Below are 55046 nucleotides of genomic sequence, written 5' to 3'. Positions count from 1 at the left end.
TGCTCGAACCGCTCCTCGAAGACGCCTCCATCTCCGAGATCATGGTCAACGGCCCCGACCAGATCTTCGTCGAGCGGTCCGGCCGCGTCGAGCAGCTCCCCCTCCGCTTCGCCTCGCACGAGCAGCTCATGCAGACCATCGAGCGCATCGTCTCGACCGTCAACCGCCGCGTCGACGAGGCCAATCCCATGGTCGACGCGCGCCTGCCGAGCGGCGAGCGTGTCAACGTCATCATCCCGCCGCTCTCCCTGACCGGCGCCACCCTCACCATCCGCCGCTTCCCGCGCGCCTTCACCCTGCACGAGATGATCGCCCTCGGCTCCCTCGACGAGCAGATGCTCATGCTGCTGTCCGGGCTGGTCCAGGCGAAGATGAACGTGATCGTCTCCGGCGCCACCGGCACCGGCAAGACCACCCTCCTCAACGCCCTCTCCGGCCTGATCCCGGAGGGCGAGCGCATCATCACCATCGAGGACTCCGCGGAGCTCCAGCTCCAGCAGGCCCACGTCATCCGCCTGGAATCCCGGCCGGCGAACGTAGAGGGCAAGGGCCAGATCACCATCCGCGACCTCGTCCGCAACTCCCTGCGCATGCGCCCCGACCGCATCATCGTCGGCGAGGTCCGCGGCGGCGAGACCCTCGACATGCTCCAGGCCATGTCCACCGGCCACGACGGCTCGCTGGCCACCGTCCACGCCAACAGCTCCTCCGACGCCCTGACGCGCCTGCAGACCCTGGCCTCCATGTCGGAGGTCGAGATCCCCTTCGAAGCCCTCCAGGACCAGATCAACAGCGCCGTCAACGTCATCGTCCAGCTGACGCGCTTCGGCGACGGCTCGCGCCGCATCACGGAGATCTCCCTCCTCGAATCACACGGCCGCGAACCCTTCCGGATCACCACCGTCTGCCGGTTCGCGGCCCAGCCCATGGGGCCGGACGGCCGCGTCCACGGCTACTTCGCGTACTACCCGCTGCCCCGCCGCATCGCCGAACGCCTCTACATGAACAACCAGCCCATCCCGCAGGCCTTCGGCGTCGCGCTACCGGACGACCCCCTCACCACCCCGCACATCACACGGACCGCCCTGTGAACCCACTGATCCTGCTCACCCTCGGCATCACCCTGCTGGCCTGCGTACTCGCGGTCGTCGGCCTCCAGACGTACGCGGCCGGCCGCGCCCAGCACGCCGCCCTCGTCGAACGCCTCTCGGCGAGCGGACTGCCCGAACCGCTCGGCCGGGTGCGCCGCTTCCGGAAGATCGACCGCCGGCTGCGGAAGACGAAGCTCGGCCGGCGCATCGAGCAGAAGCTGGCGACCACCGGCCTGGACCTCACGCCCGGCGAGTTCTTCGTCTACATGCTCGCCTCCATCGCGGGCGTCTGGCTCGTCGCCGCGTCCCTCCTGGCGCCGTTCTTCGGACCGGTCGCCGGCCTCATCGGCGTCTGGGCGGCGAACGCCTTCCTGAACTGGCAGCGGGCACGGCGTACGGAGCGCTTCATCAACCAGCTCCCCGACCTGGCCCGCATCCTCGCCAACGCCACCCAGGCCGGACTGGCCCTGCGTACCGCCATCGGCATCGCGGCGGAGGAACTGGAAGCGCCGGCCGGCGAGGAACTCGCCCGGGTCGCCGACCGCCTCGCCGTGGGCCACTCCATCGAGGAGTCCCTCGGGGAGCTCACCGAACGCCTTCCGTCGCGCGAGCTCGTCGTCCTCGTCTCCACCCTCGTGCTGTCCGCCCGGGCCGGCGGCGCGATCGTGGACAGCCTGCGCAATCTGACGGTGACGCTGGAGCAGCGCAAGGAGACCCGTCGCGAGATCCGCACCCAGCTGTCCCAGGTCACGGTGACGGCCTACCTGGTCCCGGCCATCGGGCTCGGCTCGCTGCTGCTCGTCGACATGATGATGCCGGGCGCGCTGGACCGGATGACGGGCGCGTTCCTCGGGCAGACGGCCGTCCTCGTCGCCCTCGGCCTCTTCGCGCTGGGTTTCATCCTCATCCGCCGCCTGTCGAAGATCGACGTGTGAGGGGGGTGGACGGGACGATGACCGCACTCCTCCTCGCCCTCGCCGTGGGCCTCTCGGTGTTCGGCGCCTTCCACGGCGTCCGCCTCTACCGGGCGGACGTGAAGCTCCCCACCGACCTCGCCCTGGCCCTGGAGGTCGGAGCGACCCGTACGACAGCGGTCGGATCGCTGGTCGACCGCATCGGCATCCGCTGGGCGCCGCTGGTCCTGCGCGCCATGGGCGCGACCCGGGTGGCCCGCAAGCGCCGGCAGATCGACATGGCGGGCAACCCGGCCGGCCTGACGATCGACCGGTACGCGGCCCGGCGCGCGGTGTACGGGGTCCTCGGCGCCGCGGGCGCCTTCTCCATGCTGGTCAACGGCCAGCTGGTCGCGGCCCTGCTGATGGTGGCCTTCGGCCTGTTCTGGATCGAGGTCGGCCTGTGGTCGGCCATCCGGGTCCGCCGCGACCACATCGAGCGGACACTGCCGGACTTCCTGGACGTCCTCGCCGTGGTGGTGAGCGCGGGGCTGGGCTTCCGGCAGGCGCTGGACCGGGTCGCCGGCAAGTACGAGGGGCCGTGGGCGGACGAGATCCGCATCACGCTCCAGCAGATGGACATGGGCGTCGGCCGCCGCCAGGCCTTCGACGAACTGCGGCGGCGCAACGACAGCGAGCAGGTCGCGCAGTTCGTGACGGCCCTCCAGCAGGGCGAGGAACTGGGCTCCCCGATCGTCGACACGCTGATCGCGATCGCCGAGGACATGCGCCGTACGGACGCCCAGAACGCCCGCCGACGGGCGGCCCGGGCCGTCCCGAAGGCCACCTTCGCCGTGACGATGTTCATGCTGCCGGGCACGCTCATCCTCCTCGTGTGCGGCTTCGTCTACGGCGCTGACGTCGACTTCGGTGCGCTGTTCGGGGGTGGCTGAACCATGGCGCGGCTGAGCGTGCTCATCGCCGACGGGAACCCGGTCATCAGGGCGGGCCTCGCGGCCATCCTGGGCGCCGCCGGGGACGTCGACGTGACCGCCCAGGCCGGGGACGGCCGCGAGGCCCTGAGCCTGACCCGCCGACATGCTCCGGACGTGGTCCTGCTGGACGTCCGTATGCCGGGGGTGGACGGGATCTCGGCGCTGCCGCACCTGGTGCAGCTGGCGCCCGTACTGATGCTGACGTACAGCAGGGAAGCCGACATCGTCCGCGAGGCCCTGCTGCTGGGCGCCGGCGGCTACCTCGTACACGGGGAGTTCACGGCAGACGACCTGATCAGGGCCGTCCACGACGCACCCCTGGGCCGCCCCCACTTCACCCCGACGGCGTCGAGCGCCCTGCTGGCGGAACTCAGGGCCTCTTCGCATCCGCAACGCGATGTGGCACAGTCGTCCGAGCGGATGCACAACTCTGTTGTCTTCGGGCTCAGTTCCCGGGAGGTGGAGATCATGGATCTGATCGCGTCCGGGATGAGCAACCAGCAGATCGCCGCCGCCTGCTTCATCAGCGAGAAGACGGTCAAGAACCACATCAACCGCATCTTCGCGAAGCTCCGGAGCGCGACGCGCAGCGAGGCGATAGCCCGCTGGCTGGGAACCGCCCGTCCAGGAGTGACCGGTCATGGGTAGACAGAGTGCGCAGTGGGTCCGTAATTGGGCCCCGGGACCCTTGGTTACGGCTGGTAACTCGCCGTACCGTCCGCAGATCGACACCGGTACCGGCCCGGGAGGGAACCCCCATGTCACAGAACACGCTGCTGAAGGCCGCCGTGGAGGCGCGGATCAGGGTGAACGGATGGGCGGACACGGCCGCGACAAGGCTTCGCAGGCGCCACGCCCAACTGGACCGCGGCCAGACGGCCTTCGAGTACCTCGGCATCATCCTGGTCGTGATCGTGATCGTCGGAGCGATCGTCGGCTCGGGCGTCGGTTCGGAGATCACCAAGCGGATCAAGCAGGCGGTGACGGACATCAAAGCCGGCTAATGGATCCCCGAGGCAGGCACGGGCGTGACCGGGGGCAGGCATTTCCGATTTATGTGGTGGTGATCGCGGGTCTGGTCTTCGCCGCGCTCGCGTTCTTCGCGGTGGGGCAGGCTTCGGTAAGGCGCAGTGATGCCCAAGGGGCCGCGGATGCGGCCGCTTTGGCGGCCGGGCGTGAGGCCCGGGACGCAGTCCTCCTCGGCCTCGACCTCCCGTCGATGGAGGCCGATGTCTGGAAGAAGATTGTCGACGGCAAGTTCTTCGAGGTCGGCGAGGCGTGTGCAGCAGCCGAGGCCTTCGCGGCGAAGAATGATGCGAAGGCCACATGTACGGCCGCCCTCCCGCGGTTCACCGTCACGGTGGAGACCAATGAACCCGTTGGGGATTCGGTGGTTCCCGGCACCGGCGACATGTTAGCGACAGCGAAGGCCACCGCGCTGATCGAGCCGAGGTGTCACCTGGGTACCGTCACCACTCCGATCCCCACCCCCACCCCGACTCCAACTCCGGCCGCGACGACAGGTAATGGGACGCCTGCCTCACTGCCGGACACGCCGACGGTGACCTTCACCTGCGGTGGGGAGACCGTCAAGCTCGACCCGCTGAAGCCGGGTTCGCTCAAGGTATTGACTAGAAGGCTGTTCAGCGTGCGACTCGTCGGCTGACAGGGATCGAGAGACAAGGAAGCGTTCACAGATGAGCATTCGGCGCATGGTGAGGGTCCGTGGGGGGATGGCCGTTGCGGTTGCGACGGTCATGGTCGTCACGTTGGCCGGGTGCGGTGGTGACGGCGACGGCAAGTCGGCTGAGCCGCGGAAGTCCGCGTCGGCTCAGCCCCAGGGCGCGCCATCTCAGAAGGCGGGACCGAGTACGAGTCAGAGTTCGGAGCCGACCGAAGTCATCGCCATGCTGAACGGACAGGCCGGCATGGCGTTGGAAATCAACTCGGTACGGCGGGACCCGGGTGGCTTCCTCACCGTCTCCGGGCAGCTCAAGAACACGGGCAGCCAGTCGTATAAGGACACCGTCGCCTGGCGTGGCATCGAACTCAAGGGGACCGGAGAGTCGGTCGCCGGTGCAACGCTGGTCGACAAGGCGGGAAAGAAGCGCTATTACGTGCTTCGGGACACGGAGTCCAGGTGCCTGTGCACGACGGGCGTCAGCAGCGTCGACCCCGGTCAGGTGATCCCGTTCTTCGCGCAGTTCCCTGCCCCGCCGACCTCGACCACAGAGGTGGAGTTCAGCCTGCCCACCTTTGCCACGGCCACCGTCAAAATCTCGGGGTGACCCCATGACAACACGCCATCGTGCAGCAGCCGCCACCGCAGTCTCCGCACTTGTCGTAGCCGGAGGGCACTTCATCGGGGCCACCGCCGCCCATGCCGATGACGTGAAGCCGTCCGTACCCCCCGGCACGGAGCCTTCGGCCTCCGCGCCCGTGGCGATCGACTCCAATGCCCCGGGGCTGAAGATCCCCCAGGGCGGAACCCTCGCACCGGTGAAGGTGCTGGACATCGCCGAGGTCGTCGAAGACCTCGGCGGGGAGCAGCGGCGGCAGGAGACGAACGAGACCGTCATGATGGCGCTGCAGTCCGAGGTGCTGTTCCCCGAGGACAGCGCCGTGTTCAACGCGCAGGCAGCCGCCCGGATCCAGGCCATCGGGAACGAGATCAACCAGTCCAAGGCGACCCGCATCCGGGTCTTCGGTTTCACCGACGACCAGGGCAGCTACGAGCACGGCAAGGAGCTGTCCAAGCAGCGGGCCGACGCCGTGCACAACGAGCTGGCCAAGACCGTGACGAACCCGAGCGTCGTGTTCGATGTACGCGGCTACAGCGAGGACTACCCGATCGCCGACAACAGCACCGAGGAGGGTCGCAAGAAGAACCGCCGCGTCGAGATCACCTTCCCGCGGGGCGCGAGTTAGTCGAGCAGGTGGTCGGCCCGACCCGCCTTGATGTCCCGGATCAGGGCCTGGAGGGCCGCTCTGCTGTCGGTCAGCGGCCGGTCCTCCTGGCCGGCTACCGCTATGTAGCTGTTGCCGTCCCCGTCCACCCCTACCCGATAACAGGCGTTTCCCTCTCCGCAGTACGGTGCTTCCCACTGGATGTCAGGCATGGCGGCCCCTCTCACAGTTCCTTGCTGATGTCTCGGATGAGATCACGCGAAGCTTCGGGGCTGAGCGTGTGATCGGCCATCCAGGCCAGATGGCTTCGATACTTGGCCAGTTGCTCCGCACCGTGCAGGAACTCCGGGCCGTGGGCCGAGTCGAGTTGCGCAGTGTCGAGCTGCGGGACCGATTCCTCGGCGTAGAACAGAGGGTGCCCCGCTCCCGGGAAGGCTCCTTGAGCGATGGGGATGACCCTGATGGTGATGTGCTCCGCCGTGCTTCGCTCGCAGATCCGATCGAGCTGCCGCTTCGACACCTGTGGGCCGCCGAACTGCATACGCAGTGCCGCCTCGTGCACATAACCGGTGTATCGAACCGGATCTCGACGGTCAAGGACGACCTGTCGCTCTTGGCGGTGGGCCACGCGCAGCTCCACGTCCAAGCGGGAGAGCTGCGGCAGCACCGCGTTGAAGACGGCCCTGGAGTATTCCTCGGTCTGGAGCAGTCCGGGTACGTGAACGGCTTGCACCGTGTGCATCCGCGTGGCGTGCCACTCCAGCTCTGCGATGTCCAGGAAGCCCGGTGCGAGCCGCTCGCGGTACTGATCCCACCACCCTCGCCGGCGACGCTGGGCCATGCCGAGCAGCGCGTCGATGTAAGGCTCGTCGGTACAGCCGTAGTGGGCGACCAGGGTGCGCAACCGCTCGGCGCTCAAGGTCCGGGCGCCCGCCTCAATGCTGGGGATCTTTCCTCGGTCCATACCGACGAGTGAGGCCGCGAGTTCGGCGGACACGCCCGCGTTCAAGCGCATCCGGCGTAGCTCTGCTCCCAGTCGGGCTCGGCGATATGACGGCAGCGTCCTCGGTGGCATGTGGGAAGTCTGCACTCCGGCCCGCATGCGGTCCATTTCAGGAGCAGGCCTCATGAACTTTGTGGTGCAGACACCATTTTGATGCCCTACTGTGGGTGACGCACCGCTTACGTAAGGCGAGTTGAAGTGCATCGCCCGGCCTGCCCGGGGGACGAGCCACACCCGCCGCCCATGCCGCCTGTGAACGGTCCTCGTGAGCCCCTGTGCGCGTCGAGCTTCCGAAGCCAAACCGTCTTTGCCCATCGACGACTTGGGAGCCGAAGTTGCTCACCCCGTACCCCCACTCGTATGCCGCCGCCGCATCCGCCTGCCCGGTCGCCCCGGACCCCGGGACCGTCGGTCAGGCAGCCCTCACGGAGGGGCTGTCGTGCAGCATGACCCTGCCCGCCTCGCCCCGCTCGGCCGGGATCGCCCGTCAGGCCGTACGGGCAGCCCTGCATGCCTACGCCCTCGACCCCCTCGAACCGACAGCCGTACAGGCCGCCTCGGAACTCCTCGGTTCAGCCTGGCGGATGGACCCGTACGGGGAGCTGTACCTGTCCGTCCGCTACCGCGACGACGAGCTGCGCGTCATCGTCTACGACGCGCACCCCACCCACACCCACCCCCGGCTTGCCGCGCTCTGTGAGGCCCGCCGCCGCTCCACCCTCCGGGTGTTCTCGGCACTGGTGCGCGACCACGGCGGAGACTGGGGCCTCGGGCCGTCCCGGGAGCCCGGCGGTGGTACCCGCACCTGGGCGACGCTGCCCAACCGGCCGCCGAACGGGTGAGGGTTTGAGGGCCGGGCAGCGGTTCGACCCACTGGCGGGCGATGTCGCCCCCGGGCGGCGGTCTCCTCCCAACCTTTGTCCGCGCGGTTTGTGCCACTGCCCGGGTGGTCAGCGCGGTCGCCGGAGCGGCCGTGGCCACGGCCCTTCGGGGCCCAGCCGGTTTCATCGCGGCGTTGCCCTTCGACGTGGCCATCAAGGCCCTGCCGGGGCGGCGGAAGGGCACCGCTCACGCGCCGAGCGTGTCCCGCACCGGCCGGGCGCCGGTGCGGGACACGTACGCACCCGCTCTGCGCACCGCCCGGGCCGGGCGTGGGTCAGCCAATCGGCCGAGGTCGAGGCGGCGAGCGCGCCCCGGTCCCCTCCACGCCGGTCCCGGGTGCGCACCCGGTGGGAGGGCTCAGCCGAACTGCCCCGGCTGGTAGTCGCCGGCCGGCTGCTGGATGATCACGTTCATCCGGTTGTAGGCGTTGATCAGGGCGATGAGGGACACCAGCGCGGCCAGCTGGTCCTCGTCGTAGTGCTTCGCGGCGTCCGCCCACGCCGCGTCCGTGACCCCGCCGGCCGCGTCGGCGATGCGCGTGCCCTGCTCGGTCAGCTCCAGGGCCGCCCGCTCGGCGTCGGTGAACACCTTCGCCTCGCGCCAGGCCGCCACCAGGTGGAGGCGCTGCGCCGTCTCCCCGGCGTGCGCGGCGTCCTTGGTGTGCATGTCGGTGCAGAAACCGCAGCCGTTGATCTGGCTGGCCCGGATCTTCACCAGCTCCTGGGTGGCCGCAGGAAGGGTCGAGTCCGAGACGGCCTTGCCCGCCGAGTTGAGGTACCTCGCGAACGTGGTGGCGACGGAGTTGCCGAAGAGGTTGAGTCGGGCGTCCATGGTGGTTCTCCTTGCCGTGTCGACGGTTACACAGCTCTGACGGATCGCACCGGACGGATGTGACATCCCACCGAGGCGCCGAGCAGTGACCTGCGTCACTTCGATCACTTCGGCAGGAGGAGTTCCGCCATCTCGCGCGCCCGGCGGGCCGGTTCCGGGCCGGGGCTCAAGGCGGCCACCGTCGTCGCGCCCTCGACCAGGATCAGCAGCTGGTCGGCGAGAGCGGGCGGGGCCTCGGCTGGCGCCAGTTCGGCCAGGAGGGCGTGGAGTTCGGCCTTGTGGACGCGCACGACCTCCGGCGCGGCCGCGCCCAGCTCCCCGTACGCGTTGAGGAACGCGCAGCCCCGGAAGTCCGGCTCCGAGAACCATCGCGCCAGCCAGTCGAAGACGGCCAGGACCGGCGGCTGCGCGGACGCCGCCACCGACTCGCGCAGGCTCGTCGTCCAACGCCGGTCGCGACGTTCGAGGTAGGCAGCGACCAGGGATTCCTTGGCCGGGTAGAGCCGGTACAGGCGCTTGAGGGGCACTCCGGACGCGGTGCGGATACGGTCCATGCCCACCGCCTGGATGCCGTGGCGGTAGAACAGCTCCTCCGCCGCGTCCAGTAGCCGGGTGCGTGCCTCTTCGTCGTCCATGAGGGCAGGGTAACCCGATGTCGCTTGCGGCGAGAACGATCGTTCTCTTAGGGTGGGCCGGGTCGGGAGAACGCTCGTTCTCCATCCTTCCCGAAAAGGATGTGCCATGACCACCCGTCCGCCCCTCCCGCCCTTCACCGACGAAACCGCCCGTGCCAAGGTCCAGGCCGCCGAGGACGCCTGGAACAGCCGTGACCCCGAACGCGTCGCCCTCGCCTACACCGAGGACTCCGTCTGGCGGAACCGCGACCGCTTCCTGACCGGCCGCGACGAGATCCGCGCGTTTCTCGCCGACAAGTGGGAGCGCGAACTCGACTACCGCCTGCGCAAGGAGCTGTGGGCCCACACCGGCAACCGCATCTCCGTCCGCTTCGAGTACGAGTGGCACGACGCCTCCGGCCAGTGGTGGCGCAGCCACGGCAACGAGCAGTGGGAGTTCGACGACGACGGCCTGATGCGCCGCCGCGAGGCCAGCATCAACGACATTCCGATCACCGCCGAGGACCGCCGTATCCCCTGAACACACCTCTGGGTACGGGCACTCAGGCGCGAGCCCGGGTCTGAGTACGCCCGCGCCTGGCGGACGCCGCGACCAGCCGGTACGGCGAGCCCGCCCAATGTCCGGACGAGGGCCTCGTGAACTTGTGTTCGCCGCCGGGCCTGCTGTTGCGTAGGGCGAGGAAGCGGCGCCGGGGAGGCGCCCCCGACCCTGGAGCACGCCCCGGTCGCGGCTCATGCCCAGGACACAGCACTGAGGAACCCGATGAAGCCGCCGCGCACCGTAGCCGCGCTATTCCTCCTGGCAGCCCTCGTCGCGGGCTGCAGCCCGGGCGCCGACGACGCATCGGCCAAGACGGGTATGAGCATGCACATGCAGGAGGGCGCCGAGCGGGCCGACGCCATCCTCCAGGAGACGCTGGCGGCGGTCCGACCCGAGTTGAAGTGGAACCACGGTCCCGGTGGTAGCGCCGGCTGTACGAAGGGAATGGCGGGCGCGGCTACCGGCACGGGCGCCTCGAACCGGCTCATCGCCATCTTGACCGTCGTTTCCGAGGAGCGCCGCGGCGCCCTGCTGGGGCTGATCGAGAGGGCGTGGAAGGACCGCGGCTACAAGATCACCAATGTGAACAAGAGCCCGAAGTTCCCTGCCATCTTCGCAAGAACCCCGGACGGCTACAGCCTCTCGGTCGAGGTGGGCGGCGAAGGGCAGTTCTTCCTGGAGGCCGCCACCCCCTGCCTGAACGATGCCGACGTCATGAGGCCCTTCACCAAGCCGAACACCTCGCAGCGCAGGGGGCCGTTCCCCCAGCGCCCCGACGAGCAGGACGAGTTCTGGTCCGCCACAACGCCCGTCCAGCAGTGAACCGCGTCTGACAGGATGATCAAGGCTTCGCGGGGAGGCCTGCATGGCAACGGGTAAAGGGGACCGGATATGGCACGGGTTCAGGTGAACGGTGTCGAGCTCTTCTACGAGATCGCGGGTGACGGCGAACCGCTCGTGCTCGTCCACGGTTCCTGGACCGACCACCACAGCTGGGACGCCGTCCTGCCGCACCTCACCCGCGCCCACCGCGTGCTCGTCTACGACCGCCGAGGCCACAGCCGGAGCGAACGCCCGCCGGGCCAGGGCACCCGGACCCAGGACGAGGACGACCTGGCCGCGCTCATCGAGATGCTCGGCGCCCCCGTCCACGTGGCCGCGAGCTCCTTCGGCGGCTCGGTCGCGCTCGGCCTCGCCGCCCGCCGTCCCGAACTGCTGCGCAGCCTCGCCGTCCACGAGCCGCCCCTGACCGCCGTCGTGGCCGGTGATCCCGAACTCGACCGGCTGATGCGGGAGGCGCAGGCCCCGATCGACGCCGTCATGGCGGACGTGCGCGCGGGCGACCCCGAGGCCGGTGCGCGCCGGTTCGTCGAGGAGGTCGTGTTCGGGCCGGGCGCGTGGGACGGGATGCCGGACGCGGCCCGCCGGACGTTCGTCACCAACGCCCCCACCGCCGCCGACGAGCAGGGGGACCCGGACTGGGACACCGTCGACCTCGCTCGGCTGGCCGGATACACGGGCCCGGTGATGCTGAGCAAGGGCACCGACAGCCCGCCGTGGTTCGGCGCGATCGTCGACCGGCTCGCGCACGTGCTGCCCGGCGCGCAGGCGCGGACCCTGCACGGCGAGGGCCACGTCCCCCACCTCACCGCCCCCCAGCGCTACGCCGACAACCTCCTTGCCTTCATCGCCTCCACCGGCTCCGCCACGCGCCCCTGATCGTCCGGCGGCGGTCGGCCGGAGGTGTGGTCGCGGAGTTCTCGTGTGCGATGACGTACCGGTCGTTCGGAGTGTGGCACGCTCCCGCACGCAGGTGCGGGCTTGTGGCAGGGGAGGCGCCTGGCGGGTCGTCATGGGTGCGCCATAACTGCTTCGTTGCTGGTTGCAGGTGCGATGTATGTTGATGGGACTGGTCATACTTGTGATCGGTTGATCGTCTTTGAGGGCGCGGGGGAGTGTGGGATGAAGTTCGACATGGGGACGCAGGTTCTGACGAACCTGATGTCGGGGTCGCGTAACTCGAATACCGACCTGGGGTCGCTGATCAAGCAGCTGGTCGCCGCGGCGCAGCCGCTGGAGGGCAAGTTCCAGGGGCAGGGCAAGGTGGCGTTCGACTCGTTCAAGCTGCGTGCGGACGGTATCGCGAAGGAGCTGAATGCCTCGCTGGCGGCGATCCTGGGCGGCCAGTCGGGCATGGAGCAGGCGTTCGGGTCGGGTGACCAGGAGCAGGGCGAGAACGCGCGGCAGACGCAGGGTTCGGCGAACTTCGACGCGGCCCGCTTCCGCGGCCGCTGAGCCGACGGGGTTCCGGGCCTTTCTTCTTATTCTCAACGGGGAGTGTGGTTGTCATGGGTACGGGTGGGACGGACCGTCGTGCGTACGACGTGGGTGCCTCGACGGAGGTGCAGGGCGGTATCAAGGCGGTGATCGGGCAGCTGGAGCAGGTGATCGCCGCGCGTGAGGCGCAGGTGGCGGCGGCGATGTCGGACTTCGCGGCGGACGGTGTGGCGGACGACTACCACGCCAAGGAGCTGCGGTGGAAGAACGCCTCGCAGGAGGTCAAGAACATCATCCAGCTGCTGAACACGACGCTGGAGAAGAACGACGCGACGGCGCGCCAGACGCTGCAGCGTGCGAAGGCCGCGGTCGACAACATCGGCTGAGCAGGATCGTTTCGGCAGGTCAGCAGGTCAGCAGGTCAGTGGGGCAGCGGTAGTAGGGAAGTCGGGTTCACGGGGGTGGGTTGTCGATGACGTCGTGGGACATCAAGCCGCAGGGTGTGCAGGGCCAGTTGAAGACCGTCGGCGGGAACGCCGGCGAGCTGGAGAAGGCTCTGAACGCGCTGCTTACGGCCATGTCGGAGGCGGCGCAGGCGGCGGGGACGGCTGTTCCGGGTTCGCAGTCGGGGATGACTGCGCAGGGTCCGCTGGCTCCGGGTGCGGGGCCGGCTCCGGGTTCGGCTTTTGTGGCGCCGCAGAAGGCGCTGGGTCCGGTCGCGGCCGCCCTCGGCGAGTACCTGACGGCCCGCAAGCCGGAGTTCAAGTCGATGGCGGAGCGGATCGAGGCGTGCATCCTCGGCGCGGTCGCGGCGACGAACGAGTACCTCGAAGGTGACCTGGACCAGGCCAAGGCCGCCCAGGACGCGGCCAGGTCCGTCAACCTCGACATCCTGCGTGAGAAGACCGGGGGCAAGAAGTGAGCGGGAACGCACCGGTCGATCCGGCCGAGGTGCCGGTCTTCACGGGCCATCTGCCGACGCTGGACGAGAAGGTCAAGCTGATCTCGTCCGGCGGGGCCACGGTCTCGACGAAGGCCTCGGACGTCCACACGAGCTTCGGCGGCCTGCAGGCCTTCTACCAGGCGCCGGAGGCCGACCAGCTCTTCGCGACGACGAAACCCGTCTCGGACCTCGGCCTGAAGCTCAGCTCCGACATGTGCACCATCGTCGGCGCGCTGGGCACGTACTCCCGCGACGCCGCACCCGTCATCAAGAAGCTGGAGAAGCTGAAGGCGGAGGCGGAGGCGTTCCGTACGAAGGTCGCCGACGACGAGAAGTGGCGTGAAGACGGCAGCCTGATCGACGAGAACCTCGATCGCCGCAACGAGATCGCCGAGGTGTGGGAGGAGTTCCACGAGGTGGAGCGGGCCGCCCACGCGAAGATCGTCGCACTGGTCGGCGGCAAGCCCCTGCGCGTGAACGACGGCTCCAACGCCCCGGACATGTACGGCTACGACGCCGAGGCGATGAAGCAGGCCAAGTCCCTGCCGTGGGGTGACGCGGTGGAGGAGTCCATTCCCGGATGGCAGGTGTGGGAGCACGTCTGGGAGTACGGCAAGGGCTTCTTCGTGGACGGGGTGTGGGGGACCCTCAAGGGCCTGGGCGGTCTGGTCGGACTGCAGGGCTGGGACACCTTCAAGCAGTCGTGGGCCGGCCTGGCGAAACTCGGGACCGGCCTGTCGATCGCCATGATCCCCGGTGTGGGTGCGCTGTACATGGCGGTCCCGGACGACAAGCTTCCCGCCTACCTGCGTGAGTCGCGCACCGCGATGAAGGAGACGGGCAAGGCGTTGCTCGCGTGGGACCAGTGGGGTTCCAACCCCGGCCGTGCGGCCGGCGCGGTCACCTTCAACGTGATCACCACGGTCTGCACGGGTGGTGCGGGTGGCGCGGTCTCGGGCGCGGGCAAGGCGGGCGCCGTGGCGAAGGCGCTGTCTGTGGCGGGCAAGGCCGGCCGGATCGTCGACCCGATGACGTACGTCTTCAAGGGCGCGGGCGCGGGCATCTCGAAGATCGGCGACGTGATGGCCGGCCTGCGCGGCATGGGCAAGTTCGAGGCCCCGAGCATCAACCTGGACGGCGCGGTCGCCCTCCCCGACGGCGCCGTGATGCTGCCCGACGGCGCGATCCACCTCCCCACGGGCACGGCCGTCCCGGACGGCGCGACCAAGCTCCCCGACGGCAACATCAAACTTCCCGAGGGCACGACGACCTTCCCTCCGGGCACGGTCAAACTCCCCGTCGACGGCGCGCCGCAGTTCATGGACCCCAAGGGCAACATCTACGAGGCGGACGGCTCGCTCTTCCAGTCCGCCGAGAGCGCCCCGAAGGGCCGGCCGGGCGCGGGCGCGGACGTGCCGCGCACCGACGCACCCAAGGTCGACTCCCCCGCCACGGTCAAGGTCCCCGAGCGCGAACTGGCCGGCGTCGGCGCCCGCGGCGGCGACGACGCCATCCGCCTCGGCTCCGACATCTCCGACCCGGTCCACGCGATCGACAACGGCCCGCGCGGCGTCGACACCACCCCCGTCCGGATCCCGGAACACGAACTGGCCGGCGTCGGCGGCCGCGGCGGCGACCACACCCCAGGCGGCCACGCCCCGGACAACATGCCGCGGGGCGACCTCAACAACCCCGGCGGCACCCGCCCCGACTCCCCGTCCCCGACGGCCGGCACCCACCCGGACACCCCGGGCTCCGGCGCCACCCACCCGGACGGCCCGGGCGGCACAGCCGGCCACGACAACGGCCCCGGCGGCACGGTGAGCCCCCACCCGGAGACCCCGGGCACGGGCGGCGTGGACGACGGAGTCCACACGGCTGACGACTCCGGGCAGGCCACCGAACAGGCGACCAAGCCGGCGGATTCGCCGGAGGCAGGTTCCGGGGGCGACGGAGCGAAGGCGGACGCAGAGAATCCGTATGCAGGGCAAGAGCCCGACTACTCCAGGCCCGCCCTGCTGCCTGCCGACGGTCCGCTCACTCTGCGGGACGTCCGCAACACGCGTGACCATGAGCTTCGGTGGCAGCGAGGGGAGGAGTTCCACCGGCAGATGTGGGGTGGTGGCCCCGAGCGACCGTATCCGGTAGCCATGAACGCCGATCCTCGGTATCCCGTAACGACCCCGGGCGGACGCAAGGTGGATGTGCCCGTGGACCTGCCCGACGGTCGTGTGATCGCGGTCGAGGTCAAGACGTACGGTCCTTACCGCACCATCACGATGAAGGACGGAAGCACTCGTTCGATCGTGAACGAGGTCCCGCTGAAGCCTGCAATCAAGGAACAGATCAACAAGGACATCGCTCTGCGGCGACTGAATCCCGGATATGATCCACGGTGGTCGTTCACACATGCAGGGCCGTCCGCTGAACTCCGCAAGTACCTCACGGACGCGAAGATAATTATTCTTGAGTACGGCCCTCACCCCAAGCGGGACCAGTGGGATCCGCCGACGAGGCGGAAGAAGTAGATTCAGTGCGTGTCGATCGAAAGGTTCTTTGGTATGCCTGACAGGACGCCGGGCGAGGTCGACGCGGATCTCGTCGAGTGGGGGCGTGGGGCGCATCTGAACGCCATCAATCTCGGATCCATGCTGGGCGTCGCGCCGGACCAGTACACGGAGGACCCCTTGGTCCTGATGCCGGGTCTGCAGAGCTATGCGGATCGCCTCCCGCTCGGTGAGTTCGAGCAGTCGGACTGGATCACGCTCCACACGGATCTGACGTCATACCTGGGCGACTTGTTGGTACTCCGTCATGGCGCTGCCTGGACGAAGGTCGCCGACCAGAGTTCGCCGGCCGGGTATCGGTTCTTCGTAGAAGCCAAGGGGCTGGACGGCACGGTTCGCAAGGTCGAGCCCTTCGACGTGGTGATGGAGGAATTCGAGAATCTCCCCATCGAAATCGGGCGGATGATCGCAAATGCGGAATTCGTTCTGGGCGTCGTACCGCCCGTCAAGGACTGACCCTGCTACTGCGGGGTCGACTTCGGGGCGAGTGGCAACCGAATGAGCGTCCCCGATCTATTGATCAGCATCTCAGGGACATCTTCCTCGTAGAAACGGATCTGGCCGATGGGACCCTCGGTGTCGGAGTGCCAGGCGAGACGTTCCACCAGTGAATCAAAGTCCGGCATGCCCTCGGCATGGATCTCGTACCGTACCGTCAGCGCCCACCCATTGGCGGTCCGGGCGAGCTCCGCCATCCGGACACCGCCGATGCGGACTGCCGGGCCGCGTGATGCGAGCAGGGGGTACACGTCGAGTTCCTCGTCCTCCGCTCGCCTCTCTTCACCGAGGTGCCAGCGCAGATCGGCGAGGACGGCAGGCGGCACGGAGTCGCGGAGGTTCAGCGCCAGGTCCACGGCGTACAGGTCACTCATGTCCGTAGCTTAGAGCTCGTAACAGGATCTTGTTGAAGTCCTCTGGTTAGCCGTGACCGGTGTGACGATTCGGCCGTTCGTGATGGCGTGAGCACTCGGCCTTGGATCGTGGACGATGACCTGTGGGCACTGATCGAGCCCCTGCTGCGGCCCTGGCCGACGAGGTCACCAGGGCCACGGCCGGTGGCGGATCGCTTGTGTCTGCAGGGCATCCTGTATGTCCTGCACAACGACATCGCCTGGCAACTCCTGCCGCCTGAGCTGGGCTTCGGCTCGGGGCAGACCTGTTGGCGGCGCCTTGAGCGGTGGCAGCAGGCCGGGGTCTTCGACCAGCTTCACCGGATCCTGCTCGCCGAGCTGAACGCGGTCGGCCGGCTCGACTGGTCCAGGGCCTGCGTGGACGGCTCCCACATCCGGGCGAAAAAGGGGGAGCCGATACCGGTCCGTCGCCGGTCGACCGGCGGAAGACGGGCAGCAAACACCACCTGATCTGCGACGGACGCGGCACTCCGCTCAAAGTGGTCACGACCGCGGCCAACGTCAACGACGTCACCCAGACGCTCGCTCTGGTCGACGGCATCCCACCCGATGCCGGGCGTCCCGGCCGGCCCCGTCGACGTCCCGAAGCCCTGCTCGGAGACAAGGGCTACGACTCCAACCCCAACCGCGAGGAACTGCGCAAACGCCGGATCCTGCCCGTCATCTCCCGCAAAGGAGCCCCGAACATCAAGGGCATGGGCAAGCTCCGCTACGTCGTCGAGCAGACCTTCGCCCTGCTCCACCAGTTCAAACGACTCGCCGTCCGCTGGGAACGCCGCACCGAAATCCACGATGCCTTCGTCTCCCTTGCCTGCAGCCTCATCTGCTGGCGACGCCTCAACAAACCCTACGCATGATCGTGTTACAAGCTCATAGAGGCACCTTTTGCGGCCCGGATGCTGACCGAGTCAATGGCGCATCGGGACCAGTGCAGCTCACCTCGGCTACCGAGCTCGTCCAGGATGACGCGATGGAGCCGGGCCCAGACCCGGTCCCGGCTCCACTGGGCAAAGCGCCGGTAGACCGTGGGCCAGGCTGGCCCGAACACCGGCGGCAACTGCCGCCAGGTGCAACCCGATGTGGCCACGAAGATGATCGCAGCGAGCGTCTCGCGGTCACCCGCCCGCCGCCGGCCCCCGCCCTGTGGACGCTTCACGTCTATCGGCGGCACCACCCGCCGGAACAACACCCACAACTCGTCCGGCACAAGCCGCGCAACAACCAGATCCGTCATGCACGGTTCAACGAAGGAGCACGCCATTTAGATGAACCGCGTACCCACTGCGGTCGACGTGGCCAGCGGCCAGTCACCTCCCGCCCACGGCTTGCCGGATTGCGATATCAAGCGCAGGCTGAGAAGAGGTAGTCGGCGAGCTGGCACCAAGCTGCGACTTTGGAAAACGCAAGTTATTCACGCCCTTCATGCTGCGCATGAGGACGGGTCACGCGCATCGCAATGTGCAACAGCGATTCGGCGAGAAGAGAATCTTCATGCCCCGCATAGTAATCGATACCCGCGCCCTCACCTACACTGAGTTCATCCTTCTTGAGGCTGCAGGTGAAGGTTGGGTTGACGGAGCGGCTCCAGCAGCTCTCGACATAAACCCGGGGTCGTATACCTTCTTTCAAGCCGACGGAACACCCGGCTCGTTCATATTTCAGGTGACCGAACAAGGTACTATCGACTATCCCTCAATTTACGACAACATCTTGAATGGGCGCGGAACCGCAAGGCTTGCGGTGAGCGGGCACGAAGTCGAAATTGACGGCACTTCCTTGTCGCACGATATCCTGCCTTTCATCAAGGGGGCCACAAACCTGTCACGACACAGCGCGCACAAACTGCACCTCGCGCCTGCGGATGGTTATACATTTCAGCCGGCATCCGGCGTACTAGCCGACTTTCGATTTAAGCTAACTCTGGACGGCGAGCTCAATATCGACCCCCGCTACGGCGGCTTCTCGAGCATCAAGGGACGAACGCTCATCATCTCCGGGTACGAAATAGTAATCGATATACGAAAACTTTCGCACGGGTTGCGACCTTTGGACATGCTTGGCGAGCCGGACGCGCTAGCGTCTGGCCGCGCAACACCTTTCACCTATATTCCAGCACAGGGTTATAATTTTCAACCCGGATCCGGGGTAGTGGCAGATTTTAAATTCACCCTGGATGCAGGCGGCGAGCTCAGCATCGAACCTCGCTACGGCGGGTTCTCGAGTATCAACGGGCGAACACTCACCATCTCCGGGTACGCTGTCACGCTCGATACCGGAGGAATGGCAGCCACACTGCCGCTCTTGGACTACACAGAGTCAGTGATACCGCAGGAAATTGCAGGTGTTCTCATACCTGCCACCTACTACATTTATGGCGAAAATGAAGCCGCACCACTCCTGCTCAAGCTGGACACTTACGGCCACGTAGACTTGGAGAACGCTCCTGAAGGCGCAACTGTCGCGACGGGCACTCGCATGTGCGGAGTCCCGGACCGTGTGGCTTCTGATCTTCAGATACGGATTTACGGCCCCCCCGGAGGGCGCTGGAGGCGTACTGACCTTACCTTCTCGATCGATGCGAACAAAGTACAAGGTGTTGAGCCAGTTGAGGCTGTGCGCATTATAAGTGGCGCCTTCAGTCAATGGCAGGAGGCCGGGGCGCCCTGGCTTAAACTCACGCCTACCTCAATCGGCAGTAACAGTGACATTACAGTCAGATTTGCGGGAAAAGATGCAGATCCAAACCTCGCGACAGCGCTCGGGACAGCGCGCTATCCCGAGCAGGGGATCATACTGTTCAATATGGGTAAAATCTGGAATGCTGAGCTGCTGCAAAAACTAGCCCTTCATGAAATTGGTCATTCTCTAGGACTCGCTCACGACAGCAGGCCGCGGACGATCATGTTCGCGACAATAGACGAGTACGAGACGCCGGCAGAAATTGACCAGTCATCCAGGCAAGGGCTTCATCACCTTTACAGGTGGAAGCAGCAAACACCGCTCACCGATCGAGGCACAAGTGATCGACCGATTCTAGCTGTCGCCGGCCATACTGGATTAACAGGTTCAACCTATGCGCTCCATATGATATGGAAGGGGCCTCCAGGGAATGATCGCTTCTACGAGTCCACACTTACGGGTGGCACCTGGAGTCCGGAAAGGAAGATTGACGGACCAGTTGCATCAACACACAGTCCGGCGCTGACGGAATTTACCCTAAGTGACGGATTGTCGACAAGGTTGTTGATGGCCTGGAAGAGCGATGAAGATAGAAAAATCTACTATGCACAGCAAACGGGAAACGGGTGGGGTACGCCGCGGTTGATTTCAGGAATTGGCTCAACCGACAGACCTGCGCTGGCCACGTACGCTGGCGATATATACATGGCTTGGAAAGGCGTGGAGGGGGACTCGCAAATTTGGTGGACGCGTGCGGCGGTGGGCCCTTCAATTCGACTGGGGGAAACCCAGCAACAATCCGTACGCGGAGTCGAGACTTCTACCGGACCCACATTGGTTCCTGCCATGGGTCGTCTCTATATGTTCTGGAAAGGGCCCGGGGACAAGACTCAAATCTATTATTCTTTCATCAGTAGGCTGACTGACATCTGGAGCCCACAAGAAGTCGTTAAGTTTCATGAAACTGAGGTACCGGGTAGTGTTTGGCGTGAGGCTGGCACTAGCGGGACTCCTGCCGCAACAGCGGTTGGTGCACCGCTGCAACGCATTGGTGACCCGCCGCAACGCATCCTGTTGGCCTGGAAGGGGGTGGAAGAAGAGACTGGTATATGGGTCAGCGTGTTCGATGGTGAAAGGTTTGCCGGGCAGATTCGGGTTGACGGAGGGACCTCCACAGGCATTGCAGTCCGCGAGTTCAATGGAACGGTATTTATGGCCTGGAGAGGCGCTGGCGGCAACAACAACATATTCTGGGCCACCCTCGGAGGTCCAGATCTAGCCCCTGGTTGAGGCCAGGCGGTTGGCGGCACGCCAAAGCGTGTGTGTTGATACGGACCTTGACCAATCAAATCAATTGGTCGGGTGCCGTATCAGCACCATCAGATGTGCGGTGCCGCTCGACAGTCACTGGGGTTGTCTCGGGCGTCGCCACACAGCGGAACCCTGTGTCGTCGTCATGCATGTTCTCGTTGGCATCGTTCGGAATGGCAGGCGCTCCCCGGAACAGAGGGCTTGTAAAGGCACTGCCCCGGAGTTCGTAGCGACCGGGGGAATTCGCCGTCGCGGGCCACTCCCATACGTTGCCTACCATGTCGTAGACGCCGTAAGGCGAGACGCCACTGAGAATGAAGTCGTGCGCTGCATACCGGTCTCCCTGACGTGCACTTGGCAGCAGTCTTCTGATCCCCCCACGGGAAAATGCTCCCGGAGGTACCGCGCGCCGCCTTTTCCCACTGTTCGGCCGTCCGCAATGACTTCCCCGCCCACGTCGCATACGCGTGCGCGTCGCGCCAATTCACCGAAGCGCCAAGATCGGATGGTCTTGGTGTGCCGCCTCGGCCCGGGCGCGGGTGCTGCGCTGATGGCGATGGTGGAAGCAGCCCACGGTGATGGTGAGCAAGCGAACGGTGCCGCGTGGCTTCTGAAGCCTCGCGCTTTCACGGAGTGGGTTGTCCAGCAAGTGATCAGGACAGCAGAAAGTGCCCCTGCCCAGCGAGAACGAGGATTGTCTAGGCCCTTGCTCCCGCCCCTGTCGGAGGCGCTTTCCAGGTGAAGAAGCGTATCGGGTCGTACCCGCGTGTCCGCGCATGCTGAAGGCCAAGGATGGCGGGTCTAAGTACGCCGGGGCTACGAATTCTTCAAGATCTGAAAAGGAGACAGAGCCCGTGATCGTGCCGCCCCAGGAGCATCCGAAGGACGAGATGGCGGAGGTGGTTCCCGTCATGGAGGGGTCGCTGTCCCACTCGCTGGAGGAGATCGAGACCTCGCACAACTCCAGGTCGGGCGCGGTCATGAGGTCGCTGAACGTCGCCCTCGTGCGCTGTGTCGGGGATCTTGGTGCCGTCATGCTGGAGACGTGGGAGTCCTGGCTGCTGGCCATTCAGGTGCACTCGGCCGTCTTCGCCGCCGTCGATCCCGCGCGGGAGACGGTCACCTGCAAGATCCGCCAGGAAGAGCGCCACCTCGCGACCACCGGGCCGCAGATCTATCTCAACGCGAACACCTGGCTCAACGCCTTCTACTTCGCGATCATCTGCCGTGAGGCGGCCCGCCTCGACATGCTGGCGCGGATACCGGTGTCCCTGTTGCGGGCCTTCGGCGGCAGGCTGGACGAGTACGCCTATGCGTGGGTGGAGACCCTCCAGAGCTTCTGGCTCCGCCGTGACGACCTGGGCACGCACCTGGTGCGGGCCGTGAACCTGTGCGTTCCCGCGCGCGCCGGAACTCTCGACGGGGACGAGATGGACAGCCTGCGCCGCCCGCCGATCATGATGCTCTACCACCACCTCCGCGGTGACGCCGCCGGCTTCGACGAGTCCCTGGCCGACGCCGTCCGCCGGCACAAGGCGTACTGGACCGCCGACGAGGACCGCACCATCAACATCATGGGCATCGTGGCCCTCGGCCCGCTGGCCATCGCCTGCCTGGCCCGGGCCAACGGCCTCCCGTTCGACGTCGAGTCCGGCTATCTCCCCAACGCCCTCCTCGACTTCACATGGCGCGGGGAGTTCGACGCGTGACCGTAGCAGTGAGCAGGCATTTCGCCCCGGGGGCCATTGAAGAGGAACGGGCCGGGCGCCTCGGGGCCGGTGTCGTGCGGGACATCGACGAGCTGGAGGAGTACCCGAATCCACTCCCCATAATGCCGGTGCTCAAGAGTGCCGAGGAGGCCCTGGCGGGCCTCGCGACGTCCGAGTCCGACCGATACGACGCGCTCACGCTGACGCTCGCGGCAGCGAAGTGGCACTGCCTCGAAGATCCCGTCGCGGACCGGTTCACGACCTGGCAAGCGTGGGTCCTCGCCATGCAAACCGGGTCTGCACTGTTCGCCGCAGGGCAGGCCACCGTGGGCACCGTCACCTGCCGGATCGGCGTGAACGGCGAGCAGCGGGAGTTGCCGGCGACCGGACCACAGGAGTATCTGCACGCCGGGAACTGGCTGACCTCGTTCTACCTGGCTGCGATCTGCCGCGAGAACAGCCGCGTGAACCAGCTTGCGCAAGTTCCCCTGTCCTTTCTGCGGGCTTCTGATGCGGAATTCGATGAATACATCTATGCATGGATCGAGACCATCCAGCACCACTGGCACGGTCGGCAGGAGACTTGGGACACCCTGGTCCGTGCCGTCGATGGCACAGACCCCGCGAATGTGCGGATCGCCAGCAAGGAGCTGATGCTGAAGATCCTGTATCCGCCGATCAACCTCTTCTACCGTTATGCCACCCGCGAGAACGACCTCTTCAACGAAGCCCTGGTCGACGCACTGAACTGGCACAAGGAGTACTGGACAGCGAACGAGGACCGGGCGCGGAGCGGCGAGGGCCTGGTAGCCCTCGGGCCACTCGCCATCGCCTGCATGGCCCGTGATGCCGGCATGCCGATCGAGGTCGAGTCCGAGTACATGCCGCAGGAACTTCTGGAGTTCGGCTGGGTGGGCGAAGTGGATGCTTGACCGCTGGCGCCGGCGCCTCTGCCGCACGGCTCTGTCGACCTGAGATCGACGGCCCTGCGAGCGTGTCCGAGTCGACCAGGGGCGCAACGTCGGAAGCTTTGTTGGGGCGGGGGAGTTCCCCACATGGAGGAGAGGCGCGTTGCTCTCGACCGCGACCCGTCACGACTTTCCCATGGAGCACGTAGGTGAGGATGTCGCCGTGCTCCAGGAAGATGCGGGGGAGTTGATCGAGGGGCTGGAGGAACGCATCATCAGGCTGGGGGAGGCCCTGAACACCACCCTCACCCTGGCCGGGGCCCACTGCCTGCTGGATCCGCAAGCCGCGATCTTCTCCACGTGGGACGCCTGGGCCGAAGCCGTGGAGGTCGGCTCGGCAGTGTCCACAGCGGTCCCCACAGAGGAAGCCGTTCAGCGCCGCATCGCGCACAGGGACCGCTCCACACCACCGGCCCGCAGTGGTGCGTGACTCCGGGCACCAGGGCGCGAAGAGATTCAGGGGGGGGCAGCCGGTCAGCACGGCGCCGAGCGGCCCGCGGGCCGAGCCGGCCCCCGCCTTGCCGTAGCCGGTCCCGGCCCCCGGTTCGTCCGCGTCCGTCGTCGGCTCATCACGCTGGTCAGGGGGTGTTGCCCTGAGGGGTTGTGGCAGGCCGGCGGCGCTACGACTCCTCGTGGTGCGCCTGCGTGATGAGGTCCGTGGCGACCTCCAGGGCGGCCAGGCGGGTTTCCTCCGGGTCGCCCTCGACGTGCTGGAGGAACATCATTCCGGCGTGCAGCGTGAAGAGGGCGCTGACGCAGCGCACCTGGTCCGTCAGCGGGCCGTCCTCCGTGCGCAGCAGCTCCACCAGGCGGAACAGGCGCTTCTTCACCGTCTCGCCGATGCTCAGCTCGCGCGTCGTCGCCTGGTTCTCCTGCATGAAGCGGTACAGCGCCGCGCCCGCCGCCATCGCCTCGCTGTAGCGGCGCAGCACCTCGCGCTTGGTCTCCAGGGTGCGCGGTTGCTGCTCCGCCCACTTGATCAGCTCGTCGATGGGACGTGTGACGTCCTCGAAGAGGCTGATGATGATGTCTTCCTTGGTCTTGAAGTGGTAGTACAGCGCCGCCTTCGTGACCTCCAGCCGCTCCGCGATCTCGCGCAGCGACGTCTTCTCGTACCCCTGCTCGACGAAGAGCTCCAGTGCGACGTCCTGGATGCGCTGGCGCGTGTCGCCACGACGGCGCTGCGGACTGCTGCTGGACATGACTCTCCTCGCATTACTTACTTGACGCCCGGCAAGTTACGGGTCTACGGTCCCCAGTGTAGTGAACTAGCCGGGCGGCAAGTAAGTGCCGATCCGGCGGGCGGTACCCAGGGGAGTGGACAGGAAATGGTGGAGACAAGCAAGCCCGCGGAGACCTCGCAGGAGGTGAAGCCACGCAGCGTGCGGGTCGTCCTCATGGCCCTCATGATCGCAATGTTGCTGGCGATGCTCGACAACATGATCATCGGCACGGCGATGCCCACCATCGTCGGCGAGCTCGGCGGCCTGGAGCACCTGTCCTGGGTGGTGACCGCGTACACCCTGGCCACGGCCGCCTCCACCCCCATCTGGGGCAAGATCGGCGACATGTACGGCCGGAAGGGCTCCTTCCTCACCTCCATCGTCATCTTCCTGATCGGCTCCGCGCTCAGCGGCATGGCCCAGGACATGGGCCAGCTCATCGGCTTCCGCGCGATCCAGGGCCTCGGCGCCGGCGGTCTGATGGTCGGCGTCATGGCGATCATCGGCGACCTGATCCCGCCCCGCGAGCGCGGCAAGTACCAGGGCATGATGGCCGGCGTGATGGCCCTCGCCATGATCGGCGGCCCGCTCGTCGGCGGCACCATCACCGACCACATGGGCTGGCGCTGGTCCTTCTACATCAACCTGCCCCTCGGCGCGGTGGCCCTGGCCATGGTGACCGCCGTCCTGCACCTGCCCAAGCCCGCCGAGCGGCAGCGCCCGAAGATCGACTACCTCGGCGCGGCCCTGCTGACCGTCGCCATCACCTCCACCGTGCTGGTCACGACGTGGGGCGGCAACGAGTACGCCTGGACCTCCGCCCAGGTCCTCGGCCTCGCCGCCGTCGGCGTGCTGTCGACCGCCGCGTTCCTCTACGTGGAGACCAAGGCGGCCGAGCCCGTCATGCCGCTGCACATCTTCCGCAGCCGCAACTTCACCCTCATGTCCGTGATCGGGTTCCTGGTCGGCTTCGCCATGTTCGGCGGCGTGCTCTACCTCCCGCTGTTCCAGCAGTCGGTGCAGGGCGCCTCCGCCACCAACTCCGGCCTGCTGCTCCTGCCCATGCTGCTCTCGATGATGCTCGTCTCGCTGATCGCCGGACGCGTCACCACCAACAGCGGCAAGTACAAGATCTTCCCGATCGTCGGCGGTGCGCTCATGGTCGTCGGGATGTTCCTGCTCGCGACCATGGACACCGGGACCTCCCGCCTCGTGTCCGGCCTCTACATGGCCGTCCTCGGCGCCGGACTCGGCTTCCTGATGCAGATCACCATGCTGGTCGCGCAGAACAGCGTCGACATGAAGGACATGGGCGTCGCGTCGTCGTCGGCGACCCTCTTCCGTACGCTCGGCGGCTCCTTCGGCGTGGCACTGATGGGCTCCCTCTTCACCTCCCGGGTCACCGACACCATGTCCGAGCGCCTGGGCCCGCAGGCCGCCGGAGCCGCCGGCTCCGCCCAGTTGGACGCGGCGAGCCTGGCCAAGCTGCCCGAGGCCGTACGCGAGGCCTACCAGCACGCGGTGGCCAACGGTACGCACTCCGCGTTCCTGCTCGGCGCGGGCGTCGCCGTACTGGGCTTCCTGGCGGCCTGGTTCGTCAAGGAGGTCCCGCTGCGGGGCGCCGGCCCGGCTCCCGCCGCGCCGGCCCCGGCCGACGGCAAGTCCGCCCCCGCGGCGCAGGAGTCCGTCGCGCACTGACCCCGCACGCAGCACGATCCCGGCCCCGGCGGACGAACGCGTCCACCGGGGCCGGCCCGTTTTCGGCGGCGCCCGTCCGGGAAGGAACCCCGGGCGATCGAGGACCGAAGTCCCATCAGCCCCATCGGTCCTGTCAGTCCCATTACGTGGAATTTATGGGTGATGTGACTGGAACTCCTCCGAGGTGACGAACATCCTGATCTGCAGAACGCTCGCACAGCGGATGGGGAGGGACCGTTCATGGGCTTCATGGCGCACACGAACAACAACGGCGTCCGGGCCGGTGCGGCCATCGTCGCGTCGGCCCTCGCCGTGGCGGCGACGGTCTGGGGAGTGGCCACGCTCGTGGAACCGGGCAGCGCCGGCGCCGCCGCCCGCCCACCGGGCCCCTGACGCCCCCGCCGGGCCCCTGACGCCGCCCGCCCCGCCCCTGACGCCGTCCCCCTGACACGCCGTCCGCCGCGCGAACGGGTGAGGGTCGACGACGCTGACCCGCCCGCGTTGTTACCTGGTCGGGCACGTACGCACGTACGCCCGACCAGGAGGCTCCTGTGGCCATCGCCCCCGCCAAACTGTCCGACCCCGTGGTCGGCGCCCTCGTCGCCGCCGTCAACGCGCACGACAAGGACGCCTTCCTGAAGCTGCTGACCGCCGACGCGACCATGTCCGACGACGGATCCGACCGTGACCTCCACGAGTGGGTCGACCGGGAGGTCTTCGACTCCAGGGGGCACATGGACGTCGTGTCCGAGTCCGACGAGGGCCGCTCCCTCGTCGTCGACTACCGCAACGACACCTGGGGCGAGATGCGCACCGCCTGGCGCTTCACCATCGCCCCCGGCGGCGGCCGCATCAGCCGCTTCGAGACCGGCCAGGCCTGATCCGCACCCGGCGGGCCTGGTCCGCCCGGCCCACGGGCAGTCCGGTTCGAGCCGAAGTCGATCACCGGATATTCCGCTGGTCGAGGGGGTCCCGTACGGGTGAAAGCCCGCGAGGCCTCGTTCCGGCCCGCGCCGGGGCGCCGTTGGTCCGGGCATGAAGCGCACCCGCACCGCCGCTCTCGCCCTCGCCACCGCCGCCGCGGCCCTCGCCCCCGTACTCGCCCAGCAGGCCACCGCCGCGGAGGGGACGTACCTCCAGGACCCGGCGGGCGGCGAGAAGGCCATGAAGTCGATGTGGACCAAGGACGAGATGCACAAGGTGGAAGGGCAGTTCCGGTTCCACCCGGGGGTCCAGTACAAGACGGTCAGCCGCCCCGGCCCCGCGGCCGCACCGGACTACGAGCGCAAGTCCGGCGACCCCTCGACGCTGGCATGGCAGCCCTCGTACGAGTTCGCCTGGTCGGTGTCGGACTCGACGGTGGTGAAGAAGGCGGTGACGGTCAAGGAGGGCGAGCACCCGATCGTCGTGCACGCCGTACTGCGCCGCGCGGACCGGTCCACGGTGGCGGAAGTGCGCAAGGAGCTGAAGGGGAAGCCGGCGACGGGGCGCGAGAAGGTCGCGGGCGGCAGGCGGATCGCCTGCGACACCGGTGAGTACACGGTGGAGTGGTCGGTGACGCGCTCGGGCTACGGGACGCTCAAGGGCTCCCTGCGCTGGAACTCCAGCTGCGAGCAGTACCGGACGGCCTTCTCCCAGAGCCACGGGAAGCAGCGCTGACGCTCCCGTCGGGGACCGGCCGCCCCGCGCACCTCGTGAGTGCTCGGCGGGCGGCTGGGCCGCGGCCTTGGATCAAGTGCCGTGGTGCCATGGTGCCGCACGGGGTGGTCTGCGGCCCGGGTCGAAGGTCCCGTGTCGTGCGGGACTTCAGTGTGCTCGGCGGTTTCAGTGCCTTCAGTGCCTTCAGTGCCCTCAGTGCCCTCAGTGCTTCTTGGAGGCCTGGGCGGCCTGCGCGGCGATGTCCTCCAGGACCCCCTTGGGGTCGCCCGTCGGTTCCACCGCGCGTCCGATGTTGCGCTTGATGGTGTCGCTGACCGTCACCCAGGACGGGTCGTTGACCGGGTAGAGCTGGGCGCCGCGCAGCGCGTTCAGGAACTGCTGGTCGTTCTTGTCGAGTCCGCCGCCGGCCGGGCTGCGCGAGGCGGTCACGGTGGAGGGCAGCAGGTGGTAGCGGTTGGCGAAGTCCGACAGGTTCTTGTCCTGGTAGACGAAGTCCAGGAACTTCCCGATGTCGGCGCGCTTGCCGTTCTGCTTGAAGGCCATCATCCAGTCGGCCACGCCGACGGCCGGCGGGGTCTCCCCGGTGCCGAGGTCGTCCGAGACGGGCATGGCGGTGGTGACGACGCCGATGCCCTTGGCGCGCGCCTCGTGGGCGAGCGAAGGGTAGCCGTTGAGCATGCCGACCTCGCCGCGTGTGAACGCGGCGAAGGCGTCGGCCCGGTTCAGCTGGGACGGGGCCGTCGGGCCCGTGTACCCGGTCGCGACCATGTTCTCCTTCACCCACTGCCAGGTCCTGATGTTCTGGTCGGAGGCCAGGCTGTAGTTGCCGCTGCTGTCGGCGTAGCCGCCGCCGTTGCTCAGCTCCCAGATCATCGCCTCGGCGTGCGCCTCCTCGGGCCCCAGCGGCAGGGCGTACGGGTACTTCACGCCCTTGTCCTTCAGCGCCTTGGCGGCGGCCTTGAGGTCGGACCAGGTCTTCGGGGCCTCCTTGACGCCGGCCTTCGCGAACAGCGCCTCGTTGTAGAAGAGGAGTCGGCTGCTCGCCACGAAGGGCAGGCCGTAGAGGGTGCTGCCCACCGAGCCGGCGTCGGCCAGCGGCTGGAGGAAATTCGCCTCGGCGGTGACCGAGAGGAGTTCGTCCGCGGGATAGAGCTCGCCCCGGGCGGCGAAGTCCGAGTAAGAGCCCATGAGCGCCATGTCCGGCGCCTTGCCGGCCTTGACCATGCGGGAGACCTCGCGGTCGATGTCGGCCCACGGCAGGAGCTTGACCTCGACCTTGATTCCCGGGTTCTCCTTGGTGAAATCAGTCGTCACCCTGTCCCAGAACGGCTTGGAACTGGTGGCCGGACTGTCGCCGTATTCGGCGGCGACCAGCTGCAACGTTCCGCCGTCATCTGCGCCGTCGCCGGAACCGCCGCATCCGGACAGCGGTATCAGCAGGCCGAGCACGGCCGCGGTGGCGGTCGTGCCGAAAATTCTCCGTCGCACGCGTCTATTCCCCTGAATTTCTTTTGTGTCGCGTTATTGCTTATGGATTGCTCCGGGCCGGCTGATCCCTCGGCGGCCCGTTGGCCGGAATTCTCTCCTGTGGGAGGGGTGGTTGATTGCGTCGGGCCCGTATGTGTGTTCAATGCTCCAACCGGCGCTTTTCTGAATGGTGTTTTCCGATATGCGGTCGCCCATGCGGACGCGCGTAGACAAACTGAAAAGCCCGTTTCCGGTCGGGAAACGGGCTGCGGGGGCGGGTGGCGGGGGACCGGCCGGTCAGTCGGCGAATTCGCCCGCGTACGGGTCGGGCTCGCCCGTCTCCGGGTTGCGGCCCTCCTGCCAGCGGCGCTGCGCCTTGCGCCAGTGCACGAAGCTCAGGTGGCCGCCGTCCCAGAAGGTGATGCTGACCGGGCTCACATCGAACTCGTCGGAGCACAGCCGGTAGAGGAACTCCGCCATGCCGTACGGGTACACGGCGAAGGAGTCGGCGGTGTGCCGGCCGCACACCAGGACCGGCCAGCGGTCCGGATCGGGGTCACAGGCCAGCCAGCACAGGATGTCCGAGCCGCCGGTGACGCCCCAGGCGATGATCGACTCCGGGTCCACGCCGAAGGCCGAGCGGCCGCCCTCGGCCTCCCACATCTGACGGGCGTTGTCCGTCTCCTCGGCCATCTCGGCCGGATCCCACTGCAGTCCGGGCTTGGGCAGCGGCAGCAGGACGCTCGCCTCGCCGTTGATGGAGCCGGCGCCGAACCGGCCCATGAACGCGATGAAGTCCGCCGGGAACCGGGTCCCCCAGGCCGCCTCGGCCGCGGGCCAGTCGATGTCCTCGTCGGCGCCGTGCGTCGCCGGCATGATCTGCTCCAGCGCCTTGATCCGCGCGTTCTCCGTCATGCCGCTCCCCTGCTGCCCCAGCTCAACCGCCCCAACCTACTGCCGCCGGGGTCCAACCCTTAAAGGGTGTCCACTTCCAGCGTGGTCCCGGCCGTCAGCCCCCAGCCGGCCATGGCGCCCGCCGCCGCCTCCAGGACGTGCCGGGCGCGCGGCCGGGGCAGCCCGAGCCGGCCGGGAGCCATGGTGACCACGCCGAGCACGCGCAGGTTCCGGTCCAGGTAGGCCACGTCGATCGCGAACCGCATCCGGAAGGTGTGCACGCTCGCCGCCGGGGTCAGCAGCATCGCCCCCTCGATCCCGTCCCGGCCGAGCAGGCCGCGCGTCCTCGCCCGGTACGAGGCGGCGACCTCCAGCGGGATCCGCGTGGGGTCCGTGCCGACCCGCAACGCGGCGGGCCCGTCATGCCAGTGCGCCATGGCGGCCACCCTAGGGGACCGCCTACCTTCGCCGGATGGGTGTGGTCGTGATCCTTCTCGCCGCCGGGTACGGCGCCGCCGCCGGGCTGCTGCTGCCGCGCGCGGCCTACCGGCTGTCCGTGGAGCCGGGGGACCCCTGGCGGGAGCACTGCCCGCAGGGGCACCGGCTACGCGGCTGGCTCGGCCTGGCCCGCTGCCGCCCGCCCGGGGCCGAGCCCGCCGACCGGGGGACGGCGTACGGGCCGGCGCACGCCTACGGGCCGGCGCACGCCTACGGGCCGGTGCACGCCTACGGGCCGCGGGCCGTACTCCCGGCCGTCCTCACCGGAGGCGTATGCGCCCTGATCGCGGCGGCTGTCGGGACGCGGCCGGAGGCGGCGGCGTACGCGGCACTGGCGCCGCTCCTCGTCCTGCTGGCCCTCGTCGACCGGGCCGTGCACCGGCTGCCCGACGTACTGACCCTGCCGCTCGCCGCCGGGGCGGCGGCCCTCCTCGGGCTCGCCGCCCTGCTGCCCGGCTCGGCCGGGTCCTGGCGCCTCGCCCTGCTCGGCGGGGGAGCCCTCGGAGCCGCGTATCTGGTGCTCCACCTGATCAACCCGGCCGGCATGGGCTTCGGCGACGTCAAGCTCGCGCTCTCGCTGGGGGTCGCTCTTGGGTGGTACGGGTGGGGGGTATGGGCGGCAGGGGCCTTCCTCGGGCTCCTCTACGGCTCGCTGTACGGCCTGACGCTGCTCCTGCGCCGCTCCGCGACCCGCCACCAGGGCTTCGCCTTCGGCCCCTTCATGGCGGCCGGAGCGCTCACCGGAGTGCTGCTGGGTGGTTTCGGAGCGTAGTCATGGCGCGCCGATGCACGCAGCATGCTTTACGAAGGGTTATGGTGGAACCCCCCCTCGGGCCGGTCCGTATCCCCCCCACGGACCGGCCCGTTTTTCGTTCTCCCGCCCCCCGCGCCGGTGTTGGGGCGAAAATGCAGGTCAGCCGCGCTGGGCCCAGATGTTCGTGCCGGGCGTGGACACCGCGAAGGAGTCGATCTCCTTCAGCTCCGCCTCGGAGAGGGGCGCGCCGGCCAGGGCGGCCACGTTCTGCTCCAACTGCCGGACGCTCGACGCGCCGATCAGGGCCGAGGTCATCCGCTCGTCGCGCAGCACCCACGTGAGCGCGAGCTGGGCCAGGGACTGGCCGCGGCGGGACGCGATCTCGTTCAGCCCGGCCAGCCGGCGCAGCACGTCGTCCGAGAGCAGGTCGGGGTTCAGCGACTTGCCCTGGGCGGCCCGCGAGTCGGCCGGGATCCCCTTGAGGTACTTGTCGGTCAGCAGGCCCTGCGCGAGCGGCGCGAAGGAGATGCACCCCATGCCGGCGTCCTCCAGGGCGTCCAGCAGGCCGTCCTCCTCCGTCCAGCGGTTGATCATGGAGTAGGAGGGCTGGTGGATGAGCGGGCGCACACCCATCCCGCGCAGGATCCGCACGGCCTCGGCCGTCTGCTCGGCCGTGTAGGAGGAGACGCCGACGTAGAGCGCCTTGCCCTGCTGGACCGCGGACGCGAGGGCGCCCATGGTCTCCTCCAGCGGCGTCTGCGGGTCGAAGCGGTGCGAGTAGAAGATGTCGACGTAGTCCACGCCCATCCGCTTCAGCGAGGCGTCGAGCGAGCTGAGCAGGTACTTGCGGCTGCCCCACTCGCCGTACGGCCCGGGGTGCATCAGATAGCCGGCCTTGGTCGAGAGGATCAGCTCGTCGCGGTAGGGCGCGAGATCCTGCGAAAAGATCTTGCCGAAGTTCAGCTCGGCCGAGCCGGGCGGCGGCCCGTAGTTGTTCGCGAGGTCGAAGTGGGTGACGCCGAGGTCGAAGGCCCGGCGCAGGATCGCCCGCTGGGACTCCAGCGACCGGTCGTCGCCGAAGTTGTGCCAGAGGCCGAGGGAGATGGCGGGGAGCTTGAGGCCGCTGTGGCCGGTGCGCCGGTACTCCATGGAGTCGTAGCGCGAGGGCTCTGCCCGAAAGGGATTGGTATCAGTCACGTTGTCCTCCCTATCACGGAGTTGTGACAGACCGAGTTGGGTACCCGATCCCGGCGCGCAGTAATGTGGCGGACTCGGGGGAGGGACCGCATTTCGCACGGGGGCAAGGCACGGAGGGGCTGGAAGATCGTGAAGCTGCGCGACCTGGTGTACAGGCTTTACGCACGCCGGGTGGAAGGCCGCCTCGACCATGATGCGTCGCCCAAGCACATCGGCGTCATCCTGGACGGGAACCGTCGCTGGGCGAAGGCGTCCGGAGGTACGACGGAGCAGGGCCACCAGGCCGGAGCGGACAAGATCTCCGAGATGCTCGGCTGGTGCACCGAGACGGACGTCGAGGTCGTCACCCTGTGGATGCTCTCCACGGACAACCTGGACCGGCCGGAGGTCGAGCTCCGCCCGCTGCTCAACATCATCGAGAACACCGTGCGGGGCCTCGCCGCGGACGGCCGCTGGCGCGTCCACCACGTCGGCAACCTGGACATCCTGCCCGCCGGGACGCAGCGGGTCCTGAAGGAGGCCGAGCAGGCCACCCACGACATCGACGGGATACTCGTCAACGTCGCCGTCGGCTACGGCGGCCGCCAGGAGATCGCCGACGCGGTGCGCTCGCTGCTGCTGGAGCACGCCCGCAAGGGCACCTCCTTCGAGGAGCTCGCCGAGATCCTCGACATCGACCACATCGCCGAACACCTCTACACCCGCGGCCAGCCCGACCCGGACCTGGTGATCCGCACCAGCGGCGAGCAGCGGCTGTCCGGATTCATGCTGTGGCAGAGCGCGCACTCCGAGTACTACTTCTGCGAGGTCTTCTGGCCGGCCTTCCGCAAGGTCGACTTCCTGCGGGCCCTGCGCGACTACGCGGCCCGCCACCGGCGCTTCGGCACCTGATACCCCGTAGGTCGCGCCGCCCCCGCCGCTCCCTTCCCTCGAAGCCTTCACCAGGGATTCACCGAGCGTCCGTCATATGCCATGGCATGTCCTGGCCTGTTCGGGGAATATCCCTTTCAGGTCGATGCCCGATCCACGGGTGTCGAGTCTCAGCGGACGGCATGGGGCCGTCCGCCCGGGAGGCCCTTTGCACCAGGACGCACGTGCGGTTCGCACGGACGCAGTGGAGGGCCGGAAATCGGCCCTGGCATGGGTGCCGATGACCGGTCCGGTCTTCATGGCCCGACCTCTTCCGAGGGGGTACGTCCTTCCGTGGTGACCAGCACTAAGCGCCGCCTGCCCGACAGGCGGACCTACGTCCTCGACACCAGCGTCCTGCTGGCAGACCCCAACGCGATCTCCCGCTTCGACGAGCACGAGGTCGTGCTCCCGATCGTGGTGATCACCGAGCTGGAGGCAAAGAGGCACCATCCCGAACTCGGTTACTTCGCGCGCCAGGCCCTGCGCCTGCTCGACGACTTCCGGGTTCGCAACGGTCGCCTGGACGCACCCATCCCGCTGGGCGATCTGGGCGGCACGCTGCGCGTCGAGCTCAACCACTCCGACCCGGGCGTCCTGCCCGCCGGCTTCCGACTGGGGGACAACGACTCGCGGATCCTCGCCGTCGCCCGCAACCTCCAGGCCGAGGGCTACGACGTCACGGTCGTCTCGAAGGATCTTCCGCTGCGCATCAAGGCCTCCTCCGTGGGGCTGATCGCGGAGGAGTACCGCGCGGAACTCGCGATCACCGACGGCGGCTGGACCGGCATGAGCGAGATCGGCCTCTCCGGGGAGCAGGTCGACCTCCTCTACTCGGAGGAGCGGCTCTACGTCCCGGAGGCCGCGGAACTGCCCGTGCACACCGGACTGGTCCTGCAGTCCGAGCGCGGCAAGGCCCTGGGCCGGGTCACCGCGGACGGCAACGTCAAGCTCGTACGGGGCGACCGCGACGCCTTCGGGCTGCACGGGCGCAGCGCCGAGCAGCGCATCGCGCTGGACCTGCTGCTCGACCCCGAGATCGGGATCATCTCGATGGGCGGCCGGGCGGGCACCGGCAAGTCCGCGCTGGCGCTCTGCGCCGGCCTGGAGGCGGTGCTGGAGCGCAGGCAGCACCAGAAGGTGATGGTCTTCCGGCCGCTGTACGCGGTGGGCGGCCAGGATCTCGGCTACCTGCCCGGTGACGCCTCCGAGAAGATGAGCCCCTGGGCGCAGGCGGTCTTCGACACGCTCTCGTCCGTCGCCGGCCGCGAGGTCATCGAAGAGGTGCTGAACCGCGGGATGCTGGAAGTCCTGCCGCTCACGCACATCCGAGGCCGCTCGCTCCACGACGCCTTCGTGATCGTGGACGAGGCGCAGTCGCTTGAGCGGAACGTCCTGTTGACCGTTCTGTCCCGGATCGGCGCCAATTCGCGGGTCGTTCTGACCCACGATGTCGCCCAGCGGGACAACCTGCGGGTCGGCCGGTACGACGGAGTCGTCGCCGTGGTCGAGAAGCTGAAGGGCCATCCGCTCTTCGCGCACGTCACGCTGACGCGATCCGAGCGCTCCCCGATCGCCGCCCTGGTGACCGAGATGCTGGAGACACTCTGATCCGGGTGAGCCTGCGACCCCGCCCCTCGGGGCGGTCGAACCGGTAAAAAACCCCATAGCGGGAAGGTGAGTTGGCGCCGCCCGGCAAAGGCCCCAGAGCCTAGCCGGGCGGCGTCGTGCTGCACAGGCCTTTGGGGAAAACGACGACCGCAGGCCAGGTGTGACCTTTCCCACTCGGCGGAGAATTGCCTTGCGGCGCCGAGGTCCGGCAGAGTCTGGTTTCCGTCAGGCCCCGCATACGGCACACCTGTATCTCCCGTGAGGTACGCGCAGCACCACAACTCCACAGCCGATGGCCGTATGCCGCCCGGAGCTACACGCGGCAGCCCCCGCAGGGGAGTTGCCCACGGGCCCGCGCCTCCAGTGACCGTAGAACCACGGAGGCCAGAGTCGAGGGCACTTTTGCGCCCGCGCGGTCACTGCGGACGCTGCTGGAAGGACACCGTGTGAGCCGGATCTCGGTCCGGGGGTTCGCAGTGGCTTCGGCCACCGCGGTCACCACCGTCGGCGCAGTCGTGGGCGTTGCCACCGGCGACCCCACGAACGATCTCGAGACGACCGCGTCCGGGGCGACCCTCCTCGCAGACATCCCGGTCGGCGATCAGGCGCAGGTCCAGAGCGCCCTGACGCAGCAGGCCGACACCATCGCGCACGCCGCCGACGCCGACGCCAAGCGCTCGGCCGAGGAAGCCGCCCGCCTCCAGGCCGCCGAGGACGCCAAGTCCAAGAAGGCCGAGGCGCAGAAGGCCGCCGACGAGAAGGCGAAGAAGGAACGCGAGGCGAAGGAGGTCGCCAGCCGTTCCGCCGCCCGCGACGCCGGTGACTTCGCCGTCCAGAGCTCCTACACGGTCGCCCAGGTCAAGGCCATCGCCCAGCAGATGGTCCCGGCCGGTCAGTTCCAGTGCTTCTCGAACATCATCAACCAGGAATCCACCTGGAACTACCTGGCCGTGAACAAGTCCTCCGGGGCTTACGGCCTGGTCCAGGCGCTCCCCGGTTCGAAGATGGCCTCGGCCGGCGCGGACTGGCGCACCAACCCCGCCACTCAGATCAAGTGGGGCCTGAACTACATGGAAGACCGCTACGGCGGCCCCTGCGCCGCGTGGAGCTTCCACCAGGCCAACGGCTGGTACTGACGGCCGCCGCCGCACCGCGGCGCCACAGCTCGTCCCCGGGTAGCCCCGCACCGTCGTACGGTGCGGGGCTACGCGCGTGTACGGTCGTCGGGGTGTGCCCGTAGACCGGGGGGCGGGGGAAGGAAGCTGACATGGCGAAGAGGGAAGGCTGGCTCGGCCGGCTGGGCAACAGGCTGAACGCGATGGAGGCGCGGCTCAACGAGCGGCGCGCCGAAGTCGAGGCCGAGACCGGAGGCGACCTGCCCGGACGGTCACGGCCGGCCGACACGGCCCAGGCGGTTCCGGCTCCCGCCGAGCGGGCCGACGCCCCGACGCAGGGCCGTACGGCCGCTCCCGCGCGCTACGAGCGCCCCGAGCGGCCCGACCCGGCGAGCGTCGTCCCGTGGGGGATGCGCGTCGCCGCCGAGGCCAGCTGGCGGCTGCTGCTGCTCGCCGGGATGCTCTGGGTGCTGATGAGGGTGATCAGCGAAGTCCGCCTGGTCGTCCTCGCCTTCGCGGCCGCCATGCTCGTCACCGCGATGCTCCAGCCCTTCGTCGTCCGGCTGCGCAGACTGGGCCTGCCGCGCGGCCTGGCCACGGCCGTCACGGCGGTCCTCGGCTTCGTCGTCATCGGGCTGGTCGGCTGGTTCGTCGTCTGGCAGGTCATGGACAACCTCGACGACCTCTCCGACCGCGTCCGCGACGGCATCAACGAGCTCAAACTCTGGGCACTGGACAGTCCGTTCCACGTGACCGAGAAGCAGATCAACGACATCGCGAAGAACCTCAGCGAGACGATCGGCACCAACACCGAGCAGATCACCTCCGCCGGACTCCAGGGCGTGACGGTCCTCGTCGAGATCCTCACGGGCATGCTGCTCGCGATGTTCTCGACGCTCTTCCTGCTCCATGACGGCAAGCGCATCTGGAACTGGGCGCTCGGCCTGGTTCCCGCGGCCGCCCGGCCCGGTGTCGCCGGCGCCGGCCCGCGTGCCTGGCGCACGCTGACCGCGTACGTGCGCGGCACGGTGATCGTCGCGCTCATCGACGCCATCTTCATCGGCCTCGGGCTGTACTTCCTGGACGTGCCGATGGCGGTGCCGCTGGCCGTGTTCATCTTCCTGTTCGCCTTCATTCCACTGGTCGGCGCGGTGATCTCGGGCGCCCTCGCGGTGGTCGTGGCGCTGGTGACCCAGGGCGTGTTCACCGCCCTGATGACGCTGCTGGTGGTCCTGGCGGTGCAGCAGATCGAGGGGCACGTGCTCCAGCCGTTCATCCTCGGCCGGGCGGTACGGGTCCACCCGCTCGCGGTGGTCCTCGCGGTGGCCGCCGGCGGGATGATCGCGGGCATCGGAGGGGCGGTGGTCGCCGTTCCGCTGGTGGCCGTCACCAACACGGTGGTCGGATACCTCCGGGCGTACTCGCGGGACCAGCACAACCTCGGGGCCGGGATGGTCGGCGCCGCGCCGCACGGCGCGACGGCGCTGGGCGTGGGGCCCGACGACGAGGAGCGGCCCAGGCCCTGACCAGGCCGGGGCGAGGACATGCGGGCGCCGCCGGTGGCGCCCGCGGCGGGACGACAGGGGGACAGGCATGATCACCGATCCGGAGCTCGACGACGCGTGGGAGACCGGCCGCGCGGGGGAGCAGGCCGAGGCGGCGGAGGAACTCGCGCCGCGCGGACGGGCGGAGGGCGCGGCGGGGGCGCGCCGGCCGTGGCTGTGGGCGCTGGGCGGGGCCCTCGTCGCCTCGGCGGTGTGGGCGGGAGGGCTGTACGCCTTCGGGGAGAAGCTCGCCGCGCCGGAAATCTCGTACCGGGCGACGGAGAACCTCTGCGAGGACTTCCGGGCGCGGGCGCTGGGCCAGATCGCGGGAGACCTGCACCGGTACCGGCCGATGAACCAGGAGAACGACCACCCGGCCGTACGCGGGGCGATATGCGTGCTGCAGAACGCTGAGACCGTGTCGACCCTCACCGTGCGGGCGCAGGTCGACCTGCACGACAAGACCGACCCCGGGCCCGAGTTCGACGTACCGTCGCTCTGGCTCGCCGCCCAAGTCGGCGCCGGCGCCACCGAGTCGGTGCAGGGCCTCGGCGAGCGCGCCGTGGTCTTCGTGATGCCCGGGGATGCGGTCCAGCTCAGGGTGCTGGACGGCGGTGCGGTGTTCACGCTGGAGACCTACGGCAGCGGCATTGCGGGGGACACACCGGCCGACACCGCCGCGATCCAGTCGGCGCTGGTCGAGGACGCGCGGGCGCTGATGGCCGCGCTGAAGAAGGACTGACAGCGCCAGGGCCCCGCGACCGGAAACGGTCGCGGGGCCCTGGTGGTGCGGGATGCGGCTACTCGCCGGCGAGGACGGCCTCGGCGTCGAGGGCGGCTTCGGCGTCGAGGGTGACCGCGACGGCCTGGATCACCGAGGCGATCTTGAAGGCCTCCTGGATCGTCTCGCGGTCGACGCCCGCCTTGCGCAGGACCTGCTCGTGCGAGTCCAGGCACTGGCCGCAGCCGTTGATCGCGGAGACCGCGAGCGACCACAGCTCGAAGTCGACCTTCTCCACGCCCGGGTTGCCGATGACGTTCATCCGCAGGCCCGCGCGCAGCGTGCCGTACTCCGGGTCGGAGAGCAGGTGCCGCGTGCGGTAGAAGACGTTGTTCATCGCCATGACCGCGGCGGCGGACTTGGCGGCGGTGTACGCCTCCGGCGAGAGGTTCGCCTTCGCCTCGGGCTCCAGCTCACGCAGGACGCGCGGGGAGCGGGCGGCGATCGCGCAGGACAGGACCGTGCCCCACAGCTGCTGCTGCGGGAGGTCGCTGTTGCCTATGACCGAACCGAGGTTCAGCTTCAGGTCCTTGGCGAAGTCCGGGACGGACGCCTTCAGGGAGTCGAGGGACATCCGTCACTCACCGGCCAGCAGCGCGCCGGCGTCGATCGTGGCGTCGCCCTTGTTCCAGTTGCAGGGGCACAGCTCGTCGGTCTGCAGGGCGTCGAGGACCCGCAGGACCTCCTTGGGGTTACGGCCCACGGAACCGGCGGTCACCATCGAGAACTGGATCTCGTTGTTCGGGTCGACGACGAAGACGGCGCGCATCGGCAGGCCGTCCTCGCCGAGGATGCCCAGCTCGGCGGAGAGCTCGCGCTTGATGTCCGACATCATCGGGAAGGGCAGGTCACGCAGGTCGGCGTGGTCCTTGCGCCAGGCGTGGTGCACGTACTCGGAGTCGAGGGAGAAGCCGAGGACCTGCGCGTCGCGGTCGGCGAACTCGTCGTTCAGCTTGCCGAAGGCGGCGATCTCCGTCGGGCACACGAAGGTGAAGTCCAGAGGCCAGGCGAAGATGACCTTCCACTTGCCCTCGTAGGTCTTGTGGTCGATCTGCGCGAACTCGGCACCGGCCTCAAGCGAGACGCAGGCGGTCAGGTCGAAGGCGGGGAACTTGTCACCAACAGTGAGCACGCGCTCTCCTTGTTCAATGGGAAATGACCCCTTTTGGGGGCTTTCCGTGGGGTTGGACGTGTCTCACATGCTGGCACAACCTGCATTGATTATGGAAATAGCTAGTCTTGCTGCGGGTGATCGGAGGTACCTATCAGTGGCTGTCGGTAATAGGGGAGCGAAGCAACCGACCCTCGCTCAGCTACGCGCCTTCGCGGCCGTCGCCGAGCATCTGCACTTCCGCGACGCGGCCGCGGCCATCGGCATGAGCCAGCCGGCGCTCTCCGGCGCCGTGTCCGCGCTGGAGGAGGCCCTCGGCGTGCAGTTGCTGGAGCGCACCACCCGCAAGGTGCTCCTCTCCCCGGCGGGCGAGCGGATCGCCGCCCGCGCGCAGGTGGTGCTCGACGCCGTCGGCGGACTGCTGGAGGAGGCCGAGGCGGTACGGGCCCCCTTCACCGGGATCCTGCGGCTCGGGGTGATCCCCACCGTGGCTCCGTACCTGCTGCCGACCGTGCTCGGGCTGTTCCACCGCCGCTACCCGCGGATGGACCTCCAGGTGCACGAGGAGCAGACCGGCTCGCTGCTGGAGGGGCTGGCCGCCGGGCGCCTGGACCTGCTCCTGCTGGCGGTGCCGCTGGGCGTCCCCGGCGTCACCGAACTGCCCCTCTTCGACGAGGACTTCGTCCTCCTCGCCCCCCGAGGGCACGCGCTGGCCGGACGCCGGGACATTCCGCTCGACGAACTGCGCGATCTGCAGCTGCTGTTGCTGGACGAGGGGCACTGCCTGCGGGACCAGGCCCTCGACATCTGCCGGGAGGCCGGGCGGACCACCGGGGCGGACGTCACGACGACCGCCGCCGGTCTGTCCACGCTCGTGCAGCTCGTCGCCGGCGGCCTCGGGGTGACCCTGCTGCCGCGCACCGCGCTGCGGCTGGAGACCGCCCGCAACGAGTACCTGTCCACCGGCTGCTTCGCCGAACCCGCCCCCTCGCGGCGGATCGCCCTGGCCATGCGTACGGGGACCGCCCGCCAGGGGGAGTTCGAGGCGATCGCCGCCGCCCTGCGCGAAGCCGTACGCCCGCTCCCTGTCTGGCCCACCGACTAGGTCCTGTCTGGAGTTCCCCCGCGGCGTTGCGGCGTCTGGCACCGCCGCTTCCGGCGTTGTCGTCAGTCGCCGACGCTCCGCGTCGACTCCCTCCTCCGCCTTGGATCCGACGGCACCGGACGCCGCTCCTTCTCCCGCGCTGGAACTCCAGACAGGACCTAGAGGGCGTCCGGGCCGAAGGGAGCGGGCGGCGGGGGTCACTCCGTGCGCAGGCCGTCCGGGCGCATCAGCCGCAGCAGCGGCGGCAGGCTGAGCAGGGTCACGGCGGCGACCACGCCCGCACCGACCCCGGTCATCCCCAGGACGGAAAACCAGTCGATCCGGACCGGCTGGGCGGCCATCCCCGTCAGGACGGCGCCCAGCCCCGTGCCCACGAAGGCCGCCAGCACCAGGCCCAGCACGATCGGTACCGCCGTCTGCCACAGCACCGACAGGCTCAGCGTGGAGCGCCTGGTGCCGAAGGCGACCAGGCAGGAGAGCAGCCGCCGGCGTTCGCGCAGCTGCTCCAGCTGCGAGACGAACAGGCTGGCGCCGATCAGGACCAGCACGGCGGCGGCGCCGAAGAACAGGCCCGTGCGGATCGCGGAGAAGCCGACGGCCTGCTCGGTGTCGCGCAGCGTCATCGTCGCGACGAGCGGGTCCGTCTTGAAGACGGCGTTGCGCGCCCGGTCCAGGGCGTCCGGACCGGAATCGTCGACCTGGATGAAGATCCGCGCGTCCGGGTAGTCGCCGAGCCCCTTCGGTGCGGCCGACGGGGTCACCAGCAGGCCGCTGCGCAGCTCGCCGGCGGGGTCCTCCCTGGCGGGGACCGTGCGGGCGTCCGCCGGGACCGTCCACTTCACGGGAGTGCGGTGGTCGGCCGTAGCGGGCTCGTACTGGTTCACGTCGCCGACGAACAACTCGTCACCGGGCTTGGCCGCGGCCCCGAAGAAGTCCGTGGCGGCGCCGGTCAGGACGAAAGCGTGGCCGTCCTCGCACGAGTCGAGCGTCGCGACCTCGCGGAGTGCGTCGCAGGTGCCGATGGTCACCCGGACCGTCTCCCCCTCCGCAGGCACCCGCGGGGCCGCCTGCGCGGAGGTCAGCGGGACCGCGCGGGTCACGCCCGGCACGGCGGAGATCCGCTGTGCGAGACCGGCCATGGTGTGCCCGTCGTCGCCGTGCAGCATGACCGAGACGGCGGCCCTGCCGGGGTCCTGGCCGGTCGGCTTCGTGTAGTCGCCCTCGACGCCGGCGAAGAGCATCTGGAGGGCGATGGCGCCCGCGACGGCCACGGCGATGCCGTTGACGAGGCGGGCGGCGCCGCCGCTGTCGAGCTGGAGCCGGCGTATGGCCAGCTGCCAGGAGACCGGACCGCCGGAAACCCTCCCGACGAAGCGTTCCAGCAGCCACGGCAGCAGCACGGTGATCCCGACCAGCAGCAGCAGTACGCCGCCGCCGACCTGCCACTGGTTGAACCTGCCCTGGTCGTTGCCGCGACCGCCCAGGGGCAGGAGCAGGCCGGCGCCGACCAGCGGGAGCAGCAGCCGCCACCAGATGCGGCGCCGGGAGGGCTTGGCCGTACGGACGACACCCAGCGGCTCGATGACCACACCGCGCAGCGCGAAGAGGGTCACGGCCACCGCCGCCGCCGGAACCGCGACGGCGACCAGGGCGGCCAGCCAGGGCGCCGGGTCGAGGTCGCCGGGGAAGACACTGCGCTGCCGGAGGCTGACGCTGCCGACCAAGGACCGGCCGACCGCGAAGAAGCCGGTGCCGAGGACCAGCCCGACCAGGGAGCCCGCCAGCGCCTCGCCGGCCGCGATCCGACGGACCATCCTGCCGTCGGCACCGACCAGCCGCAGTGCGGCGAGCCTGCGGTCGCGGCGCTCACCGCCGAAGCGGACGGCGGTGGCGATGAACACGGCTATGGGCATCAGCAGGGCGACGAACGTCAGGACGACCATCAGCATGAGCACGGGGTCGAGTCCCTCGCGGTCCGTCTCGTAGCCGAAGCCGGTCACGCGGTTGACGCGGAAGTCGCCGGGGCTGTCCTTGGCGAGGCTGTCGCTGCCCAGGTAGAAGAACAGTTCGCCGGGCCCGACGAGCCCCGGATCACCGATGGTCTCGGTGACCGGGCCGTCGAGCCGCTCGCGCAGCAGGGCGCCCTCGGAGGACGTGAGCAGCTCGCCCAGGGCGGGGGAGACGGCCATCTCGCCCGCGCCGGGGATTCTCTTCAGCCCGGGCGGCAGCGGGGCTCTCGGGCCCTCGGCCCGCATCGCGTACCCCTCGATGTCCTTGCCGCGATACGTCTGGCTGACCCGGGTGATCAGCAGGGTGTCGGGTCCGGGGGCGTCGGAGGTGTCGGAGTTGATCGTCGACCGCGCGTCGCCGCGCTCGTACCGTGCGGTGAGGGCGCCGGGGATCGCGGTGCTGATCAGCAGCAGCGCGACGCCGAGACCGACGCCGACCCCGGTGAACAGGGTGCGGATCCAGCCCTCGCGGCCGCCTCCGAAGGCGAACCGGGCGCCCATGCCGAGGTCGCGGGTCCAGACCTGGAGCCGGCTCATACGATCCGCTCCATGTCGCGGGACTTCCCGTCGCGTACGACGATCTCGCGGTCGGAGTAGGCGGCCACGCGCGTCTCGTGCGTGACGAGGACGACGGCGGCGTTCGCGGACCGGGCGGCCTCCGTGAGCAGCTGCATGACGAGTTCGCCGTTGAGGGAGTCGAGTGCTCCGGTGGGCTCGTCGGCGAAGACCACCCGCGGGCCGGTGACGAGGGCGCGGGCGACGGCCACGCGCTGCCCCTGGCCGCCGGATATCTCGCCGGGCCGCTTGGCGCCGAGGTCATCCACCTGGAGCTGCTCCATCCAGCGCAGGGCGGTGCGTTCGGCCTCCTTGCGCTTGACGCCGGTCAGGCGCAGCGGGAGGGCGACGTTCTCCACGCAGGTCAGTTCGGGTACGAGCTGCCCGAACTGGAAGACGAAGCCGAACTCGGTGCGGCGCAGGGCGCTGCGCTCGGCGTCGCTCAGGCAGGTGAGGTCGCGGCCGGCGTAGGTGATGGATCCGGAGTCGGGCGGGATGATCCCGGCGAGGCAGTGCAGCAGGGTGGACTTGCCGGAGCCGGAGGGGCCCATGACGGCGACGACCTCGCCCGCGTGGATGGAGAACTCCGCGCCGTCCAGGGCGTGGGTGGACCCGTACGCCTTGCGCAGGTCCGTGGCGGTGAGCAGGGAGCCGGCGGGGGCCGTCATCGGCCGACCTCCCGCGCGAGCTGGTCGAGCCGGGCCGCGGTGAGCTCCAGCCACCGCAGGTCCGCTTCGAGGTGGAAGAGCGCGTGGTCGCAGACGAGCTGGTCGGCGATGTCGCCCTTGCGCTTGCGCTGGGTGAGGATGCGCATGAGGCGCAGGTGCTCGGCCCGCTGGGTGTCCAGCAGTTCGTCGGCGCGGCGGCCGGTGAGCAGTGCGAGGACGACCTTGGTGTAGAGGGTCGAGTGGAGGTACGGCTCCGGCTTCTCGGGCTGGGAGAGCCAGGCCTCGACGTCGGTGATCCCGGCGTCGGTGATGGCGTACCGCTTGCGGTCGGGGCCGCCGCCCGCCTCTATGCCCTCGACCTCGACGAGGCCGTTCTTCAGAAGGCGGGACATGGTCGAGTAGACCTGCCCGTAGGCGAGGGGGCGGTCGTGGCCGAACTTCTCGTCGAAGGCCCGCTTCAGGTCGTAGCCGTGGCGCGGGCCGGCCTCTAGGAGGCCCAGGAGGGTGTGACCGATGGACATGCCGCCGACTATACATCGTGTGTATACGCGGAGTGTATAGAGCTCCTGGGGTGCGGAGACGCGAAAGCCGCTCCCGTGCAGGGCACGGGAGCGGCGGTCGGTCCGGGAGCTTGGGCGCTCAGTCCGAGGACTTCGGCGGTCGGCCCCGGCGGGGAAGGGGGCCCGGGGCGGAGGGGAGCCGGCCGGCCTCGGCGAGGGCCCGGCGGAGCAGGAACTCGATCTGCGCGTTGGCGCTGCGCAGTTCCTCGCCCGCCCAGCGGGCCAGCGCGTCGTACACCTGCGGGTCGAGTCGCAGGAGCACCTGCTTGCGCGCCTGCCGACCCGCCGGCTTCTCCTCGCCGGAGGGGGTCACTGGTAGAGGGTGCCCGTGTTGAGCACCGGCTGGGCGGCGCGGTCGCCGCACAGGACGACCATCAGGTTCGAGACCATGGCCGCCTTGCGCTCCGAGTCGAGGTCCACGATCTCCTCCTCCGCCAGACGGGTCAGGGCGAGCTCGACCATGCCCACCGCGCCCTCCACGATCTGCTTGCGGGCCGCCACGACGGCGCCGGCCTGCTGGCGCTGGAGCATCGCGGAGGCGATCTCAGGAGCGTACGCGAGATGCGTGAAGCGGGACTCGATGATCTGCACCCCGGCGGCCTCCACCCGGGCGTGCAGTTCGACCGCGAGCTTCTCGGTGATCTCCTCGGCGTTCCCGCGCAGCGACAGGCCGCCCTCCTCGTGGGCGTCGTACGGGTACTCGATCGCGATGTGCCGGACCGCGGCCTCGGTCTGCGTCTCGACGAACTCGGTGAAGTCCTCGACCTCGAAGACCGCGCGCGCGGTGTCCTCGACCCGCCAGACCACGACCGCCGCCAGCTCGATCGGGTTGCCGTAGGCGTCGTTGACCTTCAGGACGGCCGTCTCGTGGTTGCGCACGCGGGTGGAGATCTTCTCGCGCGAGGTCAGCGGGTTGACCCAACGCAGGCCGTCGGTGCGGATGGTGCCGCGGTAGCGGCCGAAGAGCTGGACGACGCGGGCCTCGCCCGGCGCCACCGTGTTGAGGCCGCTCATCGCGATCACGGAGCCGAGGCCCAGGAGCACGCCGATCGCGATCAGCCCCACCTTGGCCCCGGTCGCGCCCGCCGCCGCGCCGGCCACCACCAGTCCCACGCCCGCGAGCAGGCCGACCAGGCCCAGCAGCAGCGCCAGCCCGCCGCCCACGCTGCGAGCGGTGAACTCCCGTACTCCGTCGGGAGTGGCTATGTGGTTCGTCATGGTTTGCCCCGTTTCTCTGCGCGCGACCGGTCGGGCCGCTTAGCAAAGTGATATCACTTTTTTGCGCAATGGCAACCCATCCGCTTATCTGAGCGTCGGTTCCTGTGATGTGGGTGCTGATTCTCACGTCCGAAATGACCGGAATCGGTCTGGATTGACCAAAGTTTGTCACAGCCTGCGGTGTTAGCTTTCTGAGTTGACGTCGGGGGGGTAATCGAGCGGAGCGGGAGCGATGGGCCGAGCAGAAGTGCGTAAGGCGCAGCAGCGCGGTGCGCGGCGGGCGCCGAGCGGACGCGCGAAGGGCGCCGAGGGGAGCGGGGGTACCGGCAAACGCACCGGCATACGCCGCTTCTTCACCTGGAAGAAGATCCTGGGCGCGTGCTTCACGCTGACCCTGCTCGGCATGGGCGCGCTGGTGGCCTTGTACTTCTACGTCGACGAGCCGGACCCCAACAAGCAGGCGCTCCAGCAGAGCAACGTCTACAAGTACTCAGACGGCACGATCATGGCCACCAAGGGCAAGGTCAACCGCGAGATCCTGCCCATCGACAAGATCCCGATAGACGTCCAGGAGGCGTTCATCGCGATCGAGAACAAGTCCTTCCGTAGTGACGGCGGCGTCGACTTCAAGGGCCTGGCCCGTGGTCTGTGGAACACCGCCACCGGCCGCGGCAAGGCCGGTGGCTCCACGATCACCCAGCAGTACGTCAAGAACTACTACCTGACGCAGGAGCAGACGCCCACCCGCAAGATCAAAGAGCTGGTGATCTCACTCAAGGTCGACCAGCGCATGAAGAAGCCCGAGATCCTCGCGGGCTACCTCAACACGAGCTACTTCGGCCGCGGTGCCTACGGCATCCAGGCCGCCGCCCAGGCGTACTACGGTGTCGACGCCGAGAAGCTGACGCTGGAACAGGGCGCCTATCTGGCCACCCTCGTCCAGGCGCCCAGCCAGTACGACTGGTCGACCGCCAGCGACGAAACCAAGAAGCGGATCAAGATCCGCTACGACGCGACGCTCGTCAACATGGTCGACATGAAGAAGCTGGACGAGACCAAGCGTCAGGGGATGAAGTTCGCGGAGCCGATCCCCCCGCAGCCCCCGATGGGCATGGACGGCCAGAAGGGCTACCTGGTCCAGGCGGCCGAGGCCGAGCTCAACGCCCAGGGTGTCGAGCGCAAGCTGATCGACGCCGGCGGCTGGACATTCACGCTCAACATCGACCCGAAGAAACAGCAAGCGCTCGAGACGGCCGTCCAGGAGGAGCTGGAGTCCAAACTCGACCGCAAGGACACCAAGGAACGGCCCCAGGACCAGAGCGTGCAGGCCGGCGCCACCTCAGTGGACCCCAAGACCGGGCACATCGTCGCCATGTACGGCGGCACCGGCCTGAAGGACCACTGGTCCAGCAACGCCCTGCGCAAGGACTACCAGCCGGGCTCCACCTTCAAGCCGCTGGTGCTGGCCTCCGCCCTGGAGAACGGGTCGAAGACGCAGGACGGCAAGCCGATCACCCCGAACGCGCTCTACGACGGCACGAGCAAGCGCCCGGTCGTCGGCAGCGACATCCCGTTCGCCCCGCAAAACCAGGAGAACCGCAACTTCGGCGACCCGATGATGACGGTCCAGGAGGCCACCAACTACTCGGTGAACTCCGTCTACGCGCAGATGATCGTGGACGTGGAGCCGCCCAACGTGAAGAAGACGGCGCTGCAACTCGGCATGAAGGACCGCGAGGGCTGGCCCGCGGACAAGCCGGCCATGGCCCTCGGCACCATGAGCGCCAACACCGTGGAGATGGCGGCCGCCTACGCCACCCTCGACAACCACGGCAAGAAGGTCACGCCGACCATCATTAAGACGGCCGAGCACAAGGACCGGGAGGTCGAGCCCGGCCAGCCCATCGGTACGCAGGCCATCAGCCGCCGCACCGCCGACACCGTCACCAAGGTGCTCACGGGCGTCGTCAACGACGAAGGCGGCTCCGGCAACAAGGTCCGCAGCAGTGCCTACGAGGCCGCCGGCAAGACCGGTACCACCGAGAACAACTTCTCCGGCTGGTTCGCCGGTTACACCCCCGAACTGGTCACCGTCGTCGCGATCTTCGGTGAGGAGCCCGGCACTGCCAAGCAGGTCACCCTGACCGGCACCGCCGGCCTCGGCCGTCTGGGCGGTTCCAGCTTCCCCGCCTCGATCTGGAAGGCGTACACCACCGCCGCCCTCAAGGGCGGCTCCGCCGGCAAGTTCCAGCTGACCGAGGCCGACATGGGCGCCGTCCAGGCGCCTTCCCGCAGCGCCTCGCCGTCGGCCTCGGCGAGCCCGTCCTCCAGCCCGCCGGCCGCCACCACCAGCCCGACGCAGTCCCCGACGACGTCGCCGACACCCACCGCGACCAAGACGGGCCCCACGCCCAGCGGGACGACGTCCCCGACGGCCACGGCCACCAAGACAGGCGGCCCCAAGCCGCCGGACCCGCCGGTCCTGGGTGAGCACACCGGGAACTGAACACAAGAGCGCCGCCCCGCAGCCGTCTCGGCTGCGGGGCGGCGCTCTGTGGTGTTCCTGCGGGCCGCCGGACGGGCGGTCAGCGCCGCTCGCCGGCTCCCGGCAGCGGCAGTTCGAACCAGACGACCTTTCCGCTGCTGAGCCGGGTCGCACCCCAGCGGCGGGCCAGCCGGTTGACCAGGAACAGGCCCCGGCCGCCCTCGTCGGTGTCGCGGGCCCGGCGCTGGCGCGGCAGCTGCGGGGAGTCGTCCCCGACCTCGCAGCGCAGCACGTCCGTACGCAGCAGACGCAGCGTCACGGGCCGCTCCGCGTACCGGACTGCATTGGTGACCACCTCGCTGACCAGCAGCTCCAGCGAGTCGCTCAGGTCCTCCAGGCCCCACCGGGTCAGCGCGCGGCGGGCGAAGCGCCGGGCCCGGCCCGGAGCGGTCTCCTCCGGGTCCAGGAACCAGTACGCGACGTCACTGGGCGCGATGCCGTCGAACCGGGCCGCGAGAAGCGCGATGTCGTCGTCCCGGTCACCCGGACCCAGCATGTCCAGCACGTCGTCGCACAGCGCCTCCAACGGCGGCGGATGGTCCAGCCCGGTCAGCTGCGCGGTCGTGGCCAGCCGCTCGCGGAGCTGCTCGATGCCCGTCCACACGTCCCGCAGGCGCGACTCCACCAGACCGTCGGTGTACAGCAGCAGGGTGGCCCCGGCGGGCGCGTCCAGCTCCACGGCCTCGAAGTCCACCCCGCCGACGCCGATGGGCGCCCCGGGCGGTACGCGCAGCACCTCGGCCCGGCCGCCCAGGTGCAGCAGCACCGGCGGCGGGTGGCCGGCGTTGGCGATGGTGATCCGGTGCGCGACCGGGTCGTAGACGGCGTACATGCACGTGGCCATGCGGTCCGAGCCCAGGCGCTGCGCCTGCTCGTCCAGGTGGTGCAGCACCTCGGCGGGCGGCAGGTCCAGCTGCGCCAGGGTCTGCGCGGTGGTGCGGAGCTGGCCCATGATCGCGGCGGAGGTCATCGAGTGGCCCATGACGTCGCCGACGACGAGCGCGACCCGGCTGCCCGGCAGCGGTATGGCGTCGTACCAGTCGCCGCCGACCCGGGCCGTCTCGGCCGCGGGCAGGTAGCGGGAGGCGAGGCGCACCCCGGTGGGCTGCGGCAGGCTGTCGGGCAGCATGGTGCGCTGGAGCTCGTCGGCGATGTACGCCTCGCGGCCGTAGAGGACCGCCTTGTCGATGCCGAGCGCGGTGTGGGTGGCCAGCTGGGCGGCGACCAGCAGGTCGTTCTGCTCGAAGGCGGGACGCTCGGGGCTGCGCAGGAACACCGCCGCGCCGATCACCCGGCGGCGGCCGCGCAGCGGCGCGAGGACCGCCCGGTTGCCGCGCGGCAGCGGATGCTCGGCGCCGAGCAGCTCGGGCAGTGCCGCCCGGGCGCCGGCGGAGGACGCGAAGACGGGTCGTACGCCGCGCAGCACCTCGGCGAGCGCGCCGCCGGGCCGGATCTCGCACAGCTCGGCCGCGGGCAGGTCACCCTGCGGGCCGACCAGCGGCAGCTGGCTGAAGTCGAGCTCGCCGGCGGCCCCCGCGGCCCCGGCGAGGTCCATACCCGCGCCGATGGTGCTGCTGATGTCCGTCAGGTCGTCGATCGGCCGGAGCCGGTCGGTGCGGCGCAGCCTTAAGACGACCGGGCCGACGGGCCGCTCGTCGCCGACCGGCAGCGGGTCGCGCAGGTAGACGAGGATGGCGTCGGAGAAGGTCGGGACGGTGGCCCGGCACAGGCCGAGCACGATCTCGTCGAGGTCGATGCCGCGGGCGATCCGCCGGGTGGCGGCGCCGACGAAACGCAGCCGGTCCCCCTCGCGGCGCGCGGCGGTCGCGTCCGGGCCGCCGCCGCCCGGCACGGCGGGCCCGCCGGCCCCCTGGAAGCCCGGTGCGCCGTTCCCCGCAGCCGCGGGAGCCGGGCCGGCCCCCGCGCCGCGGGCGGCGTCGTGGGCGTCCACGGCATCCGCGGTGTCCCGGGGGCGGGCGTTGTCGTGGTTCTGGCCCGGGCCGGAGCCCGTGGGGCCGGAACCCGCGGCGGCGGGCACCTCCGCCGATGCCGCTCCGCGCGGCCGGGGGAGCCCCGAGGCCGCGCCCGCCGCCGAGCGCGCGGCCCGTACGTCGGAAGCCGCCGCGGTGGCCGCCGCGCCCGGATCGGCCGCCGGGCCGGCACCGGCGCCCGCGGCATGCGTGCGTACGGCCTCGGTGGCGGCGATGGGCGCCTTGCCGTGGCCGGCCTCGTCCGTACCTCCGCCGGAGGCGACGGGCGGCGGTCCCTCCTGGGAGGTGGGGTACTCCGTCACGCGTGGAATTCCGTCCGTTTGCGCTCGATGTGCGCTGCACTCAACTCGGTCAGTCGCGGTATACCCGCTCAGCGGCCCGGGCACCATCGCCCAGAGGTTCCTCGCTCGAACTTCCTCGTGTGTCGACCTCCGGTCAGATCCCGCGTGCAGAACGACACTTGCCGGTGTGCGGCCCGATCGCACCGTCCCGCGCGCGCGACCTCGCGGAGGACGATCCTACGTTTGAACCCCGGGGGCGCATCAAGGGTCTCATGAGGTCATATGCGCAGGGGTGCGGTCCCAGTCCTCGGGCAGAGCCGGAATCCCCCAGGCCGGATCCGGCCGCCAGTCCTGCCAGCCGGCGGAGAACGGAACGCCCCATTCCTCGATCACCGCGACCGCCGAGCGGCCGGCTTCCCGTACCCGCCGTGCCTGCTCACGGCCCATCAGGCCGGACCGCTGGGCCTCGGCGAACTCGTCCTCGTCCAGCCACTTCCAGCTGCGGTCGGGGTAGACGGCGATGTCCAGGAAGTGATCCTCGGAATCGACGCCGCCTGCCCATCTCGCCCGCGGCTCCTCCAGATTCACGTACCAGTTCTTGAACTGCCAGCCCGGCCCCCAGAACAGCCAGACCGACCACGGGTCCCCGGGCCGGGCCAGTTTCAGGACGCCGCCGCCGAACCAGCGCGAGCGCACAGTGGTGCGCGGCGCGGTGTAGCGGGTGGCCAGCGGCTCCTCGTGGACGGGGGTGCCGTCGGCCAGCACCGGCTTGACGCATTCGGTGCCGGGGGCCATCCACACGGCGAGCATCTCGGCGGTGTCCTGCACCACCGTCACCGGGCGGCAGATGTGCACCGCGCCCTTCAGTCCCGGGGCGTGGTCGCGGTAGCGCCAGAGGATCTGGTCCCCGGGCGCCCAGCGCGTCCCGCGCGCGGGGCTCGGCGGCGCGTCCGGCCCCCGGCCGTTCCCGGGCTTGAAAGTACCTGTCATGCGCAGATCTTAGGGCGGGGGCCCGTACGCCCGCTGCGGTGCAGGTCGCGAGGCGGTTCGGGGAACGGTGAACGACCGGATCCGGCCCCCCGCCCGGGGTGCGGGACGGCCGGTCAGGGACGCGTCATGCGCAGGACGTCCAGGGCCTCGTCGAGCTGCTCCAGGGTGAGGGCGCCGCGCTCCACGTAGCCGGACTCCAGGACGACCTCCCTGATCGTTTTGCGCTCGGCGAGGGACCTCTTGGCCACTTTCGCGGCCTCCTCGTAGCCGATGTAGCGGTTGAGCGGGGTCACCACGGAGGGCGAGGACTCGGCGTACTCCCTGGCCCGGGCCTCGTCGGCGGTGATCCCGTCGACCGTGCGGTCGGCGAGGAGCCGGCTCGCGCCGGCCAGCAGCCGGATCGATTCGAGGAGGTTCCTGGCCATCACCGGCAGCATCACGTTGAGTTCGAAGTTGCCGGCGGCCCCCGCCACGGCCACGGTGGCGTCGTTCCCCATGACCTGGGCGGCGACCATCAGGACGGCTTCCGGGACCACCGGATTGACCTTCCCGGGCATGATCGAGGAGCCGGGCTGGAGGTCCGGGAGGCTGATTTCAGCCAATCCGGTCCGCGGCCCGGAGGCCATCCAGCGCAGGTCGTTGCAGATCTTGGTGAGCGAGACGGCGACCGTACGGAGCATGCCCGAGGTCTCCACCAGCGCGTCCCGCGCGCCCTGGGCCTCGAAGTGGTTGCGCGCCTCGGTCAGGGGCAGCCCGGTGGCGACCGCCACCTCGGCGATCACGGCGGCGGAGAAGCCGGGCGGGGTGTTGATGCCGGTGCCCACCGCGGTGCCGCCCAGGGGGAGTTCGGCGAGACGGGGCAGGGAGGAGCGCAGCCGCTCGACGCCGTAGCGGATCTGGGCCGCGTACCCGCCGAACTCCTGGCCGAGGGTGACGGGGGTGGCGTCCATCAGGTGGGTGCGGCCGGCCTTGACCACGCGGTCGAACTCGGTCGCCTTGCGCTCCAGTGCGGCGGCCAGGTGCTCCAGGGCCGGGACCAGGTCGTTCGTGACGGCGGCGGTGGCGGCGATGTGGATGGACGACGGGAAGACGTCGTTGGAGCTCTGCGAGGCGTTGACGTGGTCGTTGGGGTGCACGTCCCGGCCGAGGCGCTCGGTGGCCAGGGTGGCGATCACCTCGTTGGTGTTCATGTTGGACGAGGTCCCCGATCCGGTCTGGAAGACGTCCACGGGGAAGTGGTCGTCCCAGCGGCCGTCCGCGACCTCGCCGGCCGCGGCCCGGATCGCGTCGGCGACGTCCTGGTCCACCACGCCGAGCCGCGCGTTCACGAGGGCCGCCGCGGCCTTGATCCGGGCGAGGGCCTCGATGTGGGCCCGTTCCAGCCGCTGTCCCGAGAGGGGGAAGTTCTCCACGGCGCGCTGGGTCTGCGCCCGCCACTTGGCGTGCACGGGCACCCGTACGTCGCCCATGGAGTCGCGCTCGGTCCGGAACCTGTCGGCCTGTTGATCATCTGTCATGTCTGCTGCCTCCTCGAAAAAGTTGAGCAATTCTCTTGTTGCGAGTGTTCCCAACTCCCCTACTGACCAGTAAATACCGGGGGTAACACCGACACTCGGGGAGGCGTCCATGGCACGTGCCCGTACGAGACCCACGTTCAGATCTACCTTCGCCGCCGTCGCGGCGTTCGCGGCCGCCCTGGGGGGCGTCACCGCCGTCACCCCCATGGCCCAGGCGGCCGCCACCGCCGGCGTCGTCACACCCCTCCCACCCGAACTGGAGGCGATCCGCGCCGCCGAGGCCGTCAAGATCTACGGCGACCCCGCAGTTCGCCCGCAGGCCGACCGCAAGACCGGCCTGATCTCGCTGGGCGACAGCGAGATCTCGGGAGAGGGCATCGGCAACTACGACCCGGCCACCAACACACCGGACAACCAGTGCCACCGCTCGCCCGACGCGGCGATCCACCGCACCGGCATCCCGGCCGACCTCACCTTCAACGTCGCCTGCTCCGGCGGCTACACCGGCAACATCAGGATCGGCGGCAGCAAGCAGTACGCCGACGAGCTGGTGCAGAGCGACAACCTCGCCATCAAGGCCCGCAACACCAGGATCAAGATGGTCCTGCTGGTCGCCGGGGCCAACGACGACCTCCAGTTCGGTCCGGTCATGACCGACTGCGTCACCCGCTGGGTGCTGAGCCAGGGCACCTGCGAACCCACGTACGCGCCGGGCTGGCAGGCCCGCGTCGACGGCCTGAAGCCCAAGGTGGAGGCCACCGTCGCGGACCTCAGGACGGTCATGCGCGACGCCGGCTACGCCGACGCCGACTACAAGCTCGTCGTGATGGGCTACCCCAGCCCCATCGGCCCCGACTTCTACGACAACCCGAACTTCCCCGGGAAGCTGCCCGGCGGCTGCGCCGGCTACGACTCGGACTCCACCTGGGGCCGCAACTACGCGGTACCCACCTTCGAGAAGGGCATGCGCGCGGCGGCCCTGGCCTCCGGCGCGGTCTACCTCGACAACTCCCGCCTCTTCCACGGCCACGAGGTGTGCATGGAGGACACCTGGGCCCGCGGACTCTACCTGGACCTCGGGGACCACTTCCCGTGGGACGAGAACACCGCCCGGCAGTCCTTCCATCCCAACTACCGCGGACACGGCGCCTTCGCGTCCTGCCTGACCCAGCTGTACGACTCGGGCCTGCGCGAGGCCTCCTGCGCCGACCCCGCCAGCACTGGTACGCCCGTCCTCCAGGCCGGGGCCTGGGACGACAAGTTCAAGCCCCTCAGGAACGAGGCCACCGGCAACTGCCTCGACTCCTTCGGCGGCTCCAGCGCCAACGAGACCAAGATCGTGGGCTGGGACTGCCACGGCGGCCGCAACCAGGGCTGGTGGCACGACACCGCCCGCAAGTCCGTCCACATCGAACTGACCCAGGACCGCTGCCTCGACGCCCCCGACGCCCACTACGGCCCCGGCACCGGCCTGATCATCTGGAACTGCCACGGCGGAGCCAACCAGCGGTTCGTCCGCGACGGAGCCACCCTGCGCCCCGCCGCCGCCCCGGGCATGTGCCTGACCGTGGCCACCGCCCACGACCCGCTGCGCCTCCAACCCTGCAACGGAACGGCGAACCAGCGCTTCGCGTAAACCGCCCCGCTCCACCCGATCCCCCCACGCCCGGCCGGCGCACCCCGGCCGGGTGTGTTCATGCGCGGCTCCCACCAGGGTCCGGCGACAAGGGGGTACTCCGGAGCCGTCTAGTGCCGTGCCAGGCAGCGTTTGCCCGTCAGGAGCGGCGTCCGGTGCGTGCTCTCGGCGTGCCGGCCGGGAGCGCTCGTACCGGATGTACGTGGCTTTCGGCCGGTGCGGCGAGAGTGCGTGCCGGGCGCCGCGACGGGGCGAACGTCGCCTGACGCGGCACTAGCTTGATCTTTAACCTGTGCGGCGGGGTCGTGGGGTCGTGGGCTTGGCCTTCCTGGACGCTGCAGTGCCCGTTGTGCGGGGTCTGTGGACG

General features: G+C 69.2%; 56 protein-coding genes and 2 pseudogenes (1 of these 58 running past the window's edge). 35 read left to right on the top strand and 23 right to left on the bottom strand.

What is annotated here, in order from left to right; genetic code table 11:
- The 8 genes from ACFWFZ_RS30220 to ACFWFZ_RS30185 form a co-directional block, all read left to right on the top strand.
- A protein-coding gene (locus ACFWFZ_RS30220) for a CpaF family protein (protein WP_387126418.1) crosses the window boundary here: on the top strand, nt 1-1091 show its 3' portion. Its footprint begins 259 nt before the window's first position; the window shows 1091 of its 1350 coding nt (coding positions 260-1350); its start codon lies off the left edge, out of view; its stop codon occupies nt 1089-1091.
- Complete coding sequence (locus ACFWFZ_RS30215; protein ID WP_387126416.1) at nt 1088-2026, top strand: type II secretion system F family protein; 939 nt, start codon at nt 1088-1090, stop codon at nt 2024-2026. The genes ACFWFZ_RS30220 and ACFWFZ_RS30215 overlap by 4 nt, the downstream gene beginning before the upstream one ends.
- 17 nt (nt 2027-2043) lie before the next feature.
- On the top strand, nt 2044-2937 hold the full coding sequence (locus tag ACFWFZ_RS30210) for a DUF5936 domain-containing protein (RefSeq protein ID WP_387126414.1): 894 nt from the start codon (nt 2044-2046) through the stop codon (nt 2935-2937).
- Between the two features lie 3 nt (nt 2938-2940).
- The gene (locus tag ACFWFZ_RS30205; protein WP_387126412.1) at nt 2941-3627 is read left to right on the top strand and encodes a response regulator; all 687 of its coding nucleotides are present in this window, start codon (nt 2941-2943) and stop codon (nt 3625-3627) included.
- Between the two features lie 110 nt (nt 3628-3737).
- Nucleotides 3738-3983, top strand: a complete 246-nt coding sequence (locus tag ACFWFZ_RS30200; protein ID WP_387126410.1) for a hypothetical protein — start codon at nt 3738-3740, stop codon at nt 3981-3983.
- Nucleotides 3983-4645, top strand: a complete 663-nt coding sequence (locus tag ACFWFZ_RS30195; protein ID WP_387126408.1) for a pilus assembly protein TadG-related protein — start codon at nt 3983-3985, stop codon at nt 4643-4645. Before ACFWFZ_RS30200 ends, ACFWFZ_RS30195 begins: the two co-directional genes overlap by 1 nt.
- Before the next feature lie 31 nt (nt 4646-4676).
- The gene (locus tag ACFWFZ_RS30190) at nt 4677-5267 is read left to right on the top strand and encodes a hypothetical protein (protein ID WP_387126406.1); all 591 of its coding nucleotides are present in this window, start codon (nt 4677-4679) and stop codon (nt 5265-5267) included.
- Nucleotides 5268-5271: 4 nt separating this feature from the next.
- Complete coding sequence (locus ACFWFZ_RS30185) at nt 5272-5907, top strand: OmpA family protein (protein ID WP_387126404.1); 636 nt, start codon at nt 5272-5274, stop codon at nt 5905-5907.
- Here ACFWFZ_RS30185 and ACFWFZ_RS30180 read toward each other — a convergent pair.
- Together ACFWFZ_RS30180 and ACFWFZ_RS30175 are read right to left on the bottom strand one after the other, a co-directional pair.
- Nucleotides 5904-6098 (bottom strand): hypothetical protein, encoded by a 195-nt coding sequence (locus ACFWFZ_RS30180; RefSeq protein WP_387126402.1) that lies wholly within the window; start codon nt 6096-6098, stop codon nt 5904-5906. The two genes, ACFWFZ_RS30185 and ACFWFZ_RS30180, sit on opposite strands and share 4 nt — an antisense overlap.
- An 11-nt stretch (nt 6099-6109) precedes the next feature.
- Nucleotides 6110-6961, bottom strand: coding sequence for a helix-turn-helix domain-containing protein (locus ACFWFZ_RS30175; RefSeq protein ID WP_387126400.1), 852 nt, complete (start codon nt 6959-6961; stop codon nt 6110-6112).
- A 374-nt stretch (nt 6962-7335) separates the two neighbouring features.
- Here ACFWFZ_RS30175 and ACFWFZ_RS30170 point away from each other — a divergent pair, with 374 nt between their 5' ends.
- A complete protein-coding gene (locus ACFWFZ_RS30170; RefSeq protein ID WP_387126397.1) occupies nt 7336-7731 on the top strand; it encodes an ATP-binding protein in 396 nt (131 codons plus the stop codon).
- 397 nt (nt 7732-8128) lie between these two features.
- Here the strand turns inward: ACFWFZ_RS30170 and ACFWFZ_RS30165 are convergent, their stop codons facing one another.
- Both ACFWFZ_RS30165 and ACFWFZ_RS30160 read right to left on the bottom strand, forming a co-directional pair.
- Nucleotides 8129-8602, bottom strand: a complete 474-nt coding sequence (locus ACFWFZ_RS30165) for a carboxymuconolactone decarboxylase family protein (protein ID WP_387126395.1) — start codon at nt 8600-8602, stop codon at nt 8129-8131.
- A 104-nt stretch (nt 8603-8706) separates the two neighbouring features.
- Nucleotides 8707-9237, bottom strand: coding sequence for a TetR/AcrR family transcriptional regulator (locus ACFWFZ_RS30160; RefSeq protein ID WP_387126393.1), 531 nt, complete (start codon nt 9235-9237; stop codon nt 8707-8709).
- 106 nt (nt 9238-9343) lie between these two features.
- Between ACFWFZ_RS30160 and ACFWFZ_RS30155 the strand changes: the two genes are divergently transcribed.
- From ACFWFZ_RS30155 to ACFWFZ_RS30120, 8 genes are all read left to right on the top strand, one after another.
- On the top strand, nt 9344-9757 hold the full coding sequence (locus ACFWFZ_RS30155) for a nuclear transport factor 2 family protein (RefSeq protein WP_387126391.1): 414 nt from the start codon (nt 9344-9346) through the stop codon (nt 9755-9757).
- Nucleotides 9758-10000: 243 nt separating this feature from the next.
- Nucleotides 10001-10600, top strand: a complete 600-nt coding sequence (locus ACFWFZ_RS30150; protein WP_387126389.1) for a hypothetical protein — start codon at nt 10001-10003, stop codon at nt 10598-10600.
- Nucleotides 10601-10669: 69 nt separating this feature from the next.
- Entirely contained in the window at nt 10670-11497 is an 828-nt protein-coding gene (locus tag ACFWFZ_RS30145) for an alpha/beta fold hydrolase (RefSeq protein WP_387126386.1), read from the top strand.
- 243 nt (nt 11498-11740) lie between these two features.
- Complete coding sequence (locus tag ACFWFZ_RS30140; RefSeq protein WP_030763942.1) at nt 11741-12073, top strand: hypothetical protein; 333 nt, start codon at nt 11741-11743, stop codon at nt 12071-12073.
- Between the two features lie 53 nt (nt 12074-12126).
- Nucleotides 12127-12441: a pore-forming ESAT-6 family protein gene (locus ACFWFZ_RS30135; protein WP_045320797.1), complete on the top strand. Its 315-nt coding sequence runs from the start codon at nt 12127-12129 to the stop codon at nt 12439-12441.
- A gap of 86 nt (nt 12442-12527) precedes the next feature.
- Nucleotides 12528-12977: a DUF6507 family protein gene (locus ACFWFZ_RS30130; RefSeq protein WP_387126383.1), complete on the top strand. Its 450-nt coding sequence runs from the start codon at nt 12528-12530 to the stop codon at nt 12975-12977.
- On the top strand, nt 12974-15526 hold the full coding sequence (locus ACFWFZ_RS30125; protein ID WP_387126381.1) for a hypothetical protein: 2553 nt from the start codon (nt 12974-12976) through the stop codon (nt 15524-15526). Before ACFWFZ_RS30130 ends, ACFWFZ_RS30125 begins: the two co-directional genes overlap by 4 nt.
- 9 nt (nt 15527-15535) lie before the next feature.
- Nucleotides 15536-16021, top strand: coding sequence for a hypothetical protein (locus ACFWFZ_RS30120; RefSeq protein WP_387126379.1), 486 nt, complete (start codon nt 15536-15538; stop codon nt 16019-16021).
- A 5-nt stretch (nt 16022-16026) separates the two neighbouring features.
- Here ACFWFZ_RS30120 and ACFWFZ_RS30115 read toward each other — a convergent pair whose 3' ends face one another.
- Nucleotides 16027-16437 (bottom strand): hypothetical protein, encoded by a 411-nt coding sequence (locus ACFWFZ_RS30115; RefSeq protein WP_387126377.1) that lies wholly within the window; start codon nt 16435-16437, stop codon nt 16027-16029.
- A gap of 87 nt (nt 16438-16524) precedes the next feature.
- Between ACFWFZ_RS30115 and ACFWFZ_RS30110 the strand changes: the two genes are divergently transcribed.
- A protein-coding gene (locus tag ACFWFZ_RS30110) for an IS5 family transposase (RefSeq protein ID WP_387126375.1) occupies nt 16525-17333 on the top strand; the annotation gives its coding sequence in 2 pieces (ribosomal slippage) (nt 16525-16842 and nt 16845-17333; 807 coding nt in all).
- Nucleotides 17334-17356: 23 nt separating this feature from the next.
- Here the strand turns inward: ACFWFZ_RS30110 and ACFWFZ_RS30105 are convergent.
- Nucleotides 17357-17710, bottom strand: a pseudogene (locus ACFWFZ_RS30105) (transposase); the annotation flags it as partial.
- 188 nt (nt 17711-17898) lie between these two features.
- Here ACFWFZ_RS30105 and ACFWFZ_RS30100 point away from each other — a divergent pair.
- Complete coding sequence (locus tag ACFWFZ_RS30100) at nt 17899-20445, top strand: matrixin family metalloprotease (RefSeq protein ID WP_387126373.1); 2547 nt, start codon at nt 17899-17901, stop codon at nt 20443-20445.
- Nucleotides 20446-20500: 55 nt separating this feature from the next.
- On the opposite strand, the gene ACFWFZ_RS30095 is transcribed toward ACFWFZ_RS30100, so the two are convergent.
- Together ACFWFZ_RS30095 and ACFWFZ_RS30090 are read right to left on the bottom strand one after the other, a co-directional pair.
- Nucleotides 20501-20746, bottom strand: a complete 246-nt coding sequence (locus tag ACFWFZ_RS30095; protein WP_387126371.1) for a hypothetical protein — start codon at nt 20744-20746, stop codon at nt 20501-20503.
- A 133-nt stretch (nt 20747-20879) separates the two neighbouring features.
- Nucleotides 20880-20954, bottom strand: a pseudogene (locus tag ACFWFZ_RS30090) (SUMF1/EgtB/PvdO family nonheme iron enzyme); the annotation flags it as partial.
- A gap of 366 nt (nt 20955-21320) precedes the next feature.
- Here ACFWFZ_RS30090 and ACFWFZ_RS30085 point away from each other — a divergent pair.
- From ACFWFZ_RS30085 to ACFWFZ_RS30075, 3 genes are all read left to right on the top strand, one after another.
- A complete protein-coding gene (locus ACFWFZ_RS30085) occupies nt 21321-22175 on the top strand; it encodes an immunity 49 family protein (protein WP_387126369.1) in 855 nt (284 codons plus the stop codon).
- Nucleotides 22172-23107, top strand: coding sequence for an immunity 49 family protein (locus tag ACFWFZ_RS30080; protein WP_387126367.1), 936 nt, complete (start codon nt 22172-22174; stop codon nt 23105-23107). The genes ACFWFZ_RS30085 and ACFWFZ_RS30080 overlap by 4 nt, the downstream gene beginning before the upstream one ends.
- A gap of 172 nt (nt 23108-23279) precedes the next feature.
- Nucleotides 23280-23573 (top strand): hypothetical protein, encoded by a 294-nt coding sequence (locus ACFWFZ_RS30075; protein ID WP_387126365.1) that lies wholly within the window; start codon nt 23280-23282, stop codon nt 23571-23573.
- Between the two features lie 190 nt (nt 23574-23763).
- On the opposite strand, the gene ACFWFZ_RS30070 is transcribed toward ACFWFZ_RS30075, so the two are convergent.
- Nucleotides 23764-24345, bottom strand: a complete 582-nt coding sequence (locus ACFWFZ_RS30070; protein WP_387126363.1) for a TetR/AcrR family transcriptional regulator — start codon at nt 24343-24345, stop codon at nt 23764-23766.
- 126 nt (nt 24346-24471) lie between these two features.
- On the opposite strand from ACFWFZ_RS30070, the gene ACFWFZ_RS30065 reads away from it, so the two are divergent.
- The 4 genes from ACFWFZ_RS30065 (at nt 24472) to ACFWFZ_RS30050 (ending at nt 27723) form a co-directional block, all read left to right on the top strand.
- A complete protein-coding gene (locus tag ACFWFZ_RS30065; protein ID WP_387126361.1) occupies nt 24472-26064 on the top strand; it encodes an MDR family MFS transporter in 1593 nt (530 codons plus the stop codon).
- A gap of 249 nt (nt 26065-26313) precedes the next feature.
- Nucleotides 26314-26457, top strand: a complete 144-nt coding sequence (locus ACFWFZ_RS30060) for a hypothetical protein (protein WP_387126359.1) — start codon at nt 26314-26316, stop codon at nt 26455-26457.
- Between the two features lie 158 nt (nt 26458-26615).
- Nucleotides 26616-26945, top strand: a complete 330-nt coding sequence (locus ACFWFZ_RS30055; protein WP_387126357.1) for a nuclear transport factor 2 family protein — start codon at nt 26616-26618, stop codon at nt 26943-26945.
- Nucleotides 26946-27099: 154 nt separating this feature from the next.
- Nucleotides 27100-27723, top strand: a complete 624-nt coding sequence (locus ACFWFZ_RS30050; RefSeq protein ID WP_387126355.1) for a hypothetical protein — start codon at nt 27100-27102, stop codon at nt 27721-27723.
- Between the two features lie 201 nt (nt 27724-27924).
- On the opposite strand, the gene ACFWFZ_RS30045 is transcribed toward ACFWFZ_RS30050, so the two are convergent.
- The 3 genes from ACFWFZ_RS30045 to ACFWFZ_RS30035 form a co-directional block, all read right to left on the bottom strand.
- A complete protein-coding gene (locus ACFWFZ_RS30045; RefSeq protein ID WP_387126353.1) occupies nt 27925-29211 on the bottom strand; it encodes an extracellular solute-binding protein in 1287 nt (428 codons plus the stop codon).
- A 276-nt stretch (nt 29212-29487) separates the two neighbouring features.
- Nucleotides 29488-30105 carry an SMI1/KNR4 family protein gene (locus tag ACFWFZ_RS30040; RefSeq protein ID WP_387126351.1) on the bottom strand — a complete coding sequence of 206 codons (618 nt, stop codon included), beginning with the start codon at nt 30103-30105 and terminating at the stop codon, nt 29488-29490.
- Nucleotides 30106-30164: 59 nt separating this feature from the next.
- Complete coding sequence (locus ACFWFZ_RS30035) at nt 30165-30521, bottom strand: DUF192 domain-containing protein (protein WP_387126349.1); 357 nt, start codon at nt 30519-30521, stop codon at nt 30165-30167.
- Between the two features lie 35 nt (nt 30522-30556).
- Between ACFWFZ_RS30035 and ACFWFZ_RS30030 the strand changes: the two genes are divergently transcribed.
- Nucleotides 30557-31354, top strand: a complete 798-nt coding sequence (locus ACFWFZ_RS30030) for a prepilin peptidase (protein WP_387126347.1) — start codon at nt 30557-30559, stop codon at nt 31352-31354.
- Nucleotides 31355-31495: 141 nt separating this feature from the next.
- Here the strand turns inward: ACFWFZ_RS30030 and mgrA are convergent, their stop codons facing one another.
- Entirely contained in the window at nt 31496-32533 is a 1038-nt protein-coding gene (mgrA, locus tag ACFWFZ_RS30025; RefSeq protein ID WP_387126345.1) for an L-glyceraldehyde 3-phosphate reductase, read from the bottom strand.
- A gap of 129 nt (nt 32534-32662) precedes the next feature.
- On the opposite strand from mgrA, the gene ACFWFZ_RS30020 reads away from it, so the two are divergent.
- The 5 genes from ACFWFZ_RS30020 to ACFWFZ_RS30000 all read left to right on the top strand — a co-directional run bounded on the left by ACFWFZ_RS30020 (nt 32663) and on the right by ACFWFZ_RS30000 (nt 38454).
- Nucleotides 32663-33424, top strand: a complete 762-nt coding sequence (locus ACFWFZ_RS30020) for an isoprenyl transferase (RefSeq protein ID WP_387126343.1) — start codon at nt 32663-32665, stop codon at nt 33422-33424.
- A 312-nt stretch (nt 33425-33736) separates the two neighbouring features.
- Nucleotides 33737-35053 carry a PhoH family protein gene (locus tag ACFWFZ_RS30015; RefSeq protein WP_387126341.1) on the top strand — a complete coding sequence of 439 codons (1317 nt, stop codon included), beginning with the start codon at nt 33737-33739 and terminating at the stop codon, nt 35051-35053.
- 446 nt (nt 35054-35499) lie between these two features.
- Nucleotides 35500-36189 (top strand): transglycosylase SLT domain-containing protein, encoded by a 690-nt coding sequence (locus tag ACFWFZ_RS30010; RefSeq protein ID WP_387126339.1) that lies wholly within the window; start codon nt 35500-35502, stop codon nt 36187-36189.
- A 131-nt stretch (nt 36190-36320) separates the two neighbouring features.
- Nucleotides 36321-37694 carry an AI-2E family transporter gene (locus ACFWFZ_RS30005; protein WP_387126337.1) on the top strand — a complete coding sequence of 458 codons (1374 nt, stop codon included), beginning with the start codon at nt 36321-36323 and terminating at the stop codon, nt 37692-37694.
- A 67-nt stretch (nt 37695-37761) separates the two neighbouring features.
- The gene (locus ACFWFZ_RS30000; RefSeq protein WP_387126335.1) at nt 37762-38454 is read left to right on the top strand and encodes a hypothetical protein; all 693 of its coding nucleotides are present in this window, start codon (nt 37762-37764) and stop codon (nt 38452-38454) included.
- Nucleotides 38455-38512: 58 nt separating this feature from the next.
- Here ACFWFZ_RS30000 and ACFWFZ_RS29995 read toward each other — a convergent pair whose 3' ends face one another.
- Nucleotides 38513-39067 carry an alkyl hydroperoxide reductase gene (locus tag ACFWFZ_RS29995; protein WP_387126333.1) on the bottom strand — a complete coding sequence of 185 codons (555 nt, stop codon included), beginning with the start codon at nt 39065-39067 and terminating at the stop codon, nt 38513-38515.
- Nucleotides 39068-39070: 3 nt separating this feature from the next.
- On the bottom strand, nt 39071-39625 hold the full coding sequence (locus ACFWFZ_RS29990) for a peroxiredoxin (protein WP_030658686.1): 555 nt from the start codon (nt 39623-39625) through the stop codon (nt 39071-39073).
- A 136-nt stretch (nt 39626-39761) separates the two neighbouring features.
- Here ACFWFZ_RS29990 and ACFWFZ_RS29985 point away from each other — a divergent pair, with 136 nt between their 5' ends.
- On the top strand, nt 39762-40709 hold the full coding sequence (locus ACFWFZ_RS29985; protein WP_387126330.1) for a hydrogen peroxide-inducible genes activator: 948 nt from the start codon (nt 39762-39764) through the stop codon (nt 40707-40709).
- A 197-nt stretch (nt 40710-40906) separates the two neighbouring features.
- On the opposite strand, the gene ACFWFZ_RS29980 is transcribed toward ACFWFZ_RS29985, so the two are convergent.
- The 5 genes from ACFWFZ_RS29980 to ACFWFZ_RS29960 form a co-directional block, all read right to left on the bottom strand.
- Nucleotides 40907-43255, bottom strand: coding sequence for an ABC transporter permease (locus ACFWFZ_RS29980; RefSeq protein ID WP_387126328.1), 2349 nt, complete (start codon nt 43253-43255; stop codon nt 40907-40909).
- Nucleotides 43252-43941: an ABC transporter ATP-binding protein gene (locus ACFWFZ_RS29975; protein WP_387126326.1), complete on the bottom strand. Its 690-nt coding sequence runs from the start codon at nt 43939-43941 to the stop codon at nt 43252-43254. The genes ACFWFZ_RS29980 and ACFWFZ_RS29975 overlap by 4 nt, the downstream gene beginning before the upstream one ends.
- Nucleotides 43938-44462 carry a PadR family transcriptional regulator gene (locus ACFWFZ_RS29970; RefSeq protein WP_387126324.1) on the bottom strand — a complete coding sequence of 175 codons (525 nt, stop codon included), beginning with the start codon at nt 44460-44462 and terminating at the stop codon, nt 43938-43940. The genes ACFWFZ_RS29975 and ACFWFZ_RS29970 overlap by 4 nt, the downstream gene beginning before the upstream one ends.
- A 118-nt stretch (nt 44463-44580) precedes the next feature.
- The gene (locus tag ACFWFZ_RS29965; RefSeq protein ID WP_387126322.1) at nt 44581-44814 is read right to left on the bottom strand and encodes a hypothetical protein; all 234 of its coding nucleotides are present in this window, start codon (nt 44812-44814) and stop codon (nt 44581-44583) included.
- Nucleotides 44811-45719 carry an SPFH domain-containing protein gene (locus tag ACFWFZ_RS29960; RefSeq protein WP_387126320.1) on the bottom strand — a complete coding sequence of 303 codons (909 nt, stop codon included), beginning with the start codon at nt 45717-45719 and terminating at the stop codon, nt 44811-44813. Before ACFWFZ_RS29960 ends, ACFWFZ_RS29965 begins: the two co-directional genes overlap by 4 nt.
- Before the next feature lie 232 nt (nt 45720-45951).
- Here ACFWFZ_RS29960 and ACFWFZ_RS29955 point away from each other — a divergent pair, with 232 nt between their 5' ends.
- On the top strand, nt 45952-48225 hold the full coding sequence (locus tag ACFWFZ_RS29955; protein ID WP_387126318.1) for a transglycosylase domain-containing protein: 2274 nt from the start codon (nt 45952-45954) through the stop codon (nt 48223-48225).
- A 79-nt stretch (nt 48226-48304) separates the two neighbouring features.
- On the opposite strand, the gene ACFWFZ_RS29950 is transcribed toward ACFWFZ_RS29955, so the two are convergent.
- The 3 genes from ACFWFZ_RS29950 to ACFWFZ_RS29940 all read right to left on the bottom strand — a co-directional run bounded on the left by ACFWFZ_RS29950 (nt 48305) and on the right by ACFWFZ_RS29940 (nt 53043).
- Nucleotides 48305-50557, bottom strand: coding sequence for a SpoIIE family protein phosphatase (locus ACFWFZ_RS29950; RefSeq protein WP_387126316.1), 2253 nt, complete (start codon nt 50555-50557; stop codon nt 48305-48307).
- Nucleotides 50558-50806: 249 nt separating this feature from the next.
- On the bottom strand, nt 50807-51526 hold the full coding sequence (locus ACFWFZ_RS29945; RefSeq protein ID WP_387126314.1) for a DUF402 domain-containing protein: 720 nt from the start codon (nt 51524-51526) through the stop codon (nt 50807-50809).
- A 113-nt stretch (nt 51527-51639) separates the two neighbouring features.
- Nucleotides 51640-53043 (bottom strand): class II fumarate hydratase, encoded by a 1404-nt coding sequence (locus ACFWFZ_RS29940; protein ID WP_387126312.1) that lies wholly within the window; start codon nt 53041-53043, stop codon nt 51640-51642.
- A gap of 109 nt (nt 53044-53152) precedes the next feature.
- Between ACFWFZ_RS29940 and ACFWFZ_RS29935 the strand changes: the two genes are divergently transcribed.
- Entirely contained in the window at nt 53153-54679 is a 1527-nt protein-coding gene (locus ACFWFZ_RS29935) for a ricin-type beta-trefoil lectin domain protein (protein WP_387126310.1), read from the top strand.
- Nucleotides 54680-55046: the final 367 nt, after the last annotated feature.

Source organism: Streptomyces sp. NPDC060232, assembly GCF_042726555.1.
GTDB lineage: Bacteria > Actinomycetota > Actinomycetes > Streptomycetales > Streptomycetaceae > Streptomyces.
Note: the sequence above shows the minus strand (reverse complement) of the source record. Positions and strands in the feature narration are given on the sequence as shown.

Coding starts and splice junctions, on each gene's coding strand:
- ACFWFZ_RS30185 (WP_387126404.1), top strand. CDS start 5,272: ATGACAACACGCCATCGTGCAGCAGCCGCCACCGCAGTCTCCGCACTT.
- ACFWFZ_RS30140 (WP_030763942.1), top strand. CDS start 11,741: ATGAAGTTCGACATGGGGACGCAGGTTCTGACGAACCTGATGTCGGGG.
- ACFWFZ_RS29945 (WP_387126314.1), bottom strand. CDS start 51,526: ATGACAGGTACTTTCAAGCCCGGGAACGGCCGGGGGCCGGACGCGCCG.
- ACFWFZ_RS29955 (WP_387126318.1), top strand. CDS start 45,952: ATGGGCCGAGCAGAAGTGCGTAAGGCGCAGCAGCGCGGTGCGCGGCGG.
- ACFWFZ_RS30195 (WP_387126408.1), top strand. CDS start 3,983: ATGGATCCCCGAGGCAGGCACGGGCGTGACCGGGGGCAGGCATTTCCG.
- ACFWFZ_RS30210 (WP_387126414.1), top strand. CDS start 2,044: ATGACCGCACTCCTCCTCGCCCTCGCCGTGGGCCTCTCGGTGTTCGGC.
- ACFWFZ_RS29960 (WP_387126320.1), bottom strand. CDS start 45,719: ATGACGAACCACATAGCCACTCCCGACGGAGTACGGGAGTTCACCGCT.
- ACFWFZ_RS30115 (WP_387126377.1), bottom strand. CDS start 16,437: ATGAGTGACCTGTACGCCGTGGACCTGGCGCTGAACCTCCGCGACTCC.
- ACFWFZ_RS30160 (WP_387126393.1), bottom strand. CDS start 9,237: ATGGACGACGAAGAGGCACGCACCCGGCTACTGGACGCGGCGGAGGAG.
- ACFWFZ_RS29970 (WP_387126324.1), bottom strand. CDS start 44,462: ATGTCCATCGGTCACACCCTCCTGGGCCTCCTAGAGGCCGGCCCGCGC.
- ACFWFZ_RS30200 (WP_387126410.1), top strand. CDS start 3,738: ATGTCACAGAACACGCTGCTGAAGGCCGCCGTGGAGGCGCGGATCAGG.
- ACFWFZ_RS30050 (WP_387126355.1), top strand. CDS start 27,100: ATGAAGCGCACCCGCACCGCCGCTCTCGCCCTCGCCACCGCCGCCGCG.
- ACFWFZ_RS30205 (WP_387126412.1), top strand. CDS start 2,941: ATGGCGCGGCTGAGCGTGCTCATCGCCGACGGGAACCCGGTCATCAGG.
- ACFWFZ_RS30060 (WP_387126359.1), top strand. CDS start 26,314: ATGGCGCACACGAACAACAACGGCGTCCGGGCCGGTGCGGCCATCGTC.
- ACFWFZ_RS30145 (WP_387126386.1), top strand. CDS start 10,670: ATGGCACGGGTTCAGGTGAACGGTGTCGAGCTCTTCTACGAGATCGCG.
- ACFWFZ_RS30150 (WP_387126389.1), top strand. CDS start 10,001: ATGAAGCCGCCGCGCACCGTAGCCGCGCTATTCCTCCTGGCAGCCCTC.
- ACFWFZ_RS30095 (WP_387126371.1), bottom strand. CDS start 20,746: ATGGTAGGCAACGTATGGGAGTGGCCCGCGACGGCGAATTCCCCCGGT.
- ACFWFZ_RS30175 (WP_387126400.1), bottom strand. CDS start 6,961: ATGCCACCGAGGACGCTGCCGTCATATCGCCGAGCCCGACTGGGAGCA.
- ACFWFZ_RS29995 (WP_387126333.1), bottom strand. CDS start 39,067: ATGTCCCTCGACTCCCTGAAGGCGTCCGTCCCGGACTTCGCCAAGGAC.
- ACFWFZ_RS30135 (WP_045320797.1), top strand. CDS start 12,127: ATGGGTACGGGTGGGACGGACCGTCGTGCGTACGACGTGGGTGCCTCG.
- ACFWFZ_RS29980 (WP_387126328.1), bottom strand. CDS start 43,255: ATGAGCCGGCTCCAGGTCTGGACCCGCGACCTCGGCATGGGCGCCCGG.
- ACFWFZ_RS29940 (WP_387126312.1), bottom strand. CDS start 53,043: ATGACAGATGATCAACAGGCCGACAGGTTCCGGACCGAGCGCGACTCC.
- ACFWFZ_RS30065 (WP_387126361.1), top strand. CDS start 24,472: ATGGTGGAGACAAGCAAGCCCGCGGAGACCTCGCAGGAGGTGAAGCCA.
- ACFWFZ_RS30190 (WP_387126406.1), top strand. CDS start 4,677: ATGAGCATTCGGCGCATGGTGAGGGTCCGTGGGGGGATGGCCGTTGCG.
- ACFWFZ_RS30035 (WP_387126349.1), bottom strand. CDS start 30,521: ATGGCGCACTGGCATGACGGGCCCGCCGCGTTGCGGGTCGGCACGGAC.
- ACFWFZ_RS29935 (WP_387126310.1), top strand. CDS start 53,153: ATGGCACGTGCCCGTACGAGACCCACGTTCAGATCTACCTTCGCCGCC.
- ACFWFZ_RS30130 (WP_387126383.1), top strand. CDS start 12,528: ATGACGTCGTGGGACATCAAGCCGCAGGGTGTGCAGGGCCAGTTGAAG.
- ACFWFZ_RS30000 (WP_387126335.1), top strand. CDS start 37,762: ATGATCACCGATCCGGAGCTCGACGACGCGTGGGAGACCGGCCGCGCG.
- ACFWFZ_RS30030 (WP_387126347.1), top strand. CDS start 30,557: ATGGGTGTGGTCGTGATCCTTCTCGCCGCCGGGTACGGCGCCGCCGCC.
- ACFWFZ_RS30070 (WP_387126363.1), bottom strand. CDS start 24,345: ATGTCCAGCAGCAGTCCGCAGCGCCGTCGTGGCGACACGCGCCAGCGC.
- ACFWFZ_RS30155 (WP_387126391.1), top strand. CDS start 9,344: ATGACCACCCGTCCGCCCCTCCCGCCCTTCACCGACGAAACCGCCCGT.
- ACFWFZ_RS30165 (WP_387126395.1), bottom strand. CDS start 8,602: ATGGACGCCCGACTCAACCTCTTCGGCAACTCCGTCGCCACCACGTTC.
- ACFWFZ_RS30040 (WP_387126351.1), bottom strand. CDS start 30,105: ATGACGGAGAACGCGCGGATCAAGGCGCTGGAGCAGATCATGCCGGCG.
- ACFWFZ_RS30075 (WP_387126365.1), top strand. CDS start 23,280: ATGGAGCACGTAGGTGAGGATGTCGCCGTGCTCCAGGAAGATGCGGGG.
- ACFWFZ_RS30170 (WP_387126397.1), top strand. CDS start 7,336: ATGACCCTGCCCGCCTCGCCCCGCTCGGCCGGGATCGCCCGTCAGGCC.
- ACFWFZ_RS30180 (WP_387126402.1), bottom strand. CDS start 6,098: ATGCCTGACATCCAGTGGGAAGCACCGTACTGCGGAGAGGGAAACGCC.
- ACFWFZ_RS29975 (WP_387126326.1), bottom strand. CDS start 43,941: ATGACGGCCCCCGCCGGCTCCCTGCTCACCGCCACGGACCTGCGCAAG.
- ACFWFZ_RS30005 (WP_387126337.1), top strand. CDS start 36,321: ATGGCGAAGAGGGAAGGCTGGCTCGGCCGGCTGGGCAACAGGCTGAAC.
- ACFWFZ_RS30100 (WP_387126373.1), top strand. CDS start 17,899: ATGCTGCGCATGAGGACGGGTCACGCGCATCGCAATGTGCAACAGCGA.